Source organism: Actinokineospora sp. PR83 (assembly GCF_021056305.1).
Classification (GTDB): domain Bacteria; phylum Actinomycetota; class Actinomycetes; order Mycobacteriales; family Pseudonocardiaceae; genus Actinokineospora; species Actinokineospora spheciospongiae.
This window is the reverse complement of the sequence record NZ_JAJCXD010000097.1, coordinates 1-54,195: the sequence shown is the minus strand read 5'-3', so window position 1 is coordinate 54,195 and position 54,195 is coordinate 1. Positions and strand designations below refer to the sequence as shown.

Sequence of the window (54,195 nt, the reverse complement as noted above, 5' to 3'; positions counted from 1 at the left end):
GCGGCGGTGACCTGCCCGGCCTCCTCCGCCAGCCAGCACCACTCCAGGCGGTTGAGGCCGGTGCCGAGGCCGTGGGTGATCATCCGGCGCCAGGCCTCCGCGTCCGGCCTGTGGGAGCACAGGGCGGTCAGTTCCGACTCGTCGCGCAGGGGTCTCATCGGCGGCGGCCGACCACCGCGTAGATGAGTGACTCGCGCGGGTCGCTGTCGCCGGGGGCGGTGTCCGGGTGCCACTGGGGGGTCCACACCACGCCCGGCTCGACCAGGTCCAGGCCGTCGATCAGGGCTTCGACCTGGGCTCGGTCGCGGGAGACGCTGGTGCTGCCGGTTTCGTCGTAGAGGCGGGCGGCGCTGTCGTTGTTGGGGTGGCGGGCGTCGCGGGTGCCGTGGGTGATGGCCAGGTGGCTGCCGGGGGCCATTGCCTCGACGTAGCGGCGGATGGCGGGCATCGGGTCGGGGACGAAGTGCAGCACCGACACCATCAGCACCGCGATCGGCTGCTCCAGGTCGAGCAGCCTGCCCGCCGCCGCGGAGTCGAGGACGGTGTCCGGGTCGAGCATGTCGGCGAGGACCACCTCGGCCCGGGGGCAGCCCGCCAGTTCGACCTCGCTGTGCGCGACCGCGATCGGGTCGACGTCCACGTACAGCACCCGCGCGTCCGGGACGGCCTCGTGCACGTTGCCCACGGTGGGGATGCCCGAGCCGAGGTCCAGGAACTGGGTGATGCCCCGGGCCCGGAAGTACCGGACCGCGCGGCGCAGGAAGTCCCGGTTCTCCCTGGCGGCGGAGCGGGCCTCGGGCATGGCCGCGACGATCCGCTCGGCGAAGCGGCGGTCGGGTTCGAAGTTGCAGGCGCCGCCGAGCAGGTAGTCGTACACCCGGGCGGCGTTGGGCCGGTCTGGGTCCACCGCCGGACCTGACACAACGTACCTCCCCGGTGACCCTCCGCCCGCGTGGATACTAGTCGGTGAACCGAGCGTGGGGAGCGGCAGTGGCGTCGGGACTGGCAGCGGCACCTGATTGGGTGTCCTCGGCCACCGCGAACGTGGTGGCGAAGGTGTTCCGGGGCGGGTTGGCCGACCTCCGGCCGGTGCCGCGCGCCCTGGTCGACCGCGGGCGGACCCGCGCGGTGCACCGCTTCACCCCGGCGGGGGCCGGTGACCCGGTGCTGCTGGTGCCGCCGCTGGCCGCCCCGGCGCTGTGCTTCGACCTGCGCCGCGGGTGCAGCCTGGCCGAACACCTGGTGGACCAGGGCAGGTCGGTGTACCTGGTGGACTACGGGCAGGTGAGCTTCGCCGACCGCGGCCTGGGCCTGGAGCACTGGGTCGACGACGTGCTGCCGCGCTCGATCGAGGCGGTCAGCCGGGACGCGGGCGGGCGGCCGGTGCACCTGGTGGCCTGGTGCCTGGGCGGCATCCTGTCCCTGCTCACCGCCGCCGACCGGCACGACCTGCCGATCGCCTCGCTGACCACGATCGCCGCGCCGATCGACATGACAGCCATCCCGCTGGTCGCCCCGATCAAGCCGCTGGCGGACCTGACCAACGGCTGGATCCTCACCCCCGCCTACCGGCTGCTGGGCGGGGCGCCGCGGGCGCTGGTGAAGAAGGCGTTCCAGATCTCGGCCATCGACAAGGTGGTCACCAAGCCGTACGCGATCCTGCGCAACCTCGACGACGCGGACTTCCTGGCGCAGTTGGAGGCGGTGGACCGGTTCACCGACAACATGATCGCCTACCCCGGTCGCACCTTCGGTCAGATCTACCACCGCTTCTTCCGGGCGAACGACCTCGCGGGCGGTGAACTGGACCTCGGTGGCCGCCGCATCGCGCTGCGCGAGGTGTCGGTGCCGGTGCTGGTGATCGCCGGGGACAGCGACGCCATCGCCCCCGCGCGGGCGGTCCGGCACCTGGTGGACGTGCTCGACGCGGCCCCGGAGGTCACCTTCCACACCTGCCCCGGCGGGCACCTGGGCGTGCTGGCCGGACGCGCCGCCCGGGCCACCACGTGGCGGCACGTCGACGACTTCCTGGCCAGGCACAACCCGATCGACTGAGGCCCCGCGGGGTTCAGGACCGCTCGCCCACCAGCGCGGGTGAACCCGCCCAGTGCACGCCGCCCGCGCGGTCCAGCGGCCGCTCGTGCCCGCGCAGGAACCCGTCGACGATCGTGGCCACCAGGTCGGGGCGGTCGTGCATCACGTAGTGCGTGGCGCCGTCGATCCGCACGTGCCTGGCGTTGGGGAAGGCCGCGGCGGACTGCTCGAACCGCTCCGGCGAGGCCACCGTGTCCAGCTCCGAGCCGACGAACAGCATCGGCGTGCGGACCGACTCGGCGTCGGCCAGCGAGTCGTGCGCCCAGAAGTCCAGTAGCTGGCGGGCGTAGTCGACCAGCGCCTCCGGTGAGCGGAACGGGTGGCGCAGCTCCTCGGCCAGGGTGGTGTTCGGCAGGCCCAGGACCTGCGCGGCCAGCTCGTGCGGGTCGGCGGACGGGTCGAACTCCTCGCGCATCCCGAACACCCGCAGCATCGACCGCGCGAGCTGCGGCTGCCCGCCGACCATCCGGCACAGCGCCTCCAGGTTGCGCTCGTACGGGGTGTCCGGGTCGCCGACGCGCCCGGTGGCCCGGAACGAGCCGTTGAGCAGCACCATCGACCGCACCGCCCCTGGCCTGCGGCGGGCGAACTCGACGGCCACCTTCGGGCCGGTGCACCAGCCGAGCAGGTCGCACTCCTCGACGCCCTCGTGCCGCAGCACCTCCGCCAGGTCGTTCACCTGGTCGCCCAGCACCACCGACACCGGCGAGTCGGTGCCCCGCGGCTCCCACAGGACGACCCGGTAGCGGTCGGCGAGCCGGTCCACCAGCCGGTACCAGAAGCCGGGGCCCTGGCCGAGCGCGTTGAGGACCACCAGCACCGGGCCGTCGCCGCCGCACACCTCGTAGGTCAGCGGCTGCCCGTGCACGTCGATCGTCCGCCGCCGCGCGCCCATCCGCGTCTCCGCGACGTGCCGGGCACCCGCGCGCGCCGCCAGGTCCTGGGCGCGGCGCAGCGAGCGCAGCAGCTCCGGGGTCACCGCCGACTCCGGGCCGCAGCGCGCGGTGGGCCGGAACGTGGTGCGGGCGGTGAAGAACTCCGCGAACGCCCCCAGCCGCGCCTCGAACAGCCGGTCCACCGCGGTCAGGTCGGCCCGGTCGGCCACGGCGGTGATCGGGATGTCGTAGGCCTCGCCGACCTGGTCGACGAGCTTCTCCACGGCCAGGTTCGACGGCGCCAGCGCGTTGTGCACCCCGCCTGCGGGTTCGTTGCGCGCCAGGCACAGCAGGGCGTCGGCCGCGGCCCCCACCTCGATCAGCCCCAGCGAGCCGCCGCCCGGCGCGAACCAGCGCAGCGGCTGGTGCTCGAAGTACTCCGGCAGCCGCTCCCGCACCTCCCGCACCAGGTCGTGCACCGCGGCGAACAGCGGCACCGCGCCCTCGCGCACGAACCCCGCCAGCCCCAGGTCCTCGCCCACCACCAGCCCGGTGCGGAACGCGCGGTGCTCCACCCCGGCCGCGGCGCAGGCGCCGACGACCTCGCGCTCCAGCGCCGTGTACTGCTCGGTGACCGGGTCGCCCAGGCCGTCGTCGACCGCCCACGGTTCCTCGGGGACGTGCCCGGCGTCGAGGCCCGCCGCGTACCCGGACCCCACGTAGTTCAGCCGCCGCACCCCCAGCGGCCCCAGCTCCTCCAGCAGCCGCCGGGTACCGACCAGGTCGGCCGCCGCCAACTGCGCCCCGGACACCTTCGGCGTCCCGGTGACGCACCACACCTCCGCGGTCTCCCAGCCCTCCGGCAGGGCCCGGGCCAGGCCCTCCCCGTACGGCAGGCAGCGCATCCGCCCGATGTCCACGGCCGGGCCCGGCCCGGCGCCGGTCGAGGCGCGCAGCACCCGGCGCACGGCGGCGGTCAGGTCCGCGCGGCCGGGCTGGTCGGTGCCCCACGGGGCGAAGATCACGTAGTCGTCGGAGGCGGCCAGCCTGCGCGCGGCCAGGTGCGCGCCGAGCAGGACGGCCGATCCGGTGATCAGGACGGTGTCAGCCATGGTTCTCGAACCTCCAACGCGCGAAGACCCCGGGGCCGCCCGCGCCGTCGCGCCCGGTCGGGGTGGGGTGGCGGATGATGCGCAGGTCCGGCGCCGGGCCGGTGCGCAGCGCGACCGCGAGGATGTGCCGGTCGGTCACCGGCCACTGGGCGAACTGCCAGTGCGCCGGGTCGTCGTCCTCCGGGGTGCTGACCCGGATCGGGCCGGTGTCCCAGTCGAAGCCGTAGCGCTCGAACGGCACCGACATGCCCAGGCCGCGGGCCTTGCTGTAGGCCTCCTTGAGCGTCCAGTACCGGAAGAACCGGCCCGGCCGCTCGCCCTCGGGCAGCCCGCGCAGCGCGGCGGACTCGGCCGGGGTGCAGGTGCCGCGGGCCAGCAGCGCCACGTCGGTGTCCCGGTCGGCGACCTCCACGTCCACCCCGCAGGCGATGTCGCGGGTCACCACGCAGGCGATCAGCCGGTCGGTGTGCGACACGTTGAACCGCAGCGGTGACGGCGGGTCGACCACCTCCGGGCGGTCGTGCTCGGTGCGGGCGAACCGCCACTCGTCCGGGTGAACTTCGGGGGAGCACCAGCTCAGCGCGGTCCTGGCCAGCGCGTGCGCGGCCAGCGCGGTGTGCCGGTCGCGGTCGAACCGGCGGCGGCGCACCCTGGCCCGCTCGTCGTCGGAGATCAGGTCGTGGCAGGCCGACACCAGGTCCGACAGGGCCAGGGTCTGCGGGTCGAGCACCCACACGTGCGCCTCGTCCGCGCCGATCACCACCCCGGCCGCCTCGGTGCGGCGCGGCCGGGCGGGCCGGGCGGGCGGCTGCGGAACGGGCATCGCGGGCCCTCCGGGGGGTCGGGCACTTCGGACCCGCCGATGCTGCGCCGGGCCGACCCGCCGCCGCCGCTCAACTTTGAGCGGCCCGCCCGCCCCGGTGCGGCGCTAGGGTGTGGTCCACCCGAGCCAGGAGGAGTCGCCGTGCCGACCGCGAAGAGCCAGTTCGACCTCGACGTCTGGGAAGAGGCGGACCAGCCGTACCGGGTGACCGACGGCGCGAAGCTGCTGCACGGGAAGTCCTCGCGCAAGTTCGACGGCGGCGACATCACCGGCCGCGGCTGGACCGAGATGATCATGGCGCAGACGTTCGAGGAGAAGTCCGCCACCTACGTCGGCATCGAGTTCTTCGAGGGCACCGTGCACGGGCGCCAGGGCACCTTCGTGCTCTCGCACAGCTCCAGCCAGGACCGCGGGCAGCTCAGCTCGCGCTACTTCGTCGTGCCCGGCTCCGGGACCGGTGAGCTGGCGGGCCTGCGCGGCACCGCCACCATCACCATCACCCCGGACAAGGAGCACTTCTTCGAGCTGGAGTACGAGCTGCCCGGCTGAGCCGCTCAGACCATGTACTGGTCGTGCCTGGCGTAGAACTCGGTCCACTCCTCGGCGCTGAGTTCGCGCCCGGACTCGGCGATCTCCGCCAGCTCCAGGAAGTACTGCTCGCGCGGCGGGCCGGGGGCGAACAGGATCAGCATCGACGCGGGCTCGTCGGAGACGTTCGCGAAGGCGTGGATGCCGCCCATCGGCACGTACAGGAAGTCGCCCGCCGTCGCGTCCACGGTGCGCTCGCCGTCGTCGAGGCGGACGGTGCCGTCGATGACGTAGAACGACTCCGAGAACGTCTTGTGGAAGTGCCGCGCCGGGCCGCCGGAAGCGGGCGCCATGTCCCAGCGGAACAGGCCGAACTGCCCGTCGGTCACCGAACCCGGCGCCACGAAGTGCGCCGAGGTGGTGGGCCGGTCCAACACGATCGTCTCGTCCACCGGCCGGAAGCGCGCGCTGTGCTCGCCGGTGGTCCCCAGGTACGACATCGAACTCCCTACACCCGTGCGGGATCCGAGTAGACCGCGACCGCGGCGGCCCGGTCCAGTCCCGGCGGCGTGTCGACCGTCATGCGCGCCCGGTTCAGTACCCGCTGTCCGGTTCCCGCGGCCTGCGCACCGGGCGCGGCACCCGGGTGAGCGCCCGGACCCGGCGGGTGCGGCCGTGCACAGCCAGCAGCGCCAGCAGGTCCCCGTCGACCTCGGCCGCCAACCGCCGCTGCGCCCAGTCGCTCGCCGCCAGCACCGCCGTCGCCTGCACCGGCCTGCCCGCCAGCGCGTCGCGCAGCAGCCGCCACTCGGCGAGCCTGCAGCGGAGGAAGTCCACGTGCTCGACGGCGGGACCGACCCGGGCCGCCCAGGCGTGGAAGTCGCCGCGGGCCCGGCCGCGCTCGTCGATCCTGGCCACCACCGCGGCGGTCGCCATCTCCCGGTCGGGGTCGAGCAGCACCAGTTCCAGGAACGCCCGCTCGTCCACCGGGTCGGCGGCCCGGTACCACTCGAAGCGAAGGTGCTCGTCGGCCGCGAGCGCGCGCGGGTCGTGGTCCGCGCGGCCGGTCAGTGCCGCCACGGACGCGATGTGGTCCAGCAGGTTCACCGTTCTTCCTCCGCCGGGAAGGGTAGTGGGAGCGATCTTCGCCGCTACCCTGGGCCGATGCAGTTCGGCACGTCGATCGCCACGTCCGCCCCGCCCGCCGCGGTCTGGTCGGTCTACACCGACGTCGCCCGGTGGCCGGACTGGACCGCCTCGGTCACCTCGGTCCACCCGCTCGACCCCGGCCCGCTCGCGCTCGGCCACCGGGTCCGGATCAAGCAGCCGCGCCTGCCCGCCGCGGTCTGGGTGGTGACCGACCTGGCCGACGGCGAGTCGTGGACCTGGACCGCCCCCGGCCTGCGCACCACCGCCACCCACCACGTCGGCGCGGCGGCCGACGGCTCCGGGGGCTCGCTCGTGCGGCTGTCGCTGCGCCAGGAGGGCCCGCTCGGCGCCGTCCTCGGCCGCCTCACCGCCGGTCTCACCGACCGCTACCTTGCGCTGGAGGCCGAGGGGCTCAGGGCCAGGTCCGAAGCGCGGTAACCTCGAAACCGAGTCGACCCGGCCGGGGCACCCGTGCCAGGCTCGACTGTCCGTTCGCCCCCCGTTGGAGGTCCTTCATGCCCGACCAGCCCGAGCCGCCCGCCACCGACGAGACGGCCGAGCCCCAGGACCTCAAGAGCAAGTTCCGCGAAGCCCTGGAGCGCAAGCAGGCGAGGTCCCAGGCAGGCCAGGACAACGCCACCGGCAACTCCAAGGTCCACGACGCCCACGGCCGCGCGGGCGCCAAGCGCCAGCACCGCCGCAAGAGCGGCTGACCCAGGAACCACCCGCCCGGGCGACACGAGTTGTCCACAGGCAAGATCGACACCACCGCTCCCGCCCTCCCACCCCGGTAGAATGGCCCCAGGGCCGCCAATCCCCAGGGAGGGTGGGGGTTGTGGATGGCTACGCGCGCGCGAGGGAAAGCGGCGTGTGTGCTTGGTTTTTGCGGTGGGGTGTGCGGCTTGGGGTTGGGGCTGCGGGGGAGCGGTCGGTGCTTCGGTTGCTGTTGCCGGGGTGCGGGGTGGGTGTGGTGTTCGGGGGTTGGTGGGAACTGGCGTGGGCGGGAGGTCGCTCGGAACTGGTGTGAGCTGAGAGCCGGTGTGCGCAATGGGCTGGGAGCCTGAAAGGCGGCGCGGGCGGGGGCCGGTGTGTGCAAGGGACTGGGGGAACTGCAAGGCGGCGTGGGCGAAGGGCCAGTGGGAGCTGGGGCCTGCTGGTGGGAGCGGGGGTGACTCCGGTTGGCCCGGGGCGCGTTCGGCGGACCGGTGGCAGGTGGGTGCGTCGGGGTTCCAGGTGGTGATCAGGCGAGGCAGTGGGTGCTGGACGGGGAACCGGTGCCGGTGCGGATCGGCAGGGCGGATCGGCAGGGCGGGCTGGCAGGGTGGGCTGGCAGGGTGGGCCGGTAGGGTGGATCGGCAGGGCGGGCCGTCCGGTCTCGGGTGCGCAGGCGGTGGTCGAGGGTGCCGGTGTGGGATCGCCTGGCCGGCGTGGGAGCGGTAGGCGTGGTGCCCGGTGGGCGGGGAGCGGGCTTCGTTCCCGCTCCGAACCCGCTCAGAGGAGTTCCTTCTCCATGGTGGCCAGGCTGTCCTCCAGGAACGTCAGCAGGCGTTGCAGGCGGGGGACGCTGCGCCTGCACCCGGTGAGGCCGAACTCCAGGCTGCCCGCGTAGCTGGTCACCGTGATGTTGAGGGCTTGGCCCTCGTACGGGACCGAGACGGGGTAGACGCCCTCCATCCTGGCGCCGTTCCAGTACAGCGGGGTGGACGGGCCGGGCACGTTGGAGATCAGCAGGTTGAACGCCGGTGGGGTGATCCTGACCGCGCCGGGGACCAGGGACAGGGCCAGCGGGGCGAACGGGATGGCGCTCAGGGCCGTGATCTGCAGCGGGGACATCCCCTGGTAGAACGCCTTGCCCCGGCGCATCGACTCGGCGATGGCGGTGAGGCGGTCGACCGGGTCGTCGAGGTCGGTGGCCAGGGTGCAGAGGATGAGGCCGACGGCGTTGCCGCCCACGGCCGTGCCCTCGCGCAGGGAGATGGGGACGGCGGCGACCAGGGGCTTGTCGGGCAGGGCGTCGAGTTCCAGCAGGTACTCGCGCAGCGCGCCCGCGCACATCGCCAGCGTCACGTCGTTCACCGTGGCGCCCGCGGCGGCGCCGACCGCGCGGACGCGGGCCAGGGGCCAGCCCTGGGCGGCGAAGCGGCGGGCGCCGGTGATCGGCACGTTGAACATCGTCTTGGGGGTCTCGTGCGGCAGGGTCGCCGACTGCTCGCGGAACGCCTGGTTGACGTACTTCACCACCGCCGGGCCGAGGCCGACGACGTCGCGGACGACGCCCGCGGCCGAGGCGAGGCCCGCGAACGGGGTCGGGGTGGTCCGCTTCGGCCGCTCGGCCGCGCCGGTGCCCTGGCGCGGGGACCACGGTGGGCGGACGCCGGTGTCCGCCGGGTCGGTGGACAGCGAGCGCTCCAGCAGGCGCAGGGCGGAGACGCCGTCGAGGAGGGCGTGGTGGGCCTTGGTGTAGACCGCGTACCGGTTGTCCTCCAGGCCCTCGATCAGGTGACACTCCCACAGCGGGCGGTGACGGTCGAGCAGGGAGCCGTGCAGCCGGGACACCAGCTCCAGCAGCTCGCGCACCCGGCCCGGGGTGGGCAGCGCCGACAGCCGGACGTGGTACTCCAGGTCGAGCTGGTGGTCGTCGGACCACACCCACTGCCCGAGGGTGCCGATCGGGCCGCGGGGCCTGCGCCGGAACAGTGGGCTGATGTCGGTGTGGGTGAGCAGTTCCCGGTGCAGTTCACCGACGTGGTCGGGGCCCGCGCCGTCCGGCAGCCGGAACACCTGGAGGCCGCCCACGTGCAGTGGGTGCTCCCGTGTCTCGCCGAGCAGGAACACCGAATCCGTCACCGGCATCACGGGCATTGCGGTCCTCCTCGACCCCGGGCAGTGGACCCGGACCCCCACGCTGCCACCCGATCGGGGTTACCGCAATCACAGTCCGGGGTGGACCGGCCGGTCAGCGCGGGTCGGAGTCGATCAGCAGCCTGCCCCCGCTGGAGATCACCACGACCTGCCGCTTGCGGACCTCCTCGGCCCCGGCGGTCGTCGTGGTGGTCACGTCGACCGGCACGTTGACCGAGCCGTTCGCGTTCGCCGTGACGCCGTTGGCGTTGCGCGAGCTGACCGACCGGAAACCCTCCCAGTACCGGGCGAACGCCGCCTCGTCGCCGAACACGGCGCGGGCGTTCGGGCCCAGCATGGCCCAGTGCTCGGCGGCGGAGCCGTCGCCGTAGAAGTCGATCACCAGCTTGCCCGCGGAGCTGAAGTCGGACACCTTGCCGTCGCCCGCCGCGGGTGCGGGGGTCGACGTGGTGGTGCTCGGCGGTTGCTGCTGCTGCGGGGGCGCCTGCCCCGGCACGGTCACGAAGCTGGTCACCGTCCCGGGCGGGGTGGCGTCCGGTTTGCCCGAGTTGGCGGCGATCACGGTCACCACCGCGGCGGCCAGCGCGACCACCACGAGCACCGCGCCGAGCAGGACGCCGCGCTTGGGGTCCGGCTGCGGGCGCGGGGCCGGGGCCGCAGCGGGCTGCTCCCGCCGGGGCGGGGGCAGGAAGCTGGTCCGCGGCGGCACCGGCGGCGCGGCGGCGGGCCGGGCGGGCACCGTGCGCTGCTCGGCGAACGGCACCGGGAGCGGCAGCGGCTGCGCGGGCAGCGGCGCGGTGGGCACCGTCAGCGCGGTCACCGCCTGCTCCATCGTCGGCCGGTTCGCCGGGTCCACGCTGAGCAGCGCCATCAGCGTGTCGGTGAGCGGACCCGCGTTGCGCGGGTGCTGGATGTTGCCGGAGGACACCGCGTGCAGCAGGGCCAGCGCGTTCGGGTTCAGGCCGAACGGCGGGGTGCCCTCGATCGCGTGGTAGAGCGTGGCACCCAGGGAGAACACGTCCGAGGCGCGGCTGGGGTCCTGGCCGCGGGCGATCTCCGGGGCCAGGTAGGCGGGGGTGCCCGCGAGCATCCCGGTCTCGGTGACCGTGCCGTCGTCGATGGCCCGGGAGATGCCGAAGTCGGTGATCTTCACCGTGCCCGCGTCGTCAAGCAGGATGTTGCCCGGTTTGACGTCGCGGTGCACGATCCCGGCCGCGTGCGCCGCGGCCAGCGCCGCCGCCACCTGCGACCCGATCGCGGCGACCTGCTCCGGCGGCAGCGTGCCGCGCTCGGCGATGACCGCCGACAGGCTGCGCGACGGCAGGAACTCCATGATCAGGCACGGGTCGCCGTCGTGCTCGGCCACGTCGAGCATGGCGATGGCGTTGCGGTGGTGCAGCCGCGCGGCGATCCGCGCCTCCCGCATCGCCCGCCTGCGCGCCTCGTCGGTCTGCGTCTGCGACAGGCCGGGCCGCACCACAAGCTGCTTGATCGCGATGACCCGCTCGAGCCGTTCGTCCTTGGCCCGCCAGACGATTCCCATGGCGCCGCTGCCGATGGTCTCGAGCAACCGATAGCGACCGGCGACCAACTGACCCTCTTCGATGACCAGGTACTCCTCGCGTGTGTGGTTCCAGGCCCCGACCTGAGTACCCGAGACTAGCGAACCGCACCGCGGCGGCGACCATTCGTCCGCCCGCGAACCGGCGGGTGCCGGGCCGCGTGAGACCCCCGTCTCACGCGACCCGGTCGTCCTCCGGCCCGGATGCCTTGACCGCGCTCATGAACCGCCGCCAACCGCAGGCCAGGGGAATGCTGAGCACCGTGAGCGGCTCCACTCCCCGAACCGCCACCCGGTCGGCGCGAACGCTCACCTCGACACAATTCCCGTTGGAACATCGGCTGCTGCGCCTGAACTGGTGCACCGGGCCCCCTCTCGCCGAGCCGCACCGCGGCGGCCCCCCGACACCCCGAGTCGGTGGTGCGCTGGATCAGCGGTGTGACAGGACTTTCACCTTCAGGTTAGCGCTCGATAACACGTGATCACCAGTGACGAAAAACGGACAACCGCTCACACCGCCGGGCACGGGTCCAGGGCGCCCGATTTGACCCGGGCCCGGAACAGGTCCCACCCCTGCTCGGGGAACACCTGGGCGGGCACGGCGGGGTTCTTGGAGTCCCGCAGGGCCACCCGGCCGTCGGTCAGCAGCCCGACCTGGACGCAACTGCCGTTGGAACAAAAGCTGCTCTGCCGGAAGTCGGCACGCATCTGCACTGGTGCACCTACTGGTGATAGGCCATGATTTCTTTGATCAAGGCGTTGGTTTCCTCCTCGTCGAGGCTTTTCTCCACGAGGGCCTGGAAGAAGCGGGTGTACCGCTCCACGTCGGCTTCCACTTCCAACCAGCGGTCACCCCCCGGTAGTTCGATGTGGACCGCGTTCCGGTCGAAATCGCTGTCGAAGGTGAAGATCACGTACGAGCACTGCATGCCCATGTCCGGCCGCGCGCTGAACGGCAGGACCCGCAGCCGGTACCCCGGCGTGTCGTTGACCAGCAGGAGTTCGGCGAGCTGGGCGCGCATGACCTCGGCCGAGCCGACCCTGCGGCGCAGCGTGGACTCGTCGAGCACGATGTCGAGCCTGGGGCGGTCGGTGCGCGCGCGGAATTCGGCCTGGCGTTTCATGCGCAGTTGAACGCGGCTGTCGACGGTGGACTGCGGCGCGTGTTCGAACAGGCCGCTGAACAGGGCCTTGGCGTATTCCTCGGTCTGGAACTGGCCGAAGATGAACGAGCAACTGTAGTCCCGTTGCAGCGACGCCTCGGATTCCAGGGAGATGTACTGGTCCATGCTGCCGGTCATGGCCTCGTTGAGGTCCAGGCCCTGCCACCAGGCCTGGCGGCGGCCGTCCCCGGCGAGGCGCAGCAGGCGGTCCTGGGCCCGCTGGTCGGTGAGGCCGTAGAGGCCGAGCAGGTCGCGGATGTCGCGCGTCTTGGGGATGCCCTGGCCGGTCTCCAGGCGCGAGATCTTGCTGGTGCTGCACTCGAGGTGGGCGGCGGCGTGCTCGAGGTGCAGGCCCGCGGCCTCGCGGAGCCTGCGGAGTTCGGCGCCCAGGCGGCGTCGGGGGATGAGCGGGCCCTGGCTGGGCATGTCCCCTCCTACTCGGCGGCGTGACCCCGGACGGTGTGGATCATGCTGCCTCGGCTGTCGTCGCGGCTTCCCGAACGGCTCAGCGCGTCGCAAAGCGACCAGGCAGGCGGGGAGCCGCTGCACAGCGTCGTGCAATTGCATGACGAGAGCCCGTCGTCGAGGTTAACACCGGTGTCCCGGGTGGGCGCCAGTGGGAACGTGGCGCGCGCACCGCTGCCCAACCTGTTGCTGGGGTTGAAATCCAGTGTTCACCAGGGAGCTCTCGGGCGGGATCACACCTTCGGATGGTTCGCGGCGCCACTGCGCCATTCGGCTGTCGCCCGAGGCGTTTGTGCTGCTCCGAACGGGTGGTGTCTCTGTATGCAATTGCATGAGGCACTTGTGTCAGGCACTTCTGTTACGCAATCTGGGTATCGGTGGCGTACGCCACACGGCGGGCGGCCTCGGGAGCCGCCCCCGCCTGGGAATGAGGTGCTCGATGAGGGAGAACCAGCAGGTCACAGCTCTTCTGACAGCAACGGTGCTGTTCGGCGCACTCGTCGTGGGGTGCGCCCCGGAGGCGGCGGGGGACGACGACGTCCTCGTGCTCGCCATGACGGCGGGGGCCAACGAGCCCGCGCCCACGTTGACCGCACGGGCGCGGCAGGAGATCACCACCGCGCTCCAGGGCGACCACGCGAGCCTGAGGGTCGTCGTGGCCGGGGACCAGCGCCCCCGGGTGGTCGAGGAAGGGGAGCTGCGGCTCCGGCGCGGGGCGCAGGTCGAGCACGACGCCGCGCGGCGCCGGGCGCTCACCCGGCAGGAGGTGCAGCGGGTGGGCGCGCTCCTGGCCGGGACCGGGAGCGGCGCCTCCCGATCGGACCCGCTCGCCCTGCTCGACCACATCGGGCGCACCCCGGGGAGGGTCACCGGGGTGCTGCTCAGCTCCGGCTTGCAGACCACCGGACCGCTGGCCACCGCGGACCTCGGCTGGGACCGGGTCGGGGCGGAGTCGACCGTGGAACGCGCCCGGTCGCTCGGGCTCGTCCCGAACCTCACCGGGAAGCGGGTCGTGTTCAGCGGGATCGGCGACACCGAGGCACCGCAGCGGCCGTTGCCGCCGCAACTGCGCAACCGGCTGGTCGACTTCTGGACGGGGCTCTGCCGCGCGGGCGGCGCGGTGGAGTGCGCGGTGGACCCCGACCCGGTGACCGGCGGGCGGCCGGTCTCGACCACACCGGTGCCCACGGTCCCGGTCCCCGAACCGCCGGTGATCTCGGAGCCGGTCCCGCAGGCCGCGCCGATCGCGCTGCCCAGCGACGTGCTGTTCGGACCCGACTCCGCCGTGCTGCTGGAGTCGGCCGGGCCGGTGCTGCGGCAGCTCGCCGGGAACCTCCCGGCGGGGGCGGGCATCACCCTGACCGGGCACACCGCCTCCGTCGGGCCCGCCGACACCGCCCGGCGGCTGAGCCTGGCCAGGGCCACCGCGGTCCGCGACGCCCTGGTGGCGCTGGGGGTGCCGGGGTCGGCGGTGACCGTCCTCGGGGTGGGGTTCGACGAGCCCCTCGCCGTCGACCGGGGAGCAGACGGCGCCCTGGACCCCGTGGCGGCGCAGCGCAACCGTGCCGTCGTGGTCGCGGTGACCGCGGGGGGTGGGCGGTCGTGAGGCGGCACCTGAGCACGGCGGAGTGGCTGCGGCACCCGTGGCGGTCCTCGACCGCGACCTCCCTCGCCCGGCGGGGTGGCGGGGGCGGTCCGGCCGAGGCGGCGCACGGGTCGCTGGCCGAGTCGGCGGCGAACCGGGTGTTCGGTCGGCGCGGGCGCCGGGTCCTGCGGTGGAGCGGCAAGGCGCAGCGGGCGGCGCTGGCGGCGGAGCTGCGCTGCGCGGACGTCGTCGCGGCCGAGGACAGGGACCGGGTCGTCGGGGGGAAGCGGGCCACGGCCTGGTCGGGGTGGTCGACCACCGCCGGGGCGGCGCGCGGCGAGCTGGCCGCGGCCAAGGCCGCGATCCGCGCCGACCGGGAGCGGGGGGTGTCCATCCACGACCACGTCCGCGGCCGGGCGGCGACGGTGCTGGCGCACCTGCTGCTGCTGGTCGACGCGGTGGCGCTGCTGGTGGTGTTCGGCCTGCTGCTCAACCTCGACTGGGCCGACCCCGGTGTCCCGGAGCTGGTGACGGCCTGCGCGTTCGCCCTGTTCGGGGCCGGGGTGCAGGCGAAGCTGGCGGTCGTCGTCGGGGAGCGGATCTGGGCCTGGCGGGTGGCCTGCGCGTACCCGGGCACCGAGCACGACCCGGCGGAGGAGTTCCCGCCGCGCGGCCCGGTGCTGGTGCTGCTGTGCCTGCTGCTGGGCCTGATCAGCGCGGGGGCGGCGGCGTCGGTCTTCCTGTGGGTCAGGTACGAGGGGCAGATGGTCGACCAGGTCGCGGTGGCGTCGGTGGTGGGGCTGGTGCTCGCGGGCTGCGCGGTCGCGGCGCCGTGGGTGCTGGTGCTCCAGCACGCCTTCGACGGGTCGCCGACGACCCGGCTGGTGGCCGGGCTCACCGCCGTGGTGCACCGGGCGGACGTCGAGCGGGCCCGCGGCCTGCGCCGGGCCGACCGGGCCATCGCCGGGGCGCGGTCGATCGACGCCAGGATGCGGCGCGAGCGGGCGCGGATCGACCTGCGCGTCGAACGGCACCTGCTGCGCGCGCACCGCACCGTCCTGCTGGCCCGCTCCTGCGCGGGGGACGGTCAGGTGGTGGGGAAGCAGGCGCCGCCCACGTGCCCGATGCTCGACACCGCGCTGGAGCAGTCGGCGGGGGCGCTGGTCCAGGCGCAGGCGATCCGGGAGGCGGTGGCGGGCACCGGCGGCCCCGCCGACGAGCGCTTCGGCCGGGAGGAGGCGCTGGTCCGCCGCGAGTGGTGACGCGGGCGGGGGTCGCGCCTTCCTCCGAGCGACCCCCGCCCAGGGGTTTCGCGCGACCGTGCGTGAGCGGGATGATGCGGTGCGAACACGGACGGTGCGCCCCCGCGGCGCGCGCCGGACAACGAGGAGGTTCCGCGGTGGCCGCACTCACGACGCACCTGCTGACGGTGGCGGAGGTGATCGCCGAGACACCCGACGCCCGCTCGATCGTCTTCGACGCGCAGCTCGAATACCGGCCCGGCCAGTTCCTGACGCTGCGGGTGCCCAGCGACGAGTGCGGCTCGGTGGCCCGCTGCTACTCGCTGTCGAGCTCCCCGCACACCGGCGACCGCCCGCAGGTCACCGTCAAGCGCACCGCCGACGGCTACGCCTCCAACTGGGTCTGCGACAACGTCGCCCCCGGCGACACGATCGAGGTGCTGGCCCCCTCGGGCGTGTTCGGCCCCAAGCACTACGACCACGACCTGCTGCTGTTCGCGGGCGGCTCCGGCATCACCCCGATCATGTCGATCATCAAGTCCGCGCTGGACCAGGGGCACCGCGAGGTCGCCCTGGTCTACGCCAACCGCGACCCCCGGTCGGTGATCTTCGCCGACCGGCTGGCTGAGCTGGCCGCGGCGCACCCCGGCAGGCTCACCGTGGCGCACTGGCTGGAGTCCGAGCGCGGCATCCCGGCGCTCGCCGACCTGGTCGACCTGGCCCGCCCGCACGCCGACCACGACGTCTACACCTGCGGCCCGCAGCCGTTCATGACCGCGGTGACCGAGGCGCTGACCGAGCTGGAGGTGCCGCGCGAGCGCAGGCACATGGAGCGGTTCGTGTCCCTGGCGGCCAACCCGTTCGAGCGGCTGGAGCAGGCCGCGGCCAAGGCGGCGGCCAAGGCGGCGGCGAAGGCGGCGGCCGAGGCGAAGCCGCTGGAGACCGCCGTGGTGACCGTGCAGCTCGACGGCGCCACGCACACCGCGGACTGGCCGGTGGGCGACGTCCTGCTCGACGTCCTGCTGGACGCCGGGATCGACGCCCCCTACTCCTGCCAGGCCGCCTCCTGCGGCACCTGCGTCTACAAGCTCGTCTCCGGTGACGTGCGGATGGACGCCGACGACCCGCTGTCGGAGGAGGAGAAGGCCGACGGCTACCGGCTCGCCTGCCAGTCGCACCCGCTGACCGAGAAGGTCGAGATCGCCTACGAGTGAGGACCGCACCGATGCCGATCGACCCCGGGGTGGCGCTCGGTGCCCGGCTGCCCGACGTCGACCACCGCTGGTCCCCGGTCGACGTGCAGCGCTACCACCTGGCCCTGGGCGCGGGCAGCGACCCGTTCGACCCGAGGGAACTGCGCTACGCCCACGAGGACGGCCTGCGTGTGCTGCCCACCTACGGCGCCCTCGTGCCCAGCCTGGGCATGTTCGACCCACCCGCGCTGACCCTGCCCGGCGTGACCGCCGACCTGTCCCGGGTGCTGCACGGCGGCCAGGCGGTGTCGGTGCGGCTGCCGCTGCCGACCGAGGGCGAGGTGCGCGTCGAGCGGTCGCTGACCCAATTGTGGGACAAGGGTTCCAGCGCGGTGCTGGTGGTCGACTCGGTGGCGCACGCACCGGCCGGTCCACTGTGGACGAGCCGGTCGACGCTGGTCGTGCGCGGCCTGGGCGGCTTCGGCGGCGACCGCGGCCCGAAGGCCGAGCGGTGGACCCCACCCGGCCCACCGGACCTCACCGTCGACTCGGTGACCCTGCCGCAGCAGGCCCTGCTCTACCGCCTGTGCGGCGACCGCAACCCCCTGCACGCCGACCCCGCCTTCGCCAGGGCCGCGGGCTTCCCGGCCCCCATCCTGCACGGCCTGTGCACCTACGGGGTGGTCTGCAAGGCCCTCGTCGGCGCGGTCCTCGACGGCGACCCGGACCCGGTCACCGACTTCGGCGCCCGCTTCACCGGCGTCGTCTACCCCGGCGAAACCCTCCGCACCCGAGCCTGGCTCAGCGAATCCTCCCTGCGCGCCCGCACCACCGTCCCCGCCCGCGACGACGCCCCCGCCCTCGACGACGTGGAACTGAGCTGGGCCTAGAGCCTGTCCTCAAAGCCGGCGACCACTCCGCCAACCGCTGGCCTGGCGGCCGGCCACCCGCAATCCCACCCTGCGCAGCTGCCGATCACCCCCGCAACCGCCGGCCCGGCTACGCGAATGCCCGGGTGGGTGGATGTGTTTGGGTGGGGGTGGCGATCATGTGCAAGCCTGCTTGGGCTGTGGGGCATCTCTTCAGCCCCACTCGGTCACACTGGGCACATGATCGCTGTAGGGGCCCCGGCCAAACACATCCACCCAGCCGGGCATACCAGCAAAATCCCGGGCTTTGAGGACATGTCCTAGCGCGCCTCAAGCAAGGACATGCCCGGGAGGTGCTGTGGATCGCTCCCGGAAGGACCCCCGGCGGCGGTGGACACGGCTTAGCATCGGCTCATGGGACGAAAGCGGGTGCTGCGCGAGGCCGGGCTGCTGGCGCTGACGGTCAACGCCCTGCGCCCGCTGCGGAACCCGTGGACTTCGCTGCCCACGTTCCTGGCAGGCTGGCTCACCGCCGAGCTGTCACCGCACCTGCTGGCCGCGGAGGCGGCGGCCACGCTCACCGGCCTCGCCCGCCGCGGCCTGCGCGACCGGGACGACCGGGTCGCCGCCGTGCTCGGCGGGCTGTCCGTCGCCGGGCTGGCCGCGCTCGCGCTGTCCGGGCGCAAGGCGGCGGCGGAGGTCGAGGCCGGGCTGCGCGAGGCGCTGGGCGAGGACTACGCCGAGGGCCTCGACCACGTGCCCACCCGGGCCGAGCTGGCGGTGCCGTGGCGGCAGGTGCTGCTGCCGTTCCGGCTGGCCGACCCGACCGTGGTGCGCCGCCGCGACCTGCCCTACGCCCCCGGCGGGCGGCGCTTCGAGCTGGACGTCTACCACCACCGCGACCAGGGGGCGAAGCGGCCGGTGCTGATCCAGGTGCACGGCGGCGCGTGGCTGACCGGCCGCAAGGACCAGCAGGGCATCCCGCTGATGCTGCACCTGGCCGCCAACGGCTGGCTGTGCGTCTCGGTGAACTACCCGCTGTCGCCGAAGACCCGGGTCGACCAGCAGCTCGTCGCGCTCAAGCGGGCGGTGGCCTGGGTGCGCGAGCACGCCGCCGAGTACGGCGGCGACCCGGGGTTCGTCGCCGTCACCGGCGGGTCGGCGGGCGGGCACCTGGCGACCATGCTGGCGCTGACCGGCAACGACCCGCGGTGGCAGCCCGGGTTCGAGGACGCCGACACCTCGGTGCAGGCCTGCGCGCCGCACTACGGCGTCTACGACCTGGCCGCCGAGACCGAGACCCGCGCCGCCACCGTGCGGCTGTCGCTGCTGCTGAGCCGCTACGTCGTCGGCAAGGACCCGCGCCGGTACCCGGAGCTGTACCGGAGCCTGTCGCCGCTGGCGCAGGTGCGGGCCGACGCGCCGCCGTTCTTCGTGGTGCACGGCGCCGCCGACACCCTGGTCCCGGTGCCGGAGGCGCGCGAGTTCGTGCGCCGCCTGCGGGCGGTGTCGACGAACCCGGTCGCGTACGCGGAGATCAGCGGCGCGCAGCACGCGTTCGACGTCTTCCCCTCGATCCGCAGCGCGCACGTGCTGCGCGGGGTGGCCCGGTTCCTGGAGTGGACGAGCCGCAATCGACCCTAGACCGGTGCAGTGTCCACAGGCATGCTGTGCGGCGTGACCGAGAACCCCCCCGTCCCCGCCTTCGACCTCATCGGCAGCCGCTACGACGAGTCCTTCGTGGAGCGCGACGTCCAGATCGCCGAGGCGCAGTGGCTGATCGACCAGCTCCCCGCCGGGTCGCGGGTGCTGGACCTGGGCTGCGGCAGCGGCCTGCCCACCGTCAAGCAGTTCGTCGACGCGGGCATGGAGGTCGTCGGCGTCGACGAGTCGTCGGTGATGCTCGACCTGGCCCGCGAGAACGCCCCGGGGGCCACGTTCGTCCACGGCGACCTGCGCGACCTGGCCGACCTGGGCGAGTTCGACGCGGTGGCCACCTTCTTCGCCCTGCTGATGCTGCCCAAGGCCGACATCACCGCCACCCTGCGCGCCGTCCGGGGGCTGCTGCGCGGCCCGAAGCTGCTGGTGATCAGCATGGTGCAGGGCGACTTCGACGCGTTCCCGGTGAACTTCCTCGGCTCGCCCACCACGGTCACCGCCTACCCGCCGGACCAGCTGCGCCGGGTCGTGGCGGACGCCGGTTTCGACGTGCTCGACCTGCGCGAGTTCGAGGCCGAGGCCGAGCCCGGCCGCATCGAGGTCCAGCTCTACCTGCGCGCCACCGCGAAGTGACCCCGCGGCGGCCCGGTTCCGCGGAACCGGGCCGCCGCGGGGTCCTGCCCGTGTCCTGCCTGGAGCCCGTCCGGTCGGGAAGCGGAAGGGGCCCGGCGTCGATCGCCGGGCCCCTTCCGCGACCGAGGGGGAGTCCTATAGCCACTCACCGGCGGTCAGGCCGCCGCGCAGGCGGTTGAGCGCGCGGTGCTGGGCGACGCGGACGGCGGTGGCGGTGAGGCCGATGGCGGTGGCGGTCTCCTGCGCGGAGAGGCCGACGACCAGGCGCAGCACCAGGATCTCGCGCTGGCGGGGGGCCAGGGTGTCGAGCAGGCCCACCAGGCGTTCGCGCATCTCCCCGCGCAGCATGGACTGCTCCGGGCCCAGGCCGTGGTCGATGGTGTCGGGGACGTCGGCGACGGGGTCGGAGCGGTCGCGGCCGGAGCGGCGGTAGTAGTCGGCGACCTTGTGCGAGGCGATGCCGTAGACGAACGGCAGGAACGACTCGCGGTCGTCGGAGTAGCGGGGCAGGGCGCCGAGGACGGCGAGCAGGATCTCCTGGGCGACGTCGTCGGCGGAGGAGAACGCGCTGCCGGTGCGGCCGATGCGGGCGCGGCAGTAGCGGATGATCGCCGGGTTGATCCAGGCGAACAGCGTGCCCTGGGCTTCCCTGTCCCCGGCGAGCGAGGCGGCCACCAGCTCGTGGAAGGCGGTGCTCTTGAGCCGGGTGAAGACGGCGTCCGTCGAGGCCGAACGGCCGGGACGGGCGGTTGTGTCCGGAACGGACGGGGTAGCTGAACTCACTTGAGCCCCCAGAGATAGCGGCACACCGAAAGAGGAGAGGACACGCCGTCGGAATTCGGGACGACGCTGCTGTCCCGGCTCACCGCTCCACCCGTCCGCATGACAGTCGGATTCGATGGTGGCCCTGACGGAGAGTGATGGTAGCCGGGATTTTGGCTCCGCACCAGAGGCGCGACTGCTGCATACGAGGGATGGTTCTAGATTCAACCTCAGCACGGTTAGGGTCCAAGGTCCCTATGCGGACAGGACCGTACGCAGTTCGGGCCCGACCCCCGCCGAACGCCCCGCCCAGCCCCTCACCTGCGCATCTCTCGAATCCCGGCAACCGACGTACCCTGGAGGTGCGCGACGGGGACCACAGCCTGCCCCGTTCCGGGGCAAACGGTGGACAACAGTGCGGCCGTGCTCCCGGCAGCGTGAGCGGCGCTACGCCGAACGAGTGATGCCCTGCTCGAATGGAGCAGTGGCACCCGGCGCGGCGTCGTCGAACCCGGCCCACCCGAACGGGGATGCATTTCGCCATGGACATGAGCCAGCCGATCGTCGTGGTCCTGCACGGCGCCGACCGCCCGCCCGCGATGGGACCGGTCGAGGCGCTGTCGCGGGTCCGCTACACGACCGCGGGCGGGCTGTGGTCGGCCCTCAACGGGGCGCACGCACTGTTCGTGTGGGACTCACGGACCCCCGTCCTGGCCCGCGTGTGGGACGCCGCGGACTCGCTGCGGTGGGTGCACGCGGCCAGCGCGGGTGTGGACAACCTGCTCTTCCCCGGGCTGCGCGACAGCGACGTGCTGCTGACCAACTCCCGCGGCGTGTTCGACGAGCCGATGGCCGAGTACGTGCTCGGCCTGGTGCTCGCCTTCGCCAAGGACCTGCCCACGACCATCCGCCTGCAGCAGCGCAGGCACTGGAGCCACCGGGAGACCGAGCGGCTGGCGGGCTCGCGGGCGCTGGTGGTCGGCACCGGTCCGATCGGCCGCGCCATCGGCCGCAAGCTCGGCGCCGCGGGGGTCATCGTCTCCGGGGTGGGCCGGGTGGCCAGGGCCGCCGACCCCGACCTGGGTGACGTGGTGCCGATGGCGGGGCTGCGCGCCGCGCTGCCGCACCACGACTGGGTGGTCCTCGCCGCTCCGCTCACCCCCGAGACGACCGGGCTGATCGACGCGGCCGCCCTGCGCGCCATGCGCGGCACCGCCCGGCTGGTCAACGTCGGCCGCGGCGGGCTGGTGGTGCAGCCGGACCTGATCGACGCGCTGGACTCGCGGGAGATCGCGGGCGCGGCCTTCGACGTGTTCCGCGACGACCCGCTGCCGCCGTCCTCGCCGCTGTGGGACATGCCGAACGTGCTGATCTCCCCGCACATGTCCGGGGACGTCGTCGGCTGGCGGGAGGAGCTGGTGCGCCGCTTCCAGGACAACCTGGAGCGCTTCCGCGACGGCAGGCCGCTGGTGAACCTGGTCGACAAGCGCCGGGGCTTCGTGCGCGGCGGTTCCTGAAACCGATTTGTCGCTTCCCCGTAACCGGCGGAAATCGGCCCTGGCCTGCACTTTTCACTCCGATGGGGGATAGTTCGAGCACTCCGGCAAACAGGTGACGCCGGTCACAGAGGTCGAACGAACCCGCTTGCTACTCTAGAGTAGGTAAGCCAGATCGGACGGTTCGACACTGAGGTGGGAGCACCATGGCCACGAAAGAGGGAACGGGCACCGCGCAGCCCAGGCGGGACGCCATGGGCACGGTCCTCGCGGCGCTGAACAAGCTGGCGAGCACGGAGGTGCTCGACCGCTTCGGCCTGCGCAAGCCGGTGGAGCGCGGGCTCTACGAGGCGACCAGGAGCGGCTTCACCGCGGTCGGCGCGGCCAGCCGCACGTTCGCCTCGGCCACCAAGCAGAGCAAGCCCAAGCGCCTGCCCTCGGCCCCGGAGCGCGGTCTGTTCGACCTGACGCCCGACGAGGAGCAGGGCATGATCCGCGACACGGTGGTGGAGTTCGCCGCCGAGCAGATCCGCCCCATCGCCGCCGACGCCGACGCCAAGTGCGAGGCGCCGCAGGGCCTGCTGTCGCAGATCCAGGAACTCGGCGTCACCCTGGTCGGCGTGCCCGAGGAACTCGGCGGCCTGGGCACCGAGCGCTCCGCGGTCACCAACGTCCTGGTCGCCGAGGCCCTCGCGCACGGCGACATGGGCCTCGCGGTCGCCTGCCTGGCGCCCTCGGCGGTCAGCACCGCCCTGGTCCAGTGGGGCGACGAGACCCAGCAGGCCACCTACCTGCCCGCCTTCGTCGGCGACAACGTCCCGGCCGCGGCCCTGACCATCCAGGAGCCCACGCCGCTGTTCGACCCGTTCAAGCTCAAGACCAAGGCCTACCGCACCGCGGGCGGCTTCGTCATCGAGGGTGTCAAGTCCCTGGTGCCGCGGGCCAACCAGGCCGAGCTGTTCGTCGTCGCCGCCGACCTCGACGGCCGCGGCCCGGCGCTGTTCCTGGTCGAGTCCGGCTCCGCGGGCGTCTCCGTCGAGTCCGAGCCCGCCATGGGCCTGCGCGCCGCGGGCATGGGTCGCCTGCGCCTGGACAAGGTCGCGCTGCCCGCCACCGCCCTGCTCGGCGGCGGCAAGGCCGACGTGTTCGCCGAGTGCGTGCGGCTCTCCCGCATCGGCTGGTGCGCCCTCGCCCTGGGCACCGGCCAGGCCGTGCTCGACTACGTCATCCCCTACGTCAACGACCGGGTGGCGTTCGGCGAGCCCATCTCGCACCGGCAGAGCGTGGCGTTCATGGTCGCCAACATCGGCATCGAGCTGGAGGGCATGCGCCTGCTCACCTACAAGGCCGCCTCGCGCGCCGAGCAGGGCAAGCCCTACGCCCGCGAGGCCGCGCTGGCCCGCAAGCTGTGCGCCGACAAGGGCATGCTGATCGGCAACGACGGCGTGCAGCTCCTCGGCGGCCACGGTTTCGTCAAGGAGCACCCCGTGGAGCGGTGGTACCGCGACCTGCGGGCCATCGGTCTGGTCGAAGGCATCGTCCTCGTCTGAGGGCCCACACGAGGCGTAAGGAACACAGGGAAATGACGATCAACCTCGAGATCCCCAAGAAGTTCGAGCAGCTCGTGGAGCAGGCCCACGCCGCCGCCGCCGAGTTCTTCCGGCCCAACTCCCGCAAGTACGACCAGGCCGAGCACACCTACCCCAAGGAGCTCGACATGCTGGCCGCCCTGCTGGACGGCCTCTCGGCCTCCGGCAACGGCACCGGCGCGGGCGGCGTCCGCCGCGGCGACGGCAAGAAGGACAAGGAGCAGGGCAACCGCAACGGCTCCAACCTCCAGCTCCTCCTGGGCACCATGGAGATGTGCTGGGGCGACGTCGGCCTGCTGCTGTCGATGCCGCGCCAGGGCCTGGGCAACGCCGCCATCGCCTCGGTCGCCAACGACGAGCAGCTCGAGCGCTACAAGGGCAAGTGGGCCGCCATGGCCATCACCGAGCCCGACACCGGCTCCGACTCCGGCGCCATCCGCGCCACCGCGGTCAAGGACGGCGACTACTACGTCCTCAACGGCGAGAAGATCTTCGTGACCTCCGGCGAGCGCGCGGACTGCGTGGTCGTCTGGGCCACCCTCGACCGCAACCTGGGCAAGGCCGCGATCAAGTCCTTCGTGGTCGACCGCGGCACCCCCGGCTTCGAGCTGGTGCGCCTGGAGCACAAGCTGGGCATCCGCGCCTCCGACACCGCCCACTTCCGCCTGGACAACGTCCGCGTCCACAAGGACAACCTGCTGGGCAGCCCCGAGGTCAACACCGAGCAGGGCTTCGCGGGCGTCATGCAGACCTTCGACAACACCCGCCCCCTGGTGGCCGCCATGGCCATCGGCGTGGCCAGGGCGTCGCTGGAGGAAACCCGCCGCATCCTGGAGGAGTCGGGCGTCGTCATCGACTACGACCGCCCCGCCCAGACCCAGTCCGCCGCCGCCGCCACCTTCCTCCAGCTCGAAGCCGACTGGGAGGCCGCGTACCTGCTGGCCCTGGAAGCGGCGTGGATGGCCGACAACCGCAAGCCCAACTCGCTGCAGGCCTCCATGGCCAAGGCCAAGGCCGGGCGCACCGGCTCGGACGTCACGCTGCGCTGCGTGGAGCTGACGGGGTCGCTGGGCTACAGCGAGAACTCGCTCCTGGAGAAGTGGGCCCGCGACTCGAAGATCCTGGACATCTTCGAGGGCACCCAGCAGATCCAGCAGCTCATCGTGGCCCGCCGCCTGCTCGGGAAGTCGTCCTCCGAGCTGAAGTGACGTAGTACCAACAGTTCTGACACGGTAGCGCCCGAGTCCCCTGTGGACTCGGGCGCTGCTGTGCGTGGTGGCTGCCAGAGGTGTTTTCATGATCAGGCCGTCGTCAGGCCGTCTGAGCGAGGACTAGGCCGCGAGGCTGGAAGACCGTGTCGACGGCCCGCCGAGCCCGCTCCCCGCTGGACGGCATGAGGTGGGTGTAGGTCTCCAGCGTCGTCTTCACGTCCGAGTGCCCCAGGTACTCGGCCAGCTCCTTGATGGAGACGCCGTTGGCGAGCAGCGTCGAGGCGAAGAAGTGCCGCAGCGCATGCATCCCGTCGATCCTGCGCCGGTAGACGAGCCCAGCCTCAGCGAACGCGGGCATCCACTCCACCTTGTTGAACAGGTCCCCGTACCAGGGACGGCCGTCCTCCCGCATGAGCACCAACTCAACCGTCTCAGGCCGCCCGTCCGCCGTCGACCACGGCAGGGTGACCATCCGCGTCCCGTACCGCTCCACGTGGTCGTCCACGGCATCGATGACGCCCTCCCCGAGCGGAACGTCACGGGTCTTCCCGCCCTTCGGCAGCGAGAACACCAGCGTCTTCCCAACCACGCGAATTTGCCGCACGACGTGGAGCGTGCCGGTTCCCCGGTCGATGTCCGCCGTTGAAAAGCCGAGGATCTCGCCTTGCCGCAACCCCGCACCCGCCCCTAGCGGCACGGCGATCGCATTCCGCCCGGAAAGGCCCGATGCCACCCCGTTCAACCGCCCTTCCGTCCACGGCACCAGTCGCCGTTTGACCGGCTTGGGACGGCTCACGCTGCGAGCGAGAAGCGGGTTCGACCGGATCTTCTTGTCATCGATGGCTGCGGACATGATCGAGACCATCATGTCGAACAGCAGCAGTTGGTAGCTCTGTTCGAGCCCGGCCTCAGTCATCGACCCCAGCCATTCACGGATCGTGGCCGTGTCGATGCTGCTCAAGAATCGCTTGCCGAAGTACGGAACGAGCTGACTCCGCAACCGACTGCGCAATGTCTCCTGAGTCTTCGCGTCCTGCGACTGGCCTTTCAGCCAGCTCTCGGCATGGGCCTCGAACTTGACTCGACCGGCATCCGCATCCACGTAGATCCCGGCGAGAACATCATTCTCGACCTTGGTCAAGAAGTTCCGAGCCGCTTGCAGTTTCTTGTCCGCAAACGACTCGGCCTTCTCTTCCCCGTCCGAGTCAACATATCGGACCTTGTACCGCAGACCCTTCCCATGGAGCGAAGTCTTCTCGCGGGTCGGCCGCCCCTTGGCGTCAAGAATCGGCCGACCGGTCTCCGGGTCTTTCGCCGCCCGGTACCAGCGATCTTGGATATGTCCCACAGTCGACCCCTACGCGGCTTCGCTGAACCAGGTACGGACCTCGACCGGGTCATAGCGCAGGTGCTTTCCGAGCTTCCGAGCCCGAGGACCGAAGTCCCGCTTGCGCCAAGCTCGGATGGTTTCAACCGGCACCGCCAGGTAGCGTGCCACGTCTTCCACGGTCCAGAGACGATCAATTGAACGGACGTTGTCCATAGCTGTTCCCCCTGGTCAAGCGGCCATCGGCCGAGTTGCTGAAAGATTCGGGTCGTCCCCTGGTGGTGGTTGCGCGGCGAGTAGCGCCCGTTCGTATTCGGCCCGCCAGGTGATGCGCTCGGATATCGCGTGCATGAGCAGGTGCGCCCGTGGTGGGGCGTTCTGGTCGCCGGGTGCGAGCTTGCGCCAGACCAGCCGGGCGGGGTCTTCCCGCGGCTTGCTGATCCCGACCGCTGCCAACATGCGGTGTACGAACGCGGCCCGGTCGGCTTTGTGCTCGGCGAGGGTCTTGCCCGACCACTTCCGCGAGACCAGCACCCGCCGCCCCGGCAGTCCGAGCGTGCTCCGCCGGTGTGCCCGCCCCTTGCAGTGCCCCGGGCTGGTCTTCGAGCTGGCCCCCTGGGGTTGGATGCCGTAGAGCAGCCAGACCGCGCACCGAGGCGAGCACGGGGTGACCTCAAGTTCGGCGTGCAGCCGGTCGTGGTGTGTCCGTTGGGCGTCGGTGGTGGCCTGGATGACCTCACCTGTGGACTTGGTGAGGTACTTGGTTAGGTAGCCGATGTGGCGCCCTGCTTCGTCGGAGCCGCCGAGGATGCCCTTGGAGTGCACTTGTGCCCCGAAGGTGGCCACGTGCGCGGGCGCCTCGATCTGGTCGACAGCGTCGGCCCAGGTGGTGAGGGGTTGGCGGGTGTCGGGGTCGACGAAGGCCCGGGCGTCGGGTTCCCACACCGGCATCCGGTAGCCGCCATAGAGTTGTTCGTCGTGCGGTGGCCACCAGACTTGCAGGTACGTCGCCGCCGTGACCTGGCGCAGCACCTCATGCGGGATGGTGCCCCGGATCGCGGTGTGCAGGTGCGGAGCGGTGCGCTTCTGCGGTTCCACGGTGGCGAAGTACTGCACATCCCACCCGACAACGCGGCGCAGGTTCTGCCACCACCGGTCCACCAGGGAGGCGAAGTGCACCGCGTCCCGAGCAGCCCGCCGATAGTCATACCGGGCAGGGTTGACCGGCGACCCGTCCCCACGGACCGGCCCGTAGGAATCGCAGGTCAGGGTGACGAACATCGAGGGCCGGTAGCCCCCGGCGTACTCCCGGCCGACCGTGCGCTTCTCCACCTTCCGCCGAGGCAGGTTCGGGGCGTCCTGGCGCCGCCTGGTCGACCGGGCCGGTGTCCGCTTGCCCGCACCGTCGGGGTTGGGCATCCGTCCCCGCACACCCATCGCGTGCAGCTCGTCATCCACGGTGCGGATTTCCTCGCGGAGTTCGTCCGCATGACCGGCTTCCCCTGCCTCCACCGATTCCCGGTAGGCGGCGACGAGGTCGGCTCGGTACTCGACCATGGCCCGCTGATCGGAGGTGGGTTCGCCGCGTTGGTCGATGGGTTCGGTGCTCATGTGCCAGCCTTCGCGGCACTGGACCATCCGCAACGCCCGGGCCTTCTTCGCGCAGGGCGCGCACACGGAATCCACTGTGGACCCGCAGGGGACGCCGATGTAGCGGACTGCTCCGGTGTCGGAGTCGGTGACCTCCATCGTGAACGGTCGAACACACACCCCATGCTGCTCAGCCGCCGCCGTGATCACATCCGCCGACAACGGCCCGCGTAACCGAATCACCGTGTCGTCCTGCTCCGGTGTGCTCATGCCGCCTCACCGCCCCGCTCGGTCTTGTCCGGGAACGGCACCACCGTCGCCGAGGTGCCCGTGATGTAGTGACGCAGCTCGACCAGGTCCGTGTCCGTGGGGTAGAACGCCCGAGCCCGGACGGGTTCCCGCTTGCCGTCTTCCTTCACCCAGGCGACCCCGGGTGTGTGTTCGCTGATCTCGTGCGCGTTCGCCCCGCGTGCCCGGACACCATCGCCAAGGACCATGTCCACTTGGGCGGCTTCATCCAGGCGCAGCGCGGTGCGGGTGGTGAACAGGTTGCGGAACGGCACGATCTCCTTGCGTGGGTCCTGGACCAACGCCAGCACCCCGAACCCCGGTGCCCGCCCCTGCGAGGTGATGGTCTGCAACGCCGCCTGCGCCCGCTCCCGCAGCTTGCGATCCGGCTGATACGCGATCAAGTCCGCCAACTCATCGACCACCACCAGCGTGAACGGCTCCCCGGTGTCCCGAGACCACCACCGGCGCACACCCCGATACCGGCCCGCCCGCTCCCGCACGTCGGCGGCGACCTGTTCCAGCAGCTCCACAGCAGCCGGGCCGTTGTCATAGGCGAGCCGGGCGAACAACTCCGGTGCCTGCCCCAGCTCCATCCCGCCCTTGGGGTCGACGCCCACCAGGCGCACGGCCCCGGACCGGATCAGCGGTGCGAGAGCCCACAGGGTCGCCCACAGCACCGACCCCTTGCCCGCCCCCTGCACCCCGACGACCAGGTGTTGTCCGCCGAGGAGCCGCAGCCGCCAGGGCTTGCCGGTCTCGGTGCGCCCGATGGTCACCCGGCGCAGGTCCACCGCGGATTCCTCTGCCAACGCGGGCACCGGCAGCACTCGGGCCAGTGGGTCAGCGTGCACCAGGTCCAGCGCCAACGACCCGGGCCGGGTCACCCGCACCCGACACGAGCGGGCACCGAAGGCATGCGCCAAGCCCGACGCGCGCGCTTCCCACTGCTCCGGTGCTTGGCCTTTGACCATCCGCACCCGCACCACATCGCGCCACCAGTCCGACCGGGTGCGCCGCAGCTTCGGCAGGTACTCCCGTCCTCGCGCCTTCCCGTCGAGCGAGGTCAGCCGCATCACTGTCCGCCACTGCGGCGCGTAAACGAACGCCCGCCGGACCTCCGTGCGCCCCCACCGCGTCCACCTGCGGAACCCGTCAACGTCACGCCACCACCACACGGCGAGGCCCGCAGCAACGAGGAGGGCCAGGCCGCCGAGCCACCACGGCCCCAACCGGTGGACACCCACGCCCACCAGCCCCACAACAACCGAGGTCGGGTAGTACCAAGCCACCCGCACCGCCTTGACCAGCACCCAACCGGCGATGAGCACCAGGGCGACCGGGGTGAGCACAAGTTTGGCTGTGCGGGGCAGCAGGGTCCACCACGGCAGCCGAGGCCGGGCCACCTCCAACGGGGCGGGATCGACCCACTTGTCACGTCGGGTCATCGGCCACCCCCGAAGAGATGAGTCGTTTCAGGGTGCGGACGGGTTCTGGGGGTTGACCGGGTCTGGTGGTGATCTTCTAGGGTTGTCATTGTCTGCTCCTGCGAGTGGACAGGCACAGGAGCGGCAGGCCGCCAAACCATCCCGCTTCTGTGCCCTTTTAGTTTGTTCCCTAACAAGAGGCGTGCGTCATCACCGCGCCACCAGGGCGCGGACATGTTTGTCTGTTGTGGACTTTCGGGGTCAGTGCTCCCGCAGCCAGGTCCGCCACTGATGCGACGGCGCGGCCACCGAGTCGAGGTGGTCGAGGACCTTGCGGTAGGTGCGTACGTCGCCGGGGTTGTCGAGCAGGGTGGTCATCCCGTGGTGGTCGAGGCGGACGTAGCGGGTGGTGTTGCGCAGCCGTACCAGCTCGAACGGTTCCAGTCCGTGCACGCCGGTGACCTGACCGGGCAGGAACCGCAGGTGCACCTGCTCACGTCCAGCGAGGTCGACGAGGTAGGCGAACTGCTCCGCTCGCTGATGTGCGGGAAGTGCTGAGGGCATGGTGACCGCCTGCCGGGTCAGATACACCACAGTGTGCTGCCCCTCCTCCCACGGCCGTCGGTGCTCCGGCCTGGTGGGTTGTCCGGTGAGCAGGCAGTGGTAGCCGGAGGTGCGCAACCTTGGTGGCAGCACCCACGGTGCCACGATCACCGATTCCCGGGTCAACTTGTGCAGACTGTCCAGCACCTCATCCCGGTGGTGGACTTCCCCGGCCCCGGTGACGCTGGTGACCCACAACCGGCGCACCCGCTCCCGGGCGTCCCCATCCCACCCGAACGCGGCCCCGAACGCCCCCAACTCGTACTCGGAAATCTCCCGTTTGCCCATCATGCACCGGTTCACCGTGGCCGAGGACATCCCCGTCAACTCCGCCAACGACCGACACGTGTACCCGAACCGGGCCGCCTCATCACGCACCACCGACGCCAACGCCAACCGCGCCACCGACACGAACGACAACGGCGCTGCGGCGCTCTCGCTCTCACGCATGACGAGCACCCGGGACCACCCCCTTGCCCCGGTCCAGTTCCAGTTGCGCGGCCTGGGCGTGTTCCCGCTCCCGCGTGGCCCAGTACAACGCCTCGTGATGGTGGAACCGGTCGACCTCGGCCACCGCCGCATAGATCCGCGCCGACTCCCGGAAGAACGCCACCCGCTCCACAGCAGGAGCCGACTCCACCGGCCGCCGAGGTCCCAGGTAGGCGTGTGCCTCCTGCAACGTCCGAATGGACTGTGGTGACTGCGTGGACTTCGGTCGCCGTGTCACCGTGGCCCCCGAACCCGCCGAACCCGTGACGCCCGGATCTGTGAGACCCGAGCCGTCCAGTCCGACGCCTGTGCGGTGAACGCCTGCCCCGCCGCTTCCACCGCAGCCAACGACCACCACGTGCCCGTGCAGTACTTGGCGATTTCCTGCCATGCCGCCGCCACGTCCGCCGAGGTCTCGGCCATCATCCGGGCCGCTTCCGGGTCCCCCGGGGGAGCTGCCGAGACCGTCTCGGAGGCGTGTCCGTACTTGCGGTACGCGGACTCCCACCGCGACAGCACCTCCACAGGAACGCCCCCTACGGCACTGGAATCGGGCAGCGACGAGGCGAACTCGGTCCCGTTCGGCTCGGAAGTCACCACGATCACGCCGCCTTCTCCGACTCACCCGACACCCGCGACGACCGCGCACCCGAACCCGCACCGGAGCCCGAGCCCGCCGCATGGAAGCCCGTCGCCCGGAACACGTACGCCTGGTACTTGAACTCCCCGTTCCCAGCCACCCGGGGCTCAGCGGTCAACCCGTCCAACTCCACCGGCCGCAACCCCGGCAACACCTCCGCCGTGGTCGGCACCGGCTGAACATCGGCCAACAACACCAGGTCGAAGGACGCCCGCTTGGCGTTGACCTCCGACGGGTCGGTCACGGTCGCCTTCCACTGCCGCTTACCGGTCACCTCGTCCACCTTCTGCCGCACCGGCCGACCCGCCGACCGGTCCTCCCTGCTCTGGTACTCCGTGTCCGGGGACACCTCACCCATGAGCACCAGACCCTGCGGGAACGCCACCCCGAACTCCACGGGGAACCTGTGCCCCCTGGCAATCGCCATGATCGAATCTCCCTGCACCAGGCGACCGCAGTCTCGGCCGCTGATACCAGATTCGGCCCAAATTTGTCTGCTCCAGAGGCCACCTAGGTACACCTTGAAGCTTCCTGGTCTGTGAAAATCCACTCTAAGTACACTCTTGGTGCTACCGTCGTCTCCCTGACCTACACGGGGGACCAGATGCCAGACACCGAGATCGCACTCAAAGTCCTGCTCAGGCAGCGCCACCTACAGGGCCACCAAGCCTTCTGCCGAGAGTACGACCGCGTAGCGAAACGCGTCGAGCCGCACATGATCGGCAAGCACCCGGGCCGCGCCCAGTTCTACAAGTGGCTTTCCGGCAGACTTCTCGGCCTGCCTTACGCCGATCACTGCCGCATCCTTGAAGCCATGTTTCCCGACTGGACCGCCGACAGGCTGTTCGCCCCTCACTCCGCCCACCTCGACTACGTCCCCGACAACGTCCCAGTCCCACAGACCCCTGAACGCCGCCCCACCTCAGACCCGGTAGTCGAGGCCCAACCACTCACCGCCGGCGAGACCGAGAAGACCGCCCGCCCTATCGGCCTCCGTCCCCACATCGCCAACGCCTTCACTGCGGACCGTGTCACCATTGACTTCGCAGGGTTCTCAGGTGAAACCCTCCACGGGGCCATGCAAGAACCTCTCGACCAGATCCGCTCTGGCGAGCTGCGCCCCCAGTCCATCGCCGTCCGCATCCTGGTCCCAGACACCACCGCCCCCATGGCCATCCCTTGCCGCGCCGAAGACCGCGCCGACTCACCAGAGTTCAGAGCCCGAGCACACAGCATCATGCGCCGTCACCTCGGGGCCATCACCGACTCCTTCGCCGAGCTGCACTCCCTCGGCTTGGTTGAGAAGTCCGAAGCAGTTGTCAAAGTCCATCACGCCGCCCCCATGTTCAAGCTCTACATCCTCAACAATACCGAAGCCTTCTTCGGCTTCTACCCCGTCGTTCCTCACACCATCGAACTCGGAGGCACCCCCACCCCCATGTACGACCTCATGGGCAAAGACGCACTCCTCTTCCAACACTCAGCCGCATCCGGCCAGTACGTTGAACAAGCCCGCACCTGGTTTGACAGCATGTGGACCACCCTCGCCGACGAGTACGCCCTATGACCCGCGTGCACGACTGGCAGGCTGCGCGAACTGAGCTGAATAAAACAAAGCTTCTCTTGCTCGATTTTGACGGACCTGTGTGCTCCGTTTTTTCCGGCCTATTGGCAAGTGAAGTAGCCATACGGCTTCGCAATCATTTGTATGGTTTAGTTTCGGGACCTCTGGTTGGTCTAGATAAAACAAGCTCCGATCCTTTCGACGTGCTTTCCTATGCGGTGACCCACACGCCCGAGCACGTCGCGGCCATCGAATTCCAATTCACTCAACAGGAGTGCAAAGCGGTTCAATCGGCGCAACCCACAGCAGGTGCGCACGCTCTCATTAAGGAGTGGAGTCGAGACGGGCGCCCGCTCGCTATTGTCAGCAACAACAGCGTTGATGCGATTCGCCTATACCTTGACATTCATGACCTGACCCACGCCGTGTCCTTAATATCGGCGCGCACTCCGCAGGTTGTTGACAAGCTTAAGCCCGCACCTTATCTAATTAATATGGCCGTAAGCGGTCTGAATATTGACCCGAAAGACGCAGCCTTTATAGGGGATTCTCTATCTGACCTGGTCGCCGGGACCAGTGCGGGGGTGACACGCATTGCGTTCGCCAATAAGGCGTGGAAGCGGGCTGCTTTGGGCTCAACTTGCGACATTTTGATAGAAAAATTTGGCCGATGACAACGGATGTTGAAAGCCGGTTTTTTCTTTGTGGAACTCGGAACTTCGGTAGTCGCCTTAAGGGCTCATTGACGTCAACTGTATCGCTACTGTTGAACGCGTATGTGCACACGTGCTTTAAGGCAGCAGAGGCTACGCGCGGTTCCCTCGTTCCGTAGCTACTCCTTAAATCTGTTTGCTTTTATTTGATGCAGTTTCCATCGAAATCGAGATTTTAGTATCCGTAGACTCCAATAAACCTTACGGGGGTTCATTTTATGAAACAAATTTCGCAAGGTCGCAAAACTTGAGAGATTTCGAGGGAGGCGGTGACCTGAAGGATAGATCCTCCACCGCCTTCCCGAACCGTCGGCCAGTGTCGCCGACCAAGTGCGAACTTCGATCGACTCCCAGGGTATCTCACGGGAATCCTTAGGATTTGGCCTTCTTCTCGTAACGCTCCCAGGGGAGGCAGGATCGGTTTGGCGGGTGATACTCTTACCTGAATCTACAATGACTGGGCGGGTCAAATCGGGGGCAACGGTAACGGCGGTTAAGCGAATGCTGCCATGTTGCGCATGGTCATCGTAAATCATGTTCTGAGGGAAGGGGTGATAATCAAACCGGTTATTATACCGCTTGTAGTGAACCACCCATTCGATCGCCTCGATGTATACTGGAAGATCGCCCCCGTTTCGGACGCAAAAAGTAATTGCAAAGTCGAGTGTGTTGTCATTCTCTCGCGGATCTTCTTTTTTGTCCGCCCAGATTCCAACTTTTGATATATGGGACTGTCGACGCTCTTTTCTGTCTCTAAGAAGTACAATTATTGCGATCCATAATGAACCTGCTCCAGCCCACCCTGGAACATTGCCCCACTGTAAGTCAGAGAACGAATTGATGAGCCAGTCCATTGGTCCTCCACCTAACAGTTGCATCGAAGCTTTCAGTCTAGATCGTGAGCTACTCTGTAGCGTGGGTGATGTATCAGCTTGCCGAATTTGGCTCTAGGGGATCAAGGCCGCGCCGCCTGCGCGGCGCGGCACCGGTGTGCCCGTCACGCTGGGGTGGTGGCCCGGTGTCCGTCGCGCCACGGCGCGGGCTCCCGCTTCGCTCCGCCCGCGCGGGCGCGCGGCACCAGCCGACAGCCCGGCCGGGGCGGTGCCACACCGCGCAGGCGACGCGAAGGCGAACCCTGGGAGCAGCGACCGGCAGTAGACAGGGTCACCGCGGAGCGCGCGAGGGGCTTCCTCATCGGCGAATGATCTTACGGTGGGAGCCGGTCATCAAGAGCGCCTGCGGCGTCGCTGCGCGATGAGGCGGGGCCTCACTCTTGACAACCGGCTCCCACCGTCAGGGCGGCCGAGGACGAGGAAGAAGGGGGCGAGTAAGCCCCTGGGGAGAGGTGGCGGGCGACTACCGGTTTCAAGATCAGGCCGTCTACAGGCCGTCAGACGTCGAACTGTGCCGACCGACAATGACCAACGACGACCACAAACGCCCAGGTCAGAGGGTGTGCGGTCAGTAACGGCCGCAGGTCCGTTTTCCTCGGGATAAGAACCTCGACATCTTCGAGGGCACCCAGCAGATCCAGCAGCTCATCGTGGCCCGTCGCCTGCTCGGGAAGTCGTCGTCCGAGCTGAAGTGACGTAGTACCAAGAGTTCCGCCACGGCAGCGCCCGAGTCCCCTGTGGACTCGGGCGCTGCCGTGCGTGGTGGCCGTCAGGGGCGAGTCAGAACCCGGAGCAGCTTGCCGAGGCGAACTCGCCGCTGGCCTGCGCGGTCTTGGCTTCCTTGCCGTCGACCACCACGCTGCACGTCACCTGGCCGCCCTTCATGCCGGTGGTGACGATCAGGCTGCCGCCGGAGAAGAGGCCGCCCTCCACCGCCACGGTCTTCTCCCAGGGGAGCGGCACGTCCTGCTCGGTGCTGCTCGACCACGAGCCACCGTCCATGGTGGTGTACATGACCGTGGTGTCCTTGGCGGTGCCGGTGACCTTGTAGACCACGGTGGACTTGGCCGCCACGGGTGCGGCCGCGGCGGGCGCGGCTGGCGGGATCACTGCCACGTCGGTGGTCTGTGGCCCGCTCGCCCGGGTGGTGTTGTCGTCCTTGTTCGAGGTGGCGACCGAGCCGACGACGATGAGGGCGACGATGCCGCCGACGATCCACGGCCACTTCTTCCGCTTGCTCGGAGCCGGGACGGGGGTGGGGGCGGGATAGGTCATGGCGGGTTGACTCCGGGTACTCGTGGACGGGTCCGTGCCGTTCTCGGCGGATGCCCGCGGCGACTGCGCTGCTCATCGCGTCGCGTGCGCAACCCGAGGCGTTACCGGCTTGCGTCGGCCGGGTACCGGTTGTCGTGTTGTTGTCCACAGCGGCGGCGCGGCAGCGGCGCGTTCAAGGCCGAGCCGGGACTGACCCCACGGCGATTCCTTCCTCGGTGAGCGTCTCCAGCGCGGTCGGGGGGCCGATGCGCTGGTACCACTCGAAGCGGTAGGCGTCGGGGAAGGTCGCGTGGGCCACCGCCTCGCCGGTGACCTGGCTGGCGTGGGTGACGATGGCGGCCAGCTTCGCCGACAGTTCCGCGTAGGTCGCCCGCAGCGTCACCGTGATCTCCGACGGGAACAGGCCGAACGGGACGTCCGTGGAGCGGGCCGCCGCGTGGACCAGGTGGGCGTTGTCGCCGAGGCGGGTGAGGTGGGTTCTGTCCACTGTGGCCTCGTAGGACGTCACCCCGGCCAGGCGGGCGGCTTGGCGGCCGATGCGGTGGACGGCGACGTGGTCGGGGTGGCGGTAGATCCCGCGCCAGTCGTAGTGCAGGATCATCTCCGCCTGTTCCGCTTCGATGATCTCGGCGACCCGGCGGGACAGGGTGCCGACCGGTTGGCGCATGAGGGCCATCGGGTGGTGGTTCTGCGGCCAGCCGGGCAGGCCGGAGTCGCGGAAGCCCAGGAGGACCAGGCGGTCGACGCCGAGGATGTCGCCCGCCCGTTCCAGTTCCAGCAGGCGGCGGCCCGCGAGGGTTTCGTGTGGGCGCAGGGGGATGAGGGCCTCGCCCAGGTCGCCGTCGGTGGCGCAGACGAGGACGACCCTGGCGCCCGCGTCGGCGAGGCGGCGCATGGTGATGCCGGTGAAGATGGCCTCGTCGTCGGGGTGGGCGTGCAGGACCACGGCCGTGTGGCCGCGCAGGTCCGGGGTGGTCGACGGGATTGTCACGGGCTTCTCCTCACCAGCGCACGGGCAGTCGGTCGGGGCCGCGCAGGAGCCTGCCCCGCTTCCACGGCACGTCCCCGGGGTCCACGGCCAGGGCCAGGGCGGGGAAGCGGTCGAGCAGGGCACCGAGGGCGACGGTCAGTTCCATCCGCGCCAACTGCGCCCCCAGGCAGTAGTGCGGGCCGTGCCCGAACGCCAGGTGCGGGTTGGGGGCGCGGCGCGGGTCGAGGGTGTCCGGGTCGGGGAAGGCCCGGGGGTCGCGGTTGGCGTTGACCCCGGCGGCGAAGACGTGCTCGCCCGCGCGGACGACGCCGCCGCTCAGCTCGACGTCGACCCGGGCGACCCTGGCGTTGCCGATTCCATTGCCCAAGGGGACGAACCGCAGCAGTTCCTCGACCGCCCCCGGCAGCAGGTCGCGGTCCGCGCGCAGTGCCGCGAGCAGGGGCGGGGTGGTGAGCAGGACGTAGACGAAGTTCGACAACTGGTTCGCGGCGGTCTCGTGCCCGGCGATCAGCAGGGTCACGCCGAACGACACCAGTTCCTCCTCGGTCAGCCGCGAGCCGTGGTCGCGGGCCGCGACGAGGTGGCCGAGCAGGTCGTCGCGGGGGTGCGCGCGGCGGTCGGCGACCAGGCGGGCCAGGTAGGCGCGCAGGGCGGCCTCGCTGTGCGCGGCCTCGGCGGGGTCGACCGCGGTGGTGGACATCATCGCGTCGGACCAGCGGCGGAACTCGGCGTGGTCGCGGTAGGGGACGCCGAGGAGGTCGCAGATGACGGTGATGGTCAGCGGCAGGCTCAGCCCACCCACCAGGTCCGCCCCCGGCCCGGTCTCCGCCACCCGGTCCAGCAGCTCGGCCACGACCTGCTCGACCCGCGGTCGTAGCCGCTCCACCCGGCGGGGGGTGAACGCCTTCGACACCAGCGTGCGCAGCCGCGTGTGCTCGGGCGGGTCCATGCCCAGGATCGAGTCGGCCCGGCGCGGCAGCGCCGTGGTGCGCGGAACGCCCTCGCCCACCGGCGACCGGGTGAACCTGGGGTCGGAGTTGACCAGCTTGACGTCGGCGTACCGGGTGACCAGCCACCCCTCGCCGCCGTGCGGCAGCCGCACGCGGGCCAGTGGTTCGGACTCCCGCAGCTCGGCGAACACCGGGTGCACCCGCAGACCGGTGACCTCGCCGAAGGGGTACACGTGCACCCGCTGGGTTTCCGCCATCTCAGGCGCACCTCATTCCCGGAACGCTCACCCCGAACAAGCTTCCTGCGCACTTCTGCCTTCCCTACCGAACGTAGGCAACCGCTGTCGGACCCTCTGCGCAGTACTGAGCAGACCCCGCCGCCCGGCGGGGTGAGGGTGGCGAGCAGCACAGCAGACCACCGAAGGGGACCGTGGCCATGACCGACATCATCGAGCGCCCCGTGCTCGCGGAGACCGACGAGACCGGGGTGCCCGCGCAGGCCCCCACGGCGTTCAACACCTCGAACAGCGGCTTCGTCATCCACCGCTCCGGCCAGATCCGGCACGAGTTCCGCCGCGAGGGCCGGGAGTTCGCCCTGGAGCTGGCGGGCTTCCTGAACAAGCCGCTGGCGGGCAAGGCCACCATCGTCGTGTTCGAGGAGCTGTTCGGGCAGCAGGACCGGGTGCACTGGGTGCAGCACTTCAAGAACCCCAACGACTACCACGTCATCCTGGACCTGGTCGACCACGACAAGACCTTCAAGGACATCACCGAGCGCGACCGCCTCGCCGAGGGCGGCGGCGGCAACTGGGAGCGGATGTTCACCGAGGGCACCTTCTCCGAGCGCGTCATCGTCCCCCAGCACGGCGTCGGGGACCACGACGACGACGATGACGACCCGACGTACTTCGCCGACCCGGCCTCGCACCAGACCACCGTCCCCGAGGGCGAGCTGCTGCACACCGGCAACGCGGGCGTGACGATCATGCGGACCGCGCACTGCAAGTACGAGTTCCGCGACGAGGCCCGCCAGTTCGCCTACGAGTGGGCCAACCACATCAACAACACCCTGCGCGGCTCGGTGTCGGCGTTCCTGTTCGAGGAGACCTTCGGCCGCCAGGACCGCATCCACTGGACCCTGCACTTCAAGACGCTCAACGACTACCTCAAGCTGGTGGAGCTGGGCAAGGACGAAACCTACCGGCAGATCCTCGGCGCCCGCCGGGTCGCGCTGGCCAAGGGCGGCGGCTCCTGGGAGAAGACCTTCGTCGACGGCACCATCCAGGACCTGGTGCTCTCCCCGCTCAAGCCCGGCACCACCGCCTCCGGTTTCTGACGCCATGACCACGGCGGAGTTCAGCGCGCTGCGCCTGGAGCGGGCCCCCGGCCTGCTGCGGGTCGGCCTCACCCGCGGCGCCATCAGCGGCACCGTGCTCACCGAGCTGCACGCCGCCCTGGACCTGGCCGAGGCCGACCCGGACTGCCGCGTCGTCGCCCTGCACGGGGCCGACGGGGTGTTCTGCACCGGGATGGACTTCGCCGACGCCGCGGGCCACCTGGGTGACGGGGGTGAGCTGGCGCGGGTGGGCGGGGAGGAGTTCCTCGGCCTGCTGCGCCGGTTCACCCTCGCCCCGAGGGTGGTGGTGTCCCTGGTGGACGGCTGGACCTCCGGTGGCGGGGTCGGCCTGGTCGCCGCCAGCGACTTCGTCTTCGCCACCGCGCGCAGCCAGTTCGGCCTCCCGGAGGCGCTGTGGGGGCTGCTGCCGTGCTGCGTGCTGCCGTTCCTCATCCGCCGGGTGGGCTTCCAGAAGGCATACACGATGTCGCTGTCCACCCGCTCGGTCCCCGCCGAGGCCGCCGAGCGCTGGCACCTGGTGGACGAGCTGACCGAGCGGCCGGACACGGCCCTGCGCACGCTGCTGGCCCGGCTGCGCCGCCTGGACGCGGCGACCGTGGCCGACCTCAAGCGGTACTGCCGCGCCCAGTGGTCCGGTTCGGCCGCGGGCGAGGAGCTGGCGCTGCGCGAGTTCGCGCGCCTGATGGCCGACGAGACCGTGGCCGGGCGCATCTCCGACTTCACCACGCACCGGAAGTTCCCCTGGGAGGCGTAGCACCATGGTCGCGTTGGTCTTCCCCGGTCAGGGCTCGCAGCGCAAGGGCATGGGCGCCGGGCTGTTCGACCGCTACCCGGAGCTGACCCGCCAGGCCGAGGACGTCCTCGGCTGGTCGCTGCGGGAGCTGTGCGCCGACGACCCGGACGGGCGGTTGCGGCGCACCGAGTTCGCCCAGCCCGCGCTGTTCGTGGTCAACGCCCTGACGCACCTGTCTCGCGCCCGCGAGCTGCCCGCGCCGAAGTTCCTGGCCGGGCACAGCCTCGGCGAGTACGACGCGCTGTTCGCCGCGGGCTGCTTCGACTTCTCCACCGGCGTGGAGCTGGTGCGCCGCCGCGGCGAGCTGATGGGCCGGGCGAGCGGCGGCGGCATGACCGCGGTCATCGGCGTGGACCTCGACCGGGTGGTCGAGCTGCTCGCGGGCGGCGCGGACACCGGCGTGGACATCGCCAACCACAACTCGCGCACCCAGGTCGTGCTGTCCGGCCCGCCGGAGGGCATCCGGGCGGCGACCATCCTGATCGAGCGGGACAAGGCGGCGCGCTGCGTGCCGCTCAAGGTCAGCGCCGCGTTCCACTCCCGGTACATGGCCGCGGCGGCCGAGGAGTTCGCCACCGTGCTGGCCGGGGTCGCCTTCACCGACCCGATGGTGCCGGTCATCTCGAACGTCACCGCCCAGCCGTACCGGCCGGGCGAGGTCGCGACCCTGCTGGCCGAGCAGATCCGCAGGCCGGTGCGCTGGGCGGAGTCCATGCGCCACCTGATCGACCACGGCGTGGAGGAGGTCGAGGAGCTGGGCCCGGGGCGGGTACTGGCGGGGTTGTGGAAGGCGGCGGTCACCGACCCGGTGCCCGCGCCGGTCGTCGCGGCGGCGCCCGTGGTCGCTCCCGCCGTCGTGCCCACGCGGCCGGTCGGGTTGCGCGCGGAGGACCTGGGGTCGGCGGAGTTCCGCCGGGACTGGGGTGTGCGGTACGCCTACCTCGCCGGGGCCATGTTCCGCGGCATCGCCTCCACCGAGCTGGTGATCCGGCTGGGCCGGGCCGGGCTGCTGGGCTTCTTCGGCGCGGGCGGGCTGAAGCCGGCCCGGGTCGAGGCGGCCCTCGTGGAGATCAAGTCCGCGCTGGGCCCGGACGGCCGCTACGGCATGAACCTGCTGCACTCCCCGGACGACCCGGCGTTCGAGGACGCCGTGGTCGAGCTGTACCTGCGCCACGGCGTCCGCGCGGTCGAGACCGCGGGCTTCACCCAGGTCACCCCCGCCGTGGTCCGCTTCCGCTACCACGGTGCGCGGATCGACGCGGCCGGGGTCTGCCACACCCCGCACCGGGTGCTGGCGAAGGTGTCGCGCCCGGAGGTGGCCGCCGCGTTCATGCGCCCGGCCGCCCCCGCCGTGGTGGCCAAGCTGCGCGACGCGGGCCTGCTGACCGACGAGGAGGCCAGGGTCGCCCTGGTGCTGCCGGTCAGCGAGGACATCTGCGTCGAGGCCGATTCCGGCGGCCACACCGACGGCGGCGCGGCCCTGACCCTGATGCCGTCCATGCTGCGCCTGCGCGAGGAGGTCATGGCCGAGCAGGGCTACGCCAAGCGCCTGCGCGTCGGCGCGGCCGGTGGCGTGGGCGCCCCGGAGGCGGTGGCCGCGATGCTGGTGCTGGGCGCGGACTTCGTGCTCACCGGGTCGGTCAACCAGTGCACCCCGGAGAGCGGGACCTCGGACGCGGTCAAGGACATCCTGGCGTCGCTGGACGTGCAGGACACCGCGTACGCCCCCGCCGGGGACATGTTCGAGATCGGTGCCCGGGTGCAGGTGGTCCGCAAGGGCACCCTGTTCGCCGCCCGCGGCAACAAGCTCCACCAGCTCTACCGCCGCCACGACTCCTGGGAGGAGATCGACGAGCGGACGCGCAAGAGCATCGAGGACACCTACTTCAAACGCCCCTACGCCGAGGTGTGGGCGGAGACCGCGGCCTACCACCGGGGCCGAGGGAAGGACCTGAGCAGGCTGAGCGGCAAGCAGAAGCTGGCCCTGGCCTTCCAGTGGTACTTCGCCCGCTCGGTCCGCTGGGGCCTCGACGGCGTGCCCGACCAGCGGGTGAACTACCAGATCCAGTGCGGCCCGGCGATCGGCGCGTTCAACCGCTTCGCCGCGGGCACCGACCTCGAGGACTGGCGGGCCCGCCACGTCGAGGTCATCGCGGAACGACTGATGAGCGGCGCCGCCGAGGTGCTCGCCGGGATGTGTGGAGGACGACCGTGACCGAGACCGCCGTGGGCGCGCAGGCCCAGACCACGCTGGCACCGGAGGACCTGCTCAACTCGGTCAACTCCGGGGTGGTGGTCGAGCGCACCGCCCAGCTTCGCGCGCAGTTCCGCTCGGTGGGCAAGAAGACCGCGCTGGAGCTGGCGGAGCAGATCAACCACAAGCACCAGGGCGCCGCCACGGTCTTCGTCTACGAGGAGGCGTTCGGCCGCCGCGACCGCCTGCACTGGCTGCTGCACCTGCGTTCGCTGCACGACTACGCGGCGGTGTCGAGCCTGTTCGAGGACGGCCTGGAGGGCACCGGAGAGGGCGCGGGCACCGACCCCATGTACGTCGACGGCTCGGTCACCGAGACCCTGCTGATCCCGCAGCACTGGGGCATGTACGGCACCGACGAGGCGCTGCCCGAGGGCGCCGGGGTCGACACCGCCAGGCCGAACCTGGTGGTGCCGCCCGCCGCGGGCCAGACCTCGCTGCCCGCCGACTCGCTGGTCCACTCGGGCAACTCCGAGATCGTCATCCACCGCAGCGCGGTCACCAAGTACGCCTTCCGCGCCGAGGCCCGCATGTTCGCCCGCCAGATCACCGAGGACATCAACACCCACCTGCCCGGGGTCAGCACCTCCTTCCTGTTCGAGGAGGCGTTCGGCGGCGCCGACTACGTGCACTGGCTCATCCACATGAAGGACCTGGACTCCTACTACGACCTGATCGACATGCACCAGCGCATGGACCAGGCCACCCGCGACATCTACCTCAACGAGATCATCGCCCCGGCCAAGGGCGGCGGCACCTGGAACCGCATCTTCGTCGAGGGCAGCATGGGCGACGTCGCCTTCACCCCGCTGCGGCCCGACCGCTTCTGAGCCCGCGCGCCGAAAGGGGCCACCGGACGCCGGTGGCCCCTTTCGGCGCGTCCGGGCCCTGCTCAAACGTGAGCAGGCATCCGGCAGACCCCGCATTAGCGTCGGAACCGCGGCAGCCGACCGGGGAAATGCTTGCGTGGCAAAAGCAATCCCCCCGGAAAGCCCCCACAGAAGACGGCAACCCTTCGCACGCGGGAGACTGCAATGGCGCCAGCAGACGGCACGGCGGGGAGCACCACCCGGACCGGTGAGGTCCTCGCCCGGGTGCGCGACACCGTCACCGGGGTCCTCGCGGAGCTGCTGCCCGCGGGCACCACCCCCGACCTCGCGGCGTCCCTGCGGGCCTACGGGCTCGACTCGATGGCCGCGGCCCGGCTGTGGCTGGTGCTGCAGACCGAGTACGCGGTGGACATCCCGATCGACTGGGTGGGCAAGAGCCGCAGCTTCGCCGAGCTGGCGGACCGGGTCGCCGCGCACCTGGCCGAGGGGCCGACCACCGGTGTGTCGCGGGCCGCGGGGGTCCTGGTCACCGCCGACCCCGCCAACGCCGGGCAGCCGTTCCCGCTCACCCCGATGCAGCAGGCGTACCTGCTCGGCAGGCAGGCCGAGCTGACCGCCGACGCCGTGGGCTGCCACCTCTACCGCGAGTTCGAGGTCGACGACCTCGACGTGACCCGGCTCGACGGCGCGTGGCGGCGGCTCGTGCGCCACCACGACGTGCTGCGGCTGGGCATCACCGCCTCCGGCCAGCAGTACATCCGCCCCGACGCCCCCGAGTGGACGCTGCGGGTGCACGAGCTGACCGGCGACGACGCCGCCCAGGAGCGCCAAGCCGCCGAGGTGCGCGCCCGCCTGTCGCACAAGCGCTACGCCGCCGGGGACACCCCGTTCACCGTCGAGGTGACCAAGCGCGCCGACGGCACCGGCCGGGTGCACCTGAGCCTGGACGCGATCACCACCGACGGGCACGGCCTGGCCCTGCTGCTGACCCAGTGGGCCGCCCTCTACACCGACCCGGACCACGTCCTGCCCGCCCCGGCCGTCAGCGTCCGCGACAGCCTGGCCGCGCTCAAGGCCCAGGAGGACAGCCCCACCCACGCCGCCGACCTGGACTACTGGGTGGAGCTGCTGCGCGACATGCCCGACGGCCCCGACCTCGGCGGCACCGGCCAGGAAGGCCCCCGCCGGGCGCTGCGCGACTCCCTCAGCGCCCGCGAGTGGGCCGCGATCCGCGAGCTGGCGGGCGCGTGGGACGTCTCGCCCACCTCGCTGGTGCTGACCCTCTTCGCCGAGGTCCTCGCCCGGTACGCCGCGCGCGCCCCGTTCTCCCTCGTGGTCACCACCAACAACCGGGTCCGCCTGCCCAGCGCGGTCGCCGACCTGGTCGGGCCGTTCACCGCCAGCGCGGTGTTCCTCGCCGACTCCACCGCCGGGGTCCGCCTCGACGACGCCTGCGCGCGCACCCACAAGCAGCTCTGGCAGGCGGTGCAGCACTCGTCGGTGTGCGGGGTCACCGTGCAGCGGGAGCTGCGGTCGCGGCGGGCGATCCGCCGCCAGGTGGCGCTGCCGGTGGTGTTCACCAGCATGTTCGACGCCCTGCCCGCCGACGCCGACAGCGGGTTCGCCGCGTCGGTGGACTACGCCGTCAGCCAGACCTCCGGGGTCGCCCTGGACCACCAGATGTGGCAGCAGCACGGCGAGCTGCACCTGCAGTGGGACGTCGCCGACGCGTTCGTCGCCCCCGGGGTGGCCGACGCCGCGTTCGCCGCGCTGGTCAACGACCTGCGCGAGCTGGCCACCCCGCCGGACCTGGAGATCCGCGGCCTCAACGAACTCCAGCAGGCCTACTTCGTCGCCCGCGCCGGGGACACCGCCGCGGACGGCTGCCAGGTGGTCACCAGCCTGCACGTGCCGCACCTGGACCGGACCAGGCTGGAGGCCGCGGCGCTGAAGGTGGTGGCCACCTACGACGTCCTGCGCAGCGCCGTGTCCGGCGACGGCCGCATCCGGGTGCGGCGCGACACCCCGGCGCGCAGGCGGGTGCCGGTGACCGAGGTCGCCGACCCGGCCGAGCACGCCGCGGTCGACGCGGCGACCCGCGCGGCCATGGTGTCCGGGGCGTTCCCGCTGGCCCGCTGGCACCACTTCGACCTGCGCGCCACCCGCTCCCGGGCGGGCGCCACCATCCACCTCGCGGTCGACCTGCTGCTCGCCGACGCCGTCAGCATCCACGCGATCGCCCGCGAACTGGTCCGCGTCTACCTCGACGGCGGCGACCCGCGCCCGCAGGTCCCCTACGCCGAGCAGCGGGCCGCCCGCGAGCACGCCCGGCTGGCCAAGGACTTCCTGCGCTGGCAGCAGCACTGGCGCGACCGCCTCGCCGACCTGCCCCCCGGCCCGACCGTCCCCGACCGGGCGCACGCCGCCGCGACCCGCACCCGGCTGACCGGCGCCTTCACCGACTGGGCGGGTTTCCGCGCCCGTGCCGAGCGGCACGGCGTCAGCCCGGACGCGGTCCTGCTCGCGGCCCTGGGCAAGGCGCTGAGCAGCGCGCACCCGGAGGACTTCACCGTGTCCGTGGTCCGCTTCCCGGAGCACGCGCGGCGGTTCCGGCCCGCCGAGCTGACCGCGTTGAGCTGGGTCCGCCGCGGGCCCGCGGGCCGGTCCATCGTGGAGGCGGCTCGCGCGTACGACGCGGAGTTGGCCGCCGACGCCGAGGCCGACGCGGTCAGCGGGCTCACCGAGCTGCGCAAGATCGTGCTGCGGGAGCGCAAGAACGACAGCGGGTACGGCTTCCCGATCGTCTACACCTCGCTGTTCGACCTGACCGACACCCCGGCCGGCGCGCGCACCGGCGAGTGGCTGACCTGCACCCCGGGCGTGTCGCTGGACTGCATCGGCGAGTTCGACGCGACCGGCGCCCGGTTCTGCTGGGACGTCGTCGAGGCCGACTTCGCCGACGCCCCCGCCCTGTTCGCCGGGTTCGCCGACCTCGTCGCCGCCCTGGAGTCCGACGACGCGGCCTGGACCGCGGGCAGCACCGATGACCCTGCGGATGCGTGGGCCGCCGAGCGGCACAAGATCCTGGTCGAGTGGAACGACACCGCCCGCGACTTCCCCTGCGACGGCCCCATCCACCTGCCCATCGAGCGGCAGGCCGCCGCCACCCCGGACGCGGTCGCGCTGCGCTGGGCGGGCGGCACGCAGACCTACGGCGAGCTCAACGCCGAGGCCAACCGCATCGCCTGGACCCTCAAGCGGCGCGGGGTCGGCCCGGAGACCGTCGTCGGCATCTCCATGGCCCGCGGCCCGCGGATGATCGCCGCCGCCCTGGGCATCCTCAAGGCCGACGGGGTGTACCTGCCGGTCGAACCCGGCCTGCCCGCCGAGCGCGCCGCGGTGATGCTGGCCGAGGCGCGCTGCTCCATCGTGCTGTCCACCTCCGACACCACCCGCTGGCCCGCCGCGTCGTCGATCGAGGTCATCGACACCGACACCGCCGCGGCCACCGGCGGGGAGACGAACCCGGTCCCCACCGGGCACGTCGACAACCGCGCGTACATCATCTTCACCTCCGGCAGCACCGGCAAGCCCAAGGGCGTGGCGGTCACCCACCGGCCGGTGCACAACCTGCTCAACTGGTGCCACCGCACGTTCCACTTCGGACCGTCCGACGTCGGCCTGTGCGTGACCTCGCTGGGCTTCGACCTGTCGGTGTTCGACATCTTCGGCCTGCTCGGCGTCGGCGCCTCCCTCTACATCGCCGACGCCGCCCAGCAGCGCGACCCGGAACTGCTGCTCGACGTGCTGCTCGACGAACCGATCACCTTCTGGAACTCCGCCCCCACCACCCTCAACCAGCTCGCCCCCCTGCTGGCCGCCAAGTCCGGGCACCCCGGCACGCGCGACCTGCGGCTGGTCTTCCTCTCCGGCGACTACACCCCGCTGTCGCTGCCCGACGAGCTGCGCCCGGTGTTCGGCAATGCGCGGATGATCAGCCTGGGCGGCGCCACCGAGGCCACGGTGTGGTCGAACTGGTTCCCCATCGGCGAGGTCGACCCGGCCTGGCGCAGCATCCCCTACGGCAGGCCGATCGACAACGCCCGCTACCACGTGCTCGACGAGAACCGCGAACCCGTGCCGGTCGGCGTCGAGGGCGACCTCTACATCGGCGGCGCCGTGCTGTCGCTGGGCTACGTCAACCGCCCGGACCTGACCGCCGAGCGGTTCGTCGACGACCCGTTCCACCCCGGCGAGCGGCTGTACTTCACCGGCGACCGGGCCAGCTACTTCCCCGACGGGAACCTGTGCTTCCTGGGCCGGGCGGACAACCAGGTGAAGATCCGCGGGTTCCGGGTGGAGCTGGGCGAGATCGAGCACCGGCTGCGCCAGCACGAGGCCGTCACCGAGGTCGTGGTGCTGGCCCGCGAGGACCACTCCGGTGACCGCAAGCTCGTCGCCTACGTCATCCCGGCGGGTGACGCCGTGCCGTCGGTGCGCGAGCTGCGCACCTACGCCGGGCAGGCGCTGCCGGAGTACATGGTGCCGAACTTCATCGGCTTCGTGGACACGTTCCCGGCCACCGCCAACGGCAAGCTAGACCGCGCCGCCCTGCCCTGGCCGGTGACCGACCGGCCCAAGCCCGCCGCGCCCGCCCCGGAGCCCGCCGCCGGGCCGTCGCTGGAGCAACTGGTCACCGAGATCACCGCGATCTTCGCCGAGCGGCTGGGCCTGCCCACCGTGGACCCCGAGGCCGACCTGTGGGACCAGGGGGCGACGTCGTTCACCATGGTCCAGGTCTCCAACGCCCTGCACGAGCGCTACGGCACCCGCGTCCCCGTCTCGGCCCTGCTCGACGAGCCCACCGTGGCCTCCATCGCCCGCCAGCTCGCGGGCACCCAGGCCACCGCCGCCCCGACCGCCGCCATCCCGACCGCCGCCGTCCCAGCGGCCCCCGCCCCGACCGCCGCGCCGATCCCTGCGCCCGCGGCCCCGGTCGCGCCCGTCCCGGCCGCCGTCGCGCCTCCCGCGACCGTCGCGGACCCGCCGACCGCCGACGAGGTCGTGGACCTGTTCTCCCCCGAGCAGCAGAAGGCGTTCAAGAGCGCCCGGCACAACCGCAGGCCCGCCGCGGGCGAGCCGGTCGTGCCGCTGCCCGCTGCCGCCGTCGCCCCGGAGTACTTCGGCTGGCGGGCCAGCCGCCGCGAGTTCGCCCCCGGCCCGGTCCGGTTCGACGCGTTCGGCCGCTTCCTCGGCCTGCTCGCGGAAACCACCGTCGAGGGCCGCACCCGGTTCCTCTACCCGTCGGCCGGTGACACCTACTCGGTGCAGGTCTACGTCCACATCCGCCCCAACGCCGTGGAGGGCCTCGCCGCGGGCGCCTACTACTACGACCCCACCGAGAACGCACTACGACTCGTGAACGCGTTCCCGCAACTGGACCGCTCGCACCACTTCTTCTACAACCGCCCCCTGTTCGACGCCTCGGGCTTCGGCATCTACCTGATCGGCCAGACCGCGGGCATCAAACCCCTCTACCAGGACGAAACCCTCCGCTACCTGACCCTGGAAGCCGGGTACCTCGGGCAGACCCTCCTGCTCGGCCAGGCCGCCGCGGGCATCGGCCTGTGCCCGATCGGCGCGGTCAACCACGACCGCGTCTCCGCCGACTTCGCCCTGGACGACGGGCACGTGTTCCTGCACGGCTTCCTCGGCGGCCCGGCCGAGCACGAGCCCCCGCACAACGGCACCCGGTTCCCCTTCGGCTCCTTCGGCGCTACCCCGGCGAACTCGGGCGAGGCCGCGGGCGACAGCAGCCGCCGCGACCGGCAGGACCCCGGCGAGGTCGCCGTCATCGGCATGGCGGGCACCTTCCCCGGCGCCTCCGACCTCGGCGAGTTCTGGCGCAACCTGCGCGCGGGCAAGCGCGCCACCGGCCCGGTCCCCCCGGCCCGCCGCGCCGCGCTGACCCCCGGCGGCGACAGCGGCCTCACCGGCGGCTTCCTCGACCGCATCGACTCCTTCGACTCCCTGCTGTTCCACACCTCCCCGGACGAGGCCCGCACCCTCGACCCGCAGGCCCGCCTGCTGCTGCAAACCGTGTGGGAGGCGCTGGAGAACGCCGGGCACACCGCCGACTCGCTGCGCCGCCAGTCCGGCCGGGTCGGGGTGTTCATCGGCACCATGTGGCAGGACTACCGGCAGGTCGGCGCCGAGGCGTGGCAGCGCGGGCAGGCGGCCACGGTGTCCGCCACCGCCTCCGACATCGCCAACCGCATCTCCTACTTCTTCGACTTCCGCGGCCCCAGCCTCGCCGTCGACACCTCCTGCTCGTCGTCGCTGGCCGCCCTGCACCTGGCCGTGGAGAGCATCCGCCGCGGCGAGTGCGATGCGGCCGTGGTGGGCGCGGCCAACCTGCTCGCCCACCCCTACCACCTGCGCCTGCTCGACGACCTGGGCCTGGTCGTGGCGGGGGAGCAGCACGCCTACGACAACACCGCCTCCGGCTGGGCGCCCGGCGAGGGCTGCGGCGTGGTCGTGCTGCGCCCGGCCGCCGCCGCGACCGCCGAGCACGACGTGGTGCACGGCATCGTCGAGGGCACCTGGGTCGGGCACTCCGGCCGCTCCAGCCGCTTCGGCGCCCCCAACGCCGACGCCCTGGCCGAGTCCATGGCCAGGGCGTTGAGCGAGGCGGGCCGCGACCCGGCCGACATCGACTACGTGGAGTGCGCCGCCGCCGGGGCCAGCGTCGCCGACGCCGCCGAACTCGAAGCGCTCGGCACGGTGTTCGCCGACGCCCCGACACCGGTCCCGGTGGGCACGGTCAAACCCAACATCGGCCACCTGGAAGCCGCCTCCGGCCTGTCGCAGCTTGTCAAGGTGCTGCTGCAACTCGAACACGGCCAGATCGCCCCCACCCTGGCCGCCGAGGAGCGCTCCGCCCTCGTCGCCTGGCACGACCTGCCGCTGACCCTGGTCGACGCCCCGCAGCCGCTGCGCGCCACCGCAGCCGACGGCCGCGTCCGGGCCATGGTCAACGCCGTCGGCGCCACCGGCACCTACGGCCACGTGCTGCTGCGCGGCCCCGAACCGCGCACCCCGCAACCCGGCCCGGTCGGCGCCCGCCGCTACCCGGTGCTGCTGTCGGCGGCCACCGCCCCCGCGCTCAAGGCCGCCGCCCGCAACCTCTACGACTTCCTCGCCGACCGGCACGCCTCCGGCACCGCCCCGATCCTCGCCGAGATCGCCTACACCCTGCAGACCGGCCGCGCGCACCTGCCGCACCGGCTCGCGCTGACCGTCGCCGACATCCCGGAACTGCTCACCGCCCTGCGCGGGCACCTCGCGGGCCGCCCGGTCGAGGGCATGGTCACCGCCGAGGTCGACGCCGCCCTGGCCGCCGCCAGGGTGGAACCGGCCGACAAGTACGACGCCCTGGCGAGCTGGATCGAGGGCTACCACGTTGAGTGGCACCGGTACTGGCTGCCGCCGTCGTCGCGGGTCTCCCTGCCCACCTACCCGTTCGCCGTCGAACCGCACTGGCTCGACGACGGGCTGCCCGCGGTCGTCGAACCGGAGCCCGAACCCGAACCCGAGGTGTGCGAGGTGCTCCGGCCACTGCCCCGCGAGGCCAGCGAGGACACCGTCGAGTTCGTCAAGCGCGCCTACTCCGAGGCCTCCGGCATCCCCGTCTCCCGCCTGCACCCGAGGGTGCCGCTGGAGCACTACGGGCTCAACTCCCAGCTCATCGCCAAGGTCAACACCCTGCTGCGTGCCGAGTTCCCCGACGCCCCGCGCACCCTGTTCTTCGAGCACGCCGACCTCGCGGGTGTCGCGGGCGCCCTGGAACCCCTGGGCGAGGGCCCCGATGACGACGACGAGGACACCAAGTCCGGAGCGGGCTCCGAGGGCGACTGGCCCTGGCACGGCGGCGCCCCCTCCGGCGACATCGCCGTCATCGGCATCGCGGGCCGCTACCCGCAGGCCGACGACCTGGGGGCGTTCTGGTCGAACCTGGTCTCCGGCCGCGACTGCGTCACCCAGCTCCCGCCCGACCGGGCCCGCCCCGGCTGGCCCACCGACCTCATGTGGGGCGGCTTCCTGTCCGACGTGGACACCTTCGACCCGCTGCTGTTCAACATCACCCCCCGCGACGCGGAGCTGATGGACCCGCAGGAGCGCCAGTTCCTCCAGATCGCCTGGGAAACCCTGGAGGACGCCGGGTACACCCGCGCCCGGCTCGCCGAGCGGCACGCCGCCAAGGTCGGCGTGTTCGCGGGCGTGATGTACAACGAGTACCCGTTCTTCGGCGTCGAGCGCACCCAGCGCGGCACCCCCGCCGACACCGGCTCCGCCGTCGCGGGCATCGCCAACCGGGTGTCGTACTTCCTCGACCTCACCGGCCCCAGCCTCGCCGTCGACACCATGTGCTCGTCGTCGCTGACCGCCCTGCACCTCGCCGTGGAGTCACTGCGCCGCGGCGAGTGCGAGGCCGCCCTGGCGGGCGGGGTCAACCTGTCCCTGCACCCCAACAAGTTCATCCAGCAGAACCGCCTCAGGATGAACTCCACTGACCACCGCTGCCGGGCCTTCGGCGCGGGCGGCGACGGCTTCGTCCCCGCCGAGGGCGTCGGCGCGGTCCTGCTCAAACCCCTGCACCGAGCCCTCGCCGACGGCGACCGGGTGCACGCGGTCATCAAGGGCACGGCGATCAACCACGGCGGCAAGACCAACGGCTACATGGTCCCCAACCCGGTCGCCCAGGGCGCCCTGGTCGCCGACGCCCTGCGCCGCGCGGGCGTCGACCCGGCCACCGTCGGCTACCTGGAGGCGCACGGCACCGGCACCGAACTCGGCGACCCGGTGGAGATCGCGGGCCTGTCCCGGGCGTTCGACCTGCCCCCCGGCTCCTGCGCCATCGGCTCGGTCAAGTCCAACATCGGCCACCCCGAGGCGGCCGCGGGCATCGCCGCCCTCACCAAGGTGATCCTCCAACTGCGCCACCGCACCCTCGTCCCCTCCCTGCACGCGGCCGACCTCAACCAGAACATCGACTGGTCGTCCTCCCCGTTCCGCGTCCAGACCACCGCCGCCGCCTGGGCACCCCCCACCACCCCCGACGGCAGGCCCCTGCCCCGCCGCGCGGGCGTCAGCTCCTTCGGCGCGGGCGGCGCCAACGCCCACGTCGTGGTGGAGGAATTCACCCCCGCCCCGGCGACCCGGGTGGACACCACGCCGCAACTCATCGTCCTCTCCGCCCGCGACACCCCGGCCCTGCGCGCCGTCGCCACCCGCCTCGCCGACTTCCTCCGCGCCCCCGCCACCCCCGAACCCGACCACGACACCCTCATCAGCCGCCTGCACCGCCTCGCCGACAGCGAGATCCAGCTCACCGGCCGCGAACTCGGCGCCTACCTGCTCGGCGGCACCGCCACGGCCGTGGCCCTGCCCCCACTGGCCGACATCGCCCACACCCTCCAGGTCGGCCGCGAACCCCTGCGCGAACGCCTCGCCATGGTGGCCCGCGACCACGCCCACCTCCTGTCCACCCTGGACGACTACCTGGCCGCCCCCGCCCAGGTCACCGCAGGCAGTGCTGTTCCGCCCACCCCGGCCCGCCCCGCCGCCCCATCCGGCCCCACCACCGATGCGGGCCGGGACCCGGTGGCCCAAGCCCACCTCTCGGCCCCCGGCGGCTTCGCCCCGCCCGGTTCCGCCGTCGGCGCAGGCCAGGGTGTGGCGGCCCAGGTCGGCCTCCCGGCCACCGACCGCACTCCCGGCGGCCCGGTGCTCCCGGGCTCCGACCGGGGCCCGGCCGGAGCCGAGCGTCCCTGGGTCACCGGCCGCACCCCCGGCGGCTCCGTCCCACCCGGCCCCGTCGCCGACGCCGCGGAAGACCTGGAGGCCCTGGCCCGCCACTGGGTCACCGGCGGCCGCGTCGACTGGTCCACCCTGCACCGGACCCGCCCGCGCCTGACCGGCCTCCCGTCCTACCCGTTCGACCGCAAGCGCTACTGGCTGGCGGACGAGCCCGTCCCGCTCCTGCGCCCGGACTGGACCCCCACGCCGCTCACCCCCCGCCCGCTCGCAGCCCGGCTCGCCATCCGCCACACGGCGGCCACCACCGCCCTGGCCCACCGGATCGCCGAGCTGGCGGGCGGCGCCTGGCTGGTCCCCGACACCGCCGACACCCCCACCGAGGCCGAGGCCCTGCTCGACCTCACCGACCTCGACGGCGTCGACCGCCCCTGGCAACCCCGGCTCGCCGCACTCCGCGCACTCGTCGCCGGAGCCCGCGGCCGGGACCTGCGGATCCTCCAGGTCACCCGCGGCCTCCTCGGCCCCGCGGGCCCCACCCCCACCCTCACCGGCGCGGTGGTGGCGGCCTTCGTCCCCCTCCTGGGCGCGGAGTACCAACGGGTCACCTCATCGGTCCTGGACATCGACGCAGGCACCGGCAGTGGCGTTGACAGCGGCTCCGACATCGGCACCGACGTCGCGGCGGCGATCCTGGCCGAACTGGCCGCGGGCCCCTCCGGCCGGGTGGCCATCCGCACCGGCACCCGCTTCACCCAGACCCTGCACCCGGTCACCACCCCGCCCACCCCCACCACCATCCACCCCGACCGCACCTACGTCGTCACCGGCGGCACCCGGGGCATCGGCGCCCTCGTCGCCCGCCACCTCGTCACCCGGGGCGCCCGCACCCTCGTCCTCACCGGCACCCGCCAACCCACCCCGGAAACCCGCGCCCTGATCACCGACCTGGAGAACCAGGGCACCCGAGTGACCCTCCACACGGGACCACTCACCCCGGAACTGTTCACCGCGGCCCGCGCGAAGGCCCCCATCGCGGGCGTCATCCACTGCGCGGGCCGGGCATCGGCGGGCCGCCCCTCCTTCATCCACAAGGAGACCGAGGACCTGGCGGAAGTGCTGTCGCCCAAGGTGGACGTGCTGCACACCCTGGCGGCCAACCTCCAGCAGGACACCCCGGACTTCGTCCTGCTGTTCTCCTCGCTCTCCGCCATCGCCCCCGCACTGGCGGGCGGGGTGCTCGACTACGCCGCCGCCAACGCCTACCTCGACCTCTACGCCGACCACCAGTCCCTGACCGGCCGCCCGTGGTTCCGCGCTGTCGCCTGGCCCACCTGGCGCACCACCGGCATGGGCGCCACCGCCCCCGACAGCAGCGCCCCCGCGGGCATCGCCTCCCTCACGGACGCCGACGGCCTGGCCACCCTCGACCGCGCCCTCGCCCTCCCCACCCACCCCCGCCTGGTCCCCGCCCGCCCCCTCACCCCCACCACCGACCCCACCACCCTGATCCACCCACCCCACA

42 protein-coding genes are annotated in these 54,195 nt (G+C 71.8%); 20 read left to right on the top strand and 22 right to left on the bottom strand.

What is annotated here, in order from left to right; genetic code table 11:
* Nucleotides 1-154: 154 nt before the first annotated feature.
* Entirely contained in the window at nucleotides 155-907 is a 753-nt protein-coding gene (locus L6E12_RS29495) for an SAM-dependent methyltransferase (protein ID WP_236231196.1), read from the bottom strand.
* Between the two features lie 95 nt (nucleotides 908-1,002).
* Here L6E12_RS29495 and L6E12_RS29490 point away from each other — a divergent pair, with 95 nt between their 5' ends.
* Nucleotides 1,003-2,055 carry an alpha/beta fold hydrolase gene (locus tag L6E12_RS29490; RefSeq protein WP_240013842.1) on the top strand — a complete coding sequence of 351 codons (1,053 nt, stop codon included), beginning with the start codon at nucleotides 1,003-1,005 and terminating at the stop codon, nucleotides 2,053-2,055.
* 13 nt (nucleotides 2,056-2,068) lie between these two features.
* On the opposite strand, the gene L6E12_RS35185 is transcribed toward L6E12_RS29490, so the two are convergent.
* Both L6E12_RS35185 and L6E12_RS29480 read right to left on the bottom strand, forming a co-directional pair.
* On the bottom strand, nucleotides 2,069-4,081 hold the full coding sequence (locus tag L6E12_RS35185; protein ID WP_304523927.1) for an alpha/beta fold hydrolase: 2,013 nt from the start codon (nucleotides 4,079-4,081) through the stop codon (nucleotides 2,069-2,071).
* On the bottom strand, nucleotides 4,074-4,904 hold the full coding sequence (locus L6E12_RS29480) for a 4'-phosphopantetheinyl transferase superfamily protein (RefSeq protein ID WP_236231194.1): 831 nt from the start codon (nucleotides 4,902-4,904) through the stop codon (nucleotides 4,074-4,076). Before L6E12_RS29480 ends, L6E12_RS35185 begins: the two co-directional genes overlap by 8 nt.
* A gap of 141 nt (nucleotides 4,905-5,045) precedes the next feature.
* Between L6E12_RS29480 and L6E12_RS29475 the strand changes: the two genes are divergently transcribed.
* Entirely contained in the window at nucleotides 5,046-5,453 is a 408-nt protein-coding gene (locus L6E12_RS29475; protein WP_236231193.1) for a DUF3224 domain-containing protein, read from the top strand.
* Between the two features lie 5 nt (nucleotides 5,454-5,458).
* Here the strand turns inward: L6E12_RS29475 and L6E12_RS29470 are convergent, their stop codons facing one another.
* Both L6E12_RS29470 and L6E12_RS29465 read right to left on the bottom strand, forming a co-directional pair.
* Nucleotides 5,459-5,932: a cupin domain-containing protein gene (locus L6E12_RS29470; protein ID WP_236231192.1), complete on the bottom strand. Its 474-nt coding sequence runs from the start codon at nucleotides 5,930-5,932 to the stop codon at nucleotides 5,459-5,461.
* Between the two features lie 94 nt (nucleotides 5,933-6,026).
* Nucleotides 6,027-6,539, bottom strand: a complete 513-nt coding sequence (locus tag L6E12_RS29465) for a hypothetical protein (RefSeq protein ID WP_236231191.1) — start codon at nucleotides 6,537-6,539, stop codon at nucleotides 6,027-6,029.
* A 57-nt stretch (nucleotides 6,540-6,596) separates the two neighbouring features.
* Here L6E12_RS29465 and L6E12_RS29460 point away from each other — a divergent pair, with 57 nt between their 5' ends.
* Nucleotides 6,597-7,019, top strand: a complete 423-nt coding sequence (locus L6E12_RS29460; RefSeq protein WP_236231190.1) for an SRPBCC family protein — start codon at nucleotides 6,597-6,599, stop codon at nucleotides 7,017-7,019.
* A gap of 77 nt (nucleotides 7,020-7,096) precedes the next feature.
* Nucleotides 7,097-7,294, top strand: a complete 198-nt coding sequence (locus L6E12_RS29455; RefSeq protein ID WP_236231189.1) for a DUF5302 domain-containing protein — start codon at nucleotides 7,097-7,099, stop codon at nucleotides 7,292-7,294.
* Between the two features lie 778 nt (nucleotides 7,295-8,072).
* Here the strand turns inward: L6E12_RS29455 and L6E12_RS29450 are convergent.
* The 5 genes from L6E12_RS29450 to L6E12_RS29430 all read right to left on the bottom strand — a co-directional run bounded on the left by L6E12_RS29450 (nucleotide 8,073) and on the right by L6E12_RS29430 (nucleotide 12,593).
* Nucleotides 8,073-9,443, bottom strand: coding sequence for a wax ester/triacylglycerol synthase family O-acyltransferase (locus tag L6E12_RS29450; protein WP_236231188.1), 1,371 nt, complete (start codon nucleotides 9,441-9,443; stop codon nucleotides 8,073-8,075).
* 94 nt (nucleotides 9,444-9,537) lie between these two features.
* Nucleotides 9,538-11,013, bottom strand: coding sequence for a serine/threonine-protein kinase (locus L6E12_RS29445; RefSeq protein WP_255683553.1), 1,476 nt, complete (start codon nucleotides 11,011-11,013; stop codon nucleotides 9,538-9,540).
* Nucleotides 11,014-11,179: 166 nt separating this feature from the next.
* Entirely contained in the window at nucleotides 11,180-11,317 is a 138-nt protein-coding gene (locus L6E12_RS29440; protein WP_236231187.1) for a hypothetical protein, read from the bottom strand.
* Between the two features lie 197 nt (nucleotides 11,318-11,514).
* Nucleotides 11,515-11,712 (bottom strand): DUF397 domain-containing protein, encoded by a 198-nt coding sequence (locus tag L6E12_RS29435; RefSeq protein ID WP_236231186.1) that lies wholly within the window; start codon nucleotides 11,710-11,712, stop codon nucleotides 11,515-11,517.
* Between the two features lie 14 nt (nucleotides 11,713-11,726).
* On the bottom strand, nucleotides 11,727-12,593 hold the full coding sequence (locus L6E12_RS29430; protein ID WP_236231185.1) for a helix-turn-helix transcriptional regulator: 867 nt from the start codon (nucleotides 12,591-12,593) through the stop codon (nucleotides 11,727-11,729).
* Nucleotides 12,594-13,071: 478 nt separating this feature from the next.
* Here L6E12_RS29430 and L6E12_RS29425 point away from each other — a divergent pair, with 478 nt between their 5' ends.
* The 6 genes from L6E12_RS29425 (at nucleotide 13,072) to L6E12_RS29400 (ending at nucleotide 19,812) form a co-directional block, all read left to right on the top strand.
* Nucleotides 13,072-14,238: an OmpA family protein gene (locus tag L6E12_RS29425; protein WP_236231184.1), complete on the top strand. Its 1,167-nt coding sequence runs from the start codon at nucleotides 13,072-13,074 to the stop codon at nucleotides 14,236-14,238.
* Nucleotides 14,235-15,479, top strand: a complete 1,245-nt coding sequence (locus L6E12_RS29420) for a hypothetical protein (RefSeq protein WP_236231183.1) — start codon at nucleotides 14,235-14,237, stop codon at nucleotides 15,477-15,479. The genes L6E12_RS29425 and L6E12_RS29420 overlap by 4 nt, the downstream gene beginning before the upstream one ends.
* Before the next feature lie 137 nt (nucleotides 15,480-15,616).
* Entirely contained in the window at nucleotides 15,617-16,672 is a 1,056-nt protein-coding gene (locus L6E12_RS29415) for a ferredoxin--NADP reductase (protein ID WP_236231182.1), read from the top strand.
* A gap of 11 nt (nucleotides 16,673-16,683) precedes the next feature.
* Entirely contained in the window at nucleotides 16,684-17,541 is an 858-nt protein-coding gene (locus tag L6E12_RS29410) for a MaoC/PaaZ C-terminal domain-containing protein (RefSeq protein WP_236231181.1), read from the top strand.
* A 393-nt stretch (nucleotides 17,542-17,934) separates the two neighbouring features.
* Nucleotides 17,935-19,164, top strand: coding sequence for an alpha/beta hydrolase (locus tag L6E12_RS29405; protein ID WP_236231180.1), 1,230 nt, complete (start codon nucleotides 17,935-17,937; stop codon nucleotides 19,162-19,164).
* Nucleotides 19,165-19,197: 33 nt separating this feature from the next.
* On the top strand, nucleotides 19,198-19,812 hold the full coding sequence (locus L6E12_RS29400; protein ID WP_236231179.1) for a class I SAM-dependent methyltransferase: 615 nt from the start codon (nucleotides 19,198-19,200) through the stop codon (nucleotides 19,810-19,812).
* Between the two features lie 135 nt (nucleotides 19,813-19,947).
* On the opposite strand, the gene shbA is transcribed toward L6E12_RS29400, so the two are convergent.
* Nucleotides 19,948-20,595 carry an RNA polymerase sigma factor ShbA gene (gene shbA / locus L6E12_RS29395; protein WP_308075344.1) on the bottom strand — a complete coding sequence of 216 codons (648 nt, stop codon included), beginning with the start codon at nucleotides 20,593-20,595 and terminating at the stop codon, nucleotides 19,948-19,950.
* Nucleotides 20,596-21,116: 521 nt separating this feature from the next.
* Between shbA and L6E12_RS29390 the strand changes: the two genes are divergently transcribed.
* The 3 genes from L6E12_RS29390 (at nucleotide 21,117) to L6E12_RS29380 (ending at nucleotide 24,867) form a co-directional block, all read left to right on the top strand.
* A complete protein-coding gene (locus tag L6E12_RS29390; protein WP_236231178.1) occupies nucleotides 21,117-22,091 on the top strand; it encodes a D-2-hydroxyacid dehydrogenase in 975 nt (324 codons plus the stop codon).
* 233 nt (nucleotides 22,092-22,324) lie between these two features.
* Nucleotides 22,325-23,620 carry an acyl-CoA dehydrogenase family protein gene (locus L6E12_RS29385; RefSeq protein WP_236231197.1) on the top strand — a complete coding sequence of 432 codons (1,296 nt, stop codon included), beginning with the start codon at nucleotides 22,325-22,327 and terminating at the stop codon, nucleotides 23,618-23,620.
* A gap of 32 nt (nucleotides 23,621-23,652) precedes the next feature.
* Nucleotides 23,653-24,867 carry an acyl-CoA dehydrogenase family protein gene (locus tag L6E12_RS29380; RefSeq protein WP_236231177.1) on the top strand — a complete coding sequence of 405 codons (1,215 nt, stop codon included), beginning with the start codon at nucleotides 23,653-23,655 and terminating at the stop codon, nucleotides 24,865-24,867.
* 103 nt (nucleotides 24,868-24,970) lie between these two features.
* On the opposite strand, the gene L6E12_RS35575 is transcribed toward L6E12_RS29380, so the two are convergent.
* From L6E12_RS35575 to L6E12_RS29340, 8 genes are all read right to left on the bottom strand, one after another.
* Entirely contained in the window at nucleotides 24,971-26,218 is a 1,248-nt protein-coding gene (locus L6E12_RS35575) for a tyrosine-type recombinase/integrase (protein WP_236231176.1), read from the bottom strand.
* A gap of 9 nt (nucleotides 26,219-26,227) precedes the next feature.
* Nucleotides 26,228-26,413 (bottom strand): AlpA family transcriptional regulator, encoded by a 186-nt coding sequence (locus L6E12_RS29370; RefSeq protein ID WP_236231175.1) that lies wholly within the window; start codon nucleotides 26,411-26,413, stop codon nucleotides 26,228-26,230.
* 15 nt (nucleotides 26,414-26,428) lie between these two features.
* Complete coding sequence (locus L6E12_RS29365) at nucleotides 26,429-28,057, bottom strand: replication initiator (RefSeq protein WP_236231174.1); 1,629 nt, start codon at nucleotides 28,055-28,057, stop codon at nucleotides 26,429-26,431.
* Nucleotides 28,054-29,523, bottom strand: coding sequence for an FtsK/SpoIIIE domain-containing protein (locus L6E12_RS29360; protein ID WP_236231173.1), 1,470 nt, complete (start codon nucleotides 29,521-29,523; stop codon nucleotides 28,054-28,056). The genes L6E12_RS29365 and L6E12_RS29360 overlap by 4 nt, the downstream gene beginning before the upstream one ends.
* A 240-nt stretch (nucleotides 29,524-29,763) precedes the next feature.
* A complete protein-coding gene (locus L6E12_RS29355; RefSeq protein WP_236231172.1) occupies nucleotides 29,764-30,555 on the bottom strand; it encodes a Scr1 family TA system antitoxin-like transcriptional regulator in 792 nt (263 codons plus the stop codon).
* Nucleotides 30,548-30,784 (bottom strand): AMED_5909 family protein, encoded by a 237-nt coding sequence (locus tag L6E12_RS29350; protein ID WP_236231171.1) that lies wholly within the window; start codon nucleotides 30,782-30,784, stop codon nucleotides 30,548-30,550. Before L6E12_RS29350 ends, L6E12_RS29355 begins: the two co-directional genes overlap by 8 nt.
* Before the next feature lie 44 nt (nucleotides 30,785-30,828).
* Nucleotides 30,829-31,200: a hypothetical protein gene (locus L6E12_RS29345; protein ID WP_236231170.1), complete on the bottom strand. Its 372-nt coding sequence runs from the start codon at nucleotides 31,198-31,200 to the stop codon at nucleotides 30,829-30,831.
* The gene (locus tag L6E12_RS29340) at nucleotides 31,197-31,661 is read right to left on the bottom strand and encodes a hypothetical protein (protein WP_236231169.1); all 465 of its coding nucleotides are present in this window, start codon (nucleotides 31,659-31,661) and stop codon (nucleotides 31,197-31,199) included. The genes L6E12_RS29345 and L6E12_RS29340 overlap by 4 nt, the downstream gene beginning before the upstream one ends.
* Nucleotides 31,662-31,838: 177 nt before the next feature.
* On the opposite strand from L6E12_RS29340, the gene L6E12_RS29335 reads away from it, so the two are divergent.
* Nucleotides 31,839-32,801, top strand: coding sequence for a hypothetical protein (locus L6E12_RS29335; RefSeq protein ID WP_236231168.1), 963 nt, complete (start codon nucleotides 31,839-31,841; stop codon nucleotides 32,799-32,801).
* Nucleotides 32,798-33,472 carry an HAD family hydrolase gene (locus L6E12_RS29330; RefSeq protein WP_236231167.1) on the top strand — a complete coding sequence of 225 codons (675 nt, stop codon included), beginning with the start codon at nucleotides 32,798-32,800 and terminating at the stop codon, nucleotides 33,470-33,472. Before L6E12_RS29335 ends, L6E12_RS29330 begins: the two co-directional genes overlap by 4 nt.
* Nucleotides 33,473-35,184: 1,712 nt before the next feature.
* Here L6E12_RS29330 and L6E12_RS29325 read toward each other — a convergent pair.
* The 3 genes from L6E12_RS29325 to L6E12_RS29315 all read right to left on the bottom strand — a co-directional run bounded on the left by L6E12_RS29325 (nucleotide 35,185) and on the right by L6E12_RS29315 (nucleotide 37,877).
* The gene (locus L6E12_RS29325; protein ID WP_236231166.1) at nucleotides 35,185-35,679 is read right to left on the bottom strand and encodes a DUF4190 domain-containing protein; all 495 of its coding nucleotides are present in this window, start codon (nucleotides 35,677-35,679) and stop codon (nucleotides 35,185-35,187) included.
* Between the two features lie 172 nt (nucleotides 35,680-35,851).
* Complete coding sequence (locus L6E12_RS29320) at nucleotides 35,852-36,670, bottom strand: PIG-L deacetylase family protein (protein ID WP_236231165.1); 819 nt, start codon at nucleotides 36,668-36,670, stop codon at nucleotides 35,852-35,854.
* A gap of 10 nt (nucleotides 36,671-36,680) precedes the next feature.
* On the bottom strand, nucleotides 36,681-37,877 hold the full coding sequence (locus tag L6E12_RS29315; protein ID WP_236231164.1) for a cytochrome P450: 1,197 nt from the start codon (nucleotides 37,875-37,877) through the stop codon (nucleotides 36,681-36,683).
* A gap of 179 nt (nucleotides 37,878-38,056) precedes the next feature.
* Here L6E12_RS29315 and L6E12_RS29310 point away from each other — a divergent pair, with 179 nt between their 5' ends.
* The 5 genes from L6E12_RS29310 to L6E12_RS29290 form a co-directional block, all read left to right on the top strand.
* Nucleotides 38,057-38,956, top strand: a complete 900-nt coding sequence (locus tag L6E12_RS29310) for a DUF6039 family protein (RefSeq protein ID WP_236231163.1) — start codon at nucleotides 38,057-38,059, stop codon at nucleotides 38,954-38,956.
* Nucleotides 38,957-38,960: 4 nt separating this feature from the next.
* A complete protein-coding gene (locus L6E12_RS29305) occupies nucleotides 38,961-39,731 on the top strand; it encodes an enoyl-CoA hydratase-related protein (protein ID WP_236231162.1) in 771 nt (256 codons plus the stop codon).
* Nucleotides 39,732-39,735: 4 nt separating this feature from the next.
* Nucleotides 39,736-41,985 carry an ACP S-malonyltransferase gene (fabD, locus tag L6E12_RS29300; protein WP_236231161.1) on the top strand — a complete coding sequence of 750 codons (2,250 nt, stop codon included), beginning with the start codon at nucleotides 39,736-39,738 and terminating at the stop codon, nucleotides 41,983-41,985.
* Nucleotides 41,982-42,854: a DUF6039 family protein gene (locus L6E12_RS29295; protein ID WP_236231160.1), complete on the top strand. Its 873-nt coding sequence runs from the start codon at nucleotides 41,982-41,984 to the stop codon at nucleotides 42,852-42,854. Before fabD ends, L6E12_RS29295 begins: the two co-directional genes overlap by 4 nt.
* A 204-nt stretch (nucleotides 42,855-43,058) precedes the next feature.
* Nucleotides 43,059-54,195: non-ribosomal peptide synthetase (locus L6E12_RS29290; protein WP_236231159.1), on the top strand; the 11,137-nt coding region annotated here is incomplete at its 3' end.

Bases quoted from the DNA above. Each gene is read 5' to 3' on its own strand.
- L6E12_RS29405 (WP_236231180.1), top strand. From the start codon at position 17,935: ATGGGACGAAAGCGGGTGCTGCGCGAGGCCGGGCTGCTGGCGCTGACG.
- L6E12_RS29305 (WP_236231162.1), top strand. From the start codon at position 38,961: ATGACCACGGCGGAGTTCAGCGCGCTGCGCCTGGAGCGGGCCCCCGGC.
- L6E12_RS29370 (WP_236231175.1), bottom strand. From the start codon at position 26,413: ATGGACAACGTCCGTTCAATTGATCGTCTCTGGACCGTGGAAGACGTG.
- L6E12_RS29380 (WP_236231177.1), top strand. From the start codon at position 23,653: ATGACGATCAACCTCGAGATCCCCAAGAAGTTCGAGCAGCTCGTGGAG.
- L6E12_RS29435 (WP_236231186.1), bottom strand. From the start codon at position 11,712: ATGCGTGCCGACTTCCGGCAGAGCAGCTTTTGTTCCAACGGCAGTTGC.
- L6E12_RS29410 (WP_236231181.1), top strand. From the start codon at position 16,684: ATGCCGATCGACCCCGGGGTGGCGCTCGGTGCCCGGCTGCCCGACGTC.
- L6E12_RS29425 (WP_236231184.1), top strand. From the start codon at position 13,072: ATGAGGGAGAACCAGCAGGTCACAGCTCTTCTGACAGCAACGGTGCTG.
- L6E12_RS29450 (WP_236231188.1), bottom strand. From the start codon at position 9,443: ATGCCCGTGATGCCGGTGACGGATTCGGTGTTCCTGCTCGGCGAGACA.
- L6E12_RS29310 (WP_236231163.1), top strand. From the start codon at position 38,057: ATGACCGACATCATCGAGCGCCCCGTGCTCGCGGAGACCGACGAGACC.
- L6E12_RS35185 (WP_304523927.1), bottom strand. From the start codon at position 4,081: ATGGCTGACACCGTCCTGATCACCGGATCGGCCGTCCTGCTCGGCGCG.
- L6E12_RS29430 (WP_236231185.1), bottom strand. From the start codon at position 12,593: ATGCCCAGCCAGGGCCCGCTCATCCCCCGACGCCGCCTGGGCGCCGAA.
- L6E12_RS29480 (WP_236231194.1), bottom strand. From the start codon at position 4,904: ATGCCCGTTCCGCAGCCGCCCGCCCGGCCCGCCCGGCCGCGCCGCACC.
- L6E12_RS29470 (WP_236231192.1), bottom strand. From the start codon at position 5,932: ATGTCGTACCTGGGGACCACCGGCGAGCACAGCGCGCGCTTCCGGCCG.
- L6E12_RS29365 (WP_236231174.1), bottom strand. From the start codon at position 28,057: ATGAGCACACCGGAGCAGGACGACACGGTGATTCGGTTACGCGGGCCG.
- L6E12_RS29315 (WP_236231164.1), bottom strand. From the start codon at position 37,877: ATGGCGGAAACCCAGCGGGTGCACGTGTACCCCTTCGGCGAGGTCACC.
- L6E12_RS29330 (WP_236231167.1), top strand. From the start codon at position 32,798: ATGACCCGCGTGCACGACTGGCAGGCTGCGCGAACTGAGCTGAATAAA.
- L6E12_RS29325 (WP_236231166.1), bottom strand. From the start codon at position 35,679: ATGACCTATCCCGCCCCCACCCCCGTCCCGGCTCCGAGCAAGCGGAAG.
- L6E12_RS29455 (WP_236231189.1), top strand. From the start codon at position 7,097: ATGCCCGACCAGCCCGAGCCGCCCGCCACCGACGAGACGGCCGAGCCC.
- L6E12_RS29340 (WP_236231169.1), bottom strand. From the start codon at position 31,661: ATGGCGATTGCCAGGGGGCACAGGTTCCCCGTGGAGTTCGGGGTGGCG.
- L6E12_RS29355 (WP_236231172.1), bottom strand. From the start codon at position 30,555: ATGCGTGAGAGCGAGAGCGCCGCAGCGCCGTTGTCGTTCGTGTCGGTG.
- L6E12_RS29460 (WP_236231190.1), top strand. From the start codon at position 6,597: ATGCAGTTCGGCACGTCGATCGCCACGTCCGCCCCGCCCGCCGCGGTC.
- fabD (WP_236231161.1), top strand. From the start codon at position 39,736: ATGGTCGCGTTGGTCTTCCCCGGTCAGGGCTCGCAGCGCAAGGGCATG.
- L6E12_RS29360 (WP_236231173.1), bottom strand. From the start codon at position 29,523: ATGACCCGACGTGACAAGTGGGTCGATCCCGCCCCGTTGGAGGTGGCC.
- L6E12_RS29335 (WP_236231168.1), top strand. From the start codon at position 31,839: ATGCCAGACACCGAGATCGCACTCAAAGTCCTGCTCAGGCAGCGCCAC.
- L6E12_RS29385 (WP_236231197.1), top strand. From the start codon at position 22,325: ATGGGCACGGTCCTCGCGGCGCTGAACAAGCTGGCGAGCACGGAGGTG.
- L6E12_RS29390 (WP_236231178.1), top strand. From the start codon at position 21,117: ATGGACATGAGCCAGCCGATCGTCGTGGTCCTGCACGGCGCCGACCGC.